The following is a 57671-nucleotide window of genomic DNA, read 5'->3' as shown; positions in this document are numbered from 1 at the left end:
GATAAAGGCTTCTGGAATATCAAATAAATCATCAAAAAAGTCTTCACTGTCAAAGTAGCCGTTGCCATTTAAATCAGAAAACGTTTCTTCACCAATTGCATAAGCATGTACAGTGGCACGTCCACCTAACGGTAAATCCACCGTTAAGTCATTATTTAAAATTCCTAATGGGCATGGTAAGCCACCATCACACTTTTGCGTAATGGTATTTTCATACATAGAGTCAGTAAACGGGCGTGGGTTACTACTGGTCCACGTTACGCTACACGTACCATTGGTTGTTGTACAACTTGGCTCTATTACGCCCCCTTCTGTGATAAAGCTAACAGCTGTTCCATCTGGCACAGGGTTGTTAAAGTGATCAGCTAGGCGAGCATTAACCGATACGGTATTACCATCAACATTTAACGCATGAGGGTTAAATATAGAACGCGATAGCGAAAAGCTATTTTGATCAGCAATACCTGTACTAATTACAAGAATATCTGAAGGGGCGGTTACAATAACCGTATCGCCATCTACGTCTTCTTCGCTAGATGCGATAACACGCACAGGCGTAGCAATTGAGCCCGATTGAACTGAGGTAGTCACTTCACCGCTGGCATTAGTAATTGCACTGGCTGTGCCTAACGTTATACCACCGACTGCCGTTGACAGCTCAAAGTTAACCGTTCTTGAAGCTAAATCATTGCCATTTGAATCCACAAGTTTAAATGTTACTTCAGAGATTTCAGTTCTGTCAGCACCACCCGTACCTTTTAATGCAATTACTGGCTCAGTCACTTCTACAAATTGTAAAAAGCCAATATTGGCAGGTGATACATTTATAGTAGTACTAGCAGAAACCGTATCGCCACCGGTGATCACGGTAGCCGTAATTATATCCCCACCCACACAAGTAAGCGGACGGTATGTAGAGCGTGCAAAGCCGCCAATACTGGTTACTGTTTCATCTATAAGTGCTTGGCCAGAGCCAACACAACCAGATGAAAATTCAACAGTAAGTGGTGTGGTATATAGCTCACCGTCTTTTGAGATTTCAATTGAGATAAGTGCTGTTGCACCTGCAGCTAATAGCTCATCGTCTGCAACCGAGCTGCTAATAGCAATTTCAACATCTACAGCAGCAATTTGAAATGCCTTCGTTAAATCGCTATCGAGCACTGACACAGTAATTTCACCGGCGCCTACATCTTGACCTGGAACAATTGTTAGTAGCGCAACGCCATTTGAATCTGTTATAGCAGTACCTGTTGAAGGAGTAACAGATCCTATCGTTGTAGTTGCAGTAACTAATCTTTGTGCAAGTGGAGTTGTTGAGTTTTCGTTCGTCACCTCAATGTATAAAATACCTGTTGAGTCACCCGAAATACTAGTTACCTCATCACACAATGATGAGTTTCGTGAAGTTGAAAAATCAGATGGACAATTTTGTAAAATTTTAAAGTCTATATCTGCAGAGCTCTGATTTGGGTCAATCGCGTCACCACGTGTATAAAACCCTATTGTCGCTTGAGCAGCTTCATATACAGCAGTAACCGTACCGGCACCTTCCACTGTTCCAGGAGCAAGATTTAATGTTGCTAAGCCATTTTCATCTGTTAAGGCGGTACCAGCACTTGGCAATAAGTTACCTAATGTTGAGCTGAAACTCACAACAGCTCCTACTACAGCTTCATTGTTTGAGTCTAAAACCGTGGCTTGAACTAAAGCGTTGTCATTTGCACTAACTTCGCTTGTTTGAGTTAACGTTGTTGAGGAAATCAAACTTAAATTAAGAGTGTAAGTGTCATCATCACCTTGTTCAGGAGCATCACCAGCTGTTGTAAAAGTAAAAAATTCAGAAGTAAAAGAATTACTATCTTCATCATTGTAAGTAGCGGAGATTGAACTAGCTCCGGCTTCAGTACCGGCTAATAAATCAATTTTTGCTATACCTTCCTCATTGGTCATTGCAGTACCATTTGAAGGGTTAATAACGCCCAAACCAGATAAGTTAAACTCTATTAATTTATAAGCCCCTGGCTCACCATCAAGTAATAGTTGCGCTTGTGCTACAGCAGGATTTTGAAAATCAACACTTCTAGTTTCTATATTATCACTCGATAGTAAACTAACTGTAATTTCTGCTTGTTCAATAATAATAGATTCAAAATCAAATGCTTCTGAGCTGATTGTTTCACCATCGATTGTATATGAAACTATAACTTCTGATGCACCAGCTGTATCGCCAGCTAGTAATTCAATAGTAGCCACCCCTTCATCATTTGTTAAAACGCTTCCAGAGCTTGGGTTAAGAATACCTATATCGCTAGCTAATGAGAAATTAACACTTTGCGAGATTACAGCCACACCTTCGTTAAGCAATGTAGCTCTTAACTCTAAAGGTACCAAAGAAGTTGTAGAATTTGATTGAGTGTCGGTACCTTGAGTGTAACCTTGAAGGGTTAAACTATAATCAGATTGATTGTCTTCATCGCCCTGTGATTGAAATGCAAACGTTGCACTGTAGACAACATCGTTCTGTGTATATATAGCTGTTACTTCACCAGCACCTACTGTAGTACCCGCGCTTAGCTCTACAGTCGCTTGGCCATTTGCTTGAGTTAAAGCTGATGATTGAGTCAATGAACCGACTTCATCTGCAAGTGTAAATGTTATGCGCTCACCAGAAATAGGGGTTTCATCAGAATCTAGTAGTGTGGCAGTTATATTTAACGGCGAATCGCTTGATACAATATTAGATTCACTACCGTCTGTTTGAGAATACCCTGCTACACTTACTGAGAAAGGATTTTCAACATCACTGTCTGAATCCCCTGTTGAACTGTAGCTGAAGCTATCTGTATATGAGGTACTATCGATAGTAAAAGTTGCAGTAACTTCTCCAGCTCCATCAACTGTACCAGCCATCAGTTCAACAATAGCTATGCCATCACTGTTTGTAAGTGCGGAAGCTTGATTTAAAGCTCCAACATCATCTGCTAGGGTAAAAGTAATACGCTCACCTGATACTGCACCGCCATCTTCATCTTCTAAAGTAGCTCTAAGCTCTAAAGGAGCAGCCGCTGTGACCGTGTTTGACTCAGTGTCACTAGATTGTAAGTAACCTTTTAAAGTTACCGTGTAAGTGGATGTTTCTGTAGTAGAATCGTCATCATCTCCGATGGTGCCGTCTTTTTCGATTGTTCCACCACCACCACAAGCGCAAAGCAAAATGCTAAATAGTGTAATGCTGAGTAGTCGCGTTAAAGGCATGGACCTCTCCCTAGCGTTGTTATTATTTACTAATAGTTGTTTACCTAATATTAACCTATAACTTAGTCTAATATCACAGTTTTTTGTCACTTTTTTATGTAAATAATTCCGCAAAGGCTATTTTTTTCTGTAGTAAATATTTCCTTGCTGGTAGTCTATGGCAAATTTGAAAAAATAGATTAGGGAATATGTCTAAAATACGTTCAATGAGTTTAACTACCCGTATCATGATTGGCATGGCACTGGGTATTGCAGTAGGCTTTTTATTTCAGGCTATATTAGCTGGTGAAGACGATTATCTAATTCCTCTTGGGTTATTCTCTTTGCCAATTAAAGCTTTTTTTGTAGATGGCCTTTTCCATGTTGGCGGACAAATTTTTATTGCCAGCTTAAAAATGTTGGTTGTGCCGCTGGTATTTGTATCGCTTGTATGTGGTACGTGTAGCTTGAGCGATCCTAAAAAATTAGGCCGTTTAGGTGGTAAATCGATTGGCTTATATTTAGTTACAACTGCCGTGGCAATTACCGTAGCTATTTCACTGGCGTTATTATTTAACCCAGGTCAAGGCATTGCACTGCCATCAGATGCAAGCTTCAATGCTAAAGAAGCCCCTACCTTAGCGCGAGTTATTATCGATATGTTCCCTACTAACCCATTCGAAGCAATGGCTAAAGGGAACATGCTGCAAGTTATTGTGTTTGCGCTTTTATTTGGTGTATCAATGGCGCTAAGTGGCAAAGCAGGTAAACGTGTAGCCGCAGTATTTGAAGATTTAAACACGGTTATTTTAAAACTAGTAACGCTACTAATGAACATTGCACCTTACGGTGTGTTCTTTTTAATGGCTAAACTTTTTACCACTATCGAAATGGGGTTAATACTCAGTCTGGCTAAGTACTTCCTTGTAGTCGTGGCAGCGTTATTAATTCACGCATTTATTAATTACAGTATCATTTTAAAAGTATTAACAGGCCTTAACCCACTTACCTTTTTAGCTAAAATGAAACACGCGTGTTTATTTGGTTTTAGCACTTCAAGCTCAAGCGCGACTATGCCTATTACACTTGAAACCGCGACCAAAAAACTCGGCGCTAATAACTCGGTTGCCTCTTTTACTATTCCGCTAGGCGCTACCATTAACATGGATGGCACAGCTATTATGCAAGGCGTGGCAACAGTATTTATTGCACAAGTGTTTGCTGTTGATTTAACGATTTCTGATTACTTAATGGTTATTCTAACCGCGACGCTTGCCTCGGTAGGCACCGCAGGTGTGCCTGGTGTGGGTTTAATTATGCTTGCAATGGTACTTAACCAAGTAGGTTTACCAGTAGAAGGTATTGCAATTATTATTGGTGTTGACAGGTTACTCGATATGACGCGTACAGCCGTTAATATAACGGGTGACTGTATGGTAACTTGTGTGGTTGCTAAATCAGAAGGTCAATTAGATGAAACAATATTTAACGACCCGAACGCAGCTAAAGACTTAGAAGATTACCACAAATCTACTGAGTAATTATTAAAGCCCATCAAAAAACCCTTGCTATGCAAGGGTTTTTTATTACCTTTAATAACGTTTTATGGGTTCATTGCTTTAAAACGCGACATTAAATTAACGCCTGCTTTATTTACAGAGCTACTTAGCCCAATTCCTAACTTATCACTTAATCCTTTCTTAATTTTGTATTTTACTTTGTATATTTGACGCTCAGCTTGTTGCTCTAATAACGCATCATCACTGGTTTTAATTACATCAACTAAGCCCTTTTCAATTGCTTGTGTTGCAAACCAATGCTCACCCGTTGCCACATTATCAATATTAAGTGTTGGCCGTTGGCTGCTTACAAACTCTTTAAACAAACCATGTGTTTGCTCTATTTCATCACGAAACTTTTCGCGGGCTTTATCTGTGTTTTCGCCGAACAAGGTTAACGTACGTTTAAATTCGCCAGCTGTAATTTGCTCAAACTCTACATCGTTTTTCTTTAAAATTTTATTAAAGTTAGGTATTTGTGCAATTACACCAATAGAGCCAACAATAGCAAAAGGAGCCGCTAATATTTCATCGGCCACACAGGCCATCATGTAACCGCCACTCGCTGCTACTTTATCAATAGAAACCGAAAGCTTAATACCTGCAGTTTTAAAACGCTGTAATTGCGATGCAGCTAAACCATAGCCATGCACCACGCCGCCGCCACTTTCTAAGCGAACTAATACTTTATCTTTCTCAGGATTAGCAATGGCAATAATTGCGGTCACTTCTTCGCGTAGGCTTTCAACTTCATGAGCGTCCATACTACCTATAAAATCAATAACATATAGGCGTGGCTTCGGCTCATCATTTGCCGCTTTTTTAGACTCGACTTTTTGCACTTTATGATGCGCCTTTAACTCTTTTTTAGTTAAAGTATTTTCTAAAAAGCTGTGTTTTAAGTCATCAAGTTGCTCAGACAAATCGTCTATTTCTATGGCTCCTTTTTTAGCTTTAGGCTTTACTGCTGAACCCACAATAAGGGTTAAAATAATTGCAATAGCAATAACAAAGGTAACCGTTTTAGCAAAAAACAAACCGTATTCGTATAAAAATTCCAACTGGTCTCTCCATTTATAAATTTAAGCTAATTTATCATGCTTTATAACAAAAAAAAGCCACTAAACAGTGGCTTTTCAAGGTTAATAAGGTTGTTGCTGATTAATCAGTCACAACCTCTGGGTTACTGACTAATAACATACGCCCGCGTGCAGCTAAATAAGTAGCTACTTGGAGCTGCATTTCAGCGTTTGCTGCTGCACTGCCCTCAACTGTTGCCGCTTGGGCATCGTCTTGTGCTGGCGTTAAAATTGAGCCATGGTGCCCTTTTGTAAATTTCACCAAATAACTCGCCGGGGTTTCACTTAGTGCTTGTGAAGTGCTTACTGTTTCAAGCCCCATTAATGTTGCTAACGGAATTGTGCCCGATATAGGGTTATTTGCTGCCGCTGGCGGAATAACTTGGTCTGGTTTGTTATCTGCGCCATCGCCTACAACTACATTAGTGTATACAGGTGTACCTAATGCATTTACCGCTGCTGCGTAATTTGTTGGGTCTCCGCTATCAAGTGCGGTTTGCGCTGCAAAAGCAAACTCGGTCATTACCGCTTGAATGTTAGCAAGTTTTGTAGTTTCCCCTGCCGTAGTAAGTGAGGTTACATACGCCTGATAGCCACAAGTTAAAAAAGCTTCCATATCTGGTAATAATGTACCACAGTTTGAAATAGCATCCGCTTGTAAAAACTCGTTAAACTCTTGCGATTCTGCTGTACCAGCTTGCGATAATACAGAGCCTTGAATAAATGGCCCAAACGCAGCCGATTCAAGTAAGAAGCTTGCTATGCCGCCACCGCCACTGGCAAGTGCTACCGTGTTTACCTTAAATAATGGGTCAACTGTATCTGCAAGCGGAGTATTAGCCTGAGCTATAAATGCAGGTGCAACAATAGAGCCTAAAGAATGCCCTACATAGGTTACATCTTGTGCGTTAATTGTCGCATCATTAATAAAGTTTAAACCTAAGCGTAAGCCTAATAAATCTGCTGATGATTGACGCAAGCTATCACGAGCCACTAATAATGAGTTTAAGTTCATGTAACTTAGTACTGAGCCCGTCGTTGCATTAAAGTCATCTGTCCCATCAGCATCAACATCTACACCACGCTCACCATGGCGAGGATGGTCAATCGCCGCTGTGGCAAAACCTTGAATTGAAAGTTGTGCAGTGAGTGCCAACATGCTTTCTTTGTCTGTTGTTATACCGTGTTGCATAATAACAACTGGCCAGCCAGTTTCTGGCATTTCAATTGGATCAAGACCTTGTGAATCACGAATAAAATTAATAACCGGTAAAATAGGTTTGGTTATTTGCACTGGCACATTCGCCATGCTTTGCACTTTAGGAATAGAGTTATACTTAGTTAAATGGCGCGTAGTGTCTAAACCTAAATCACGCAACTGTCCGTCACTTAACGCAGCACAAAGCCCATCATTATCGCTAATTGGCTCTGCAGGGAAAGCCTCGCCTGCTGCAGCTTTGTAACCTAAAACAGCTACCGCGTTGTCACACATACCTTGCCAATATGTATCATTTAAATCGCTTATTTCAGTGCCTGTTGGGGTGCCTAAATACATAGGTAACATAACGCTACCTTTTAAATATTGCACACCAGAGAACGCATCCGATACGCTAACACCCGCAGCTGCAAATACTTGCTGCACATTTACCATTGCTTGTTCAGGTACACTTACCATTGGTGTTGGCAAAGCATCATTTTGTAAGCTAGCTGCCAGTAAGTTTTTAATTGTGCCAAGCACAGGACCTGCTGATTGAATGGTCATAGCAGCAGAAAATATAATATCATCTTTTGTAATATCACCTGAGCTTACAACCACATTCTCATAGCTATTTACTGCCGCTTGAAGACCAAGCTGAGCATCAGTAATCAATGGAGCTTCTTCACTTACAGAAGCGTAAGTAGAAGAAGGCTGAATAGAACGCCCTTGAGAGTCTTTTAATCCAGTGGTTAATACATTTATGTATGAACTTCCTGGTGTGAAAGGTTTTAATGGGATAATAGCAACTGCATCGCCAGAGGCTTGAGAAATAAAGTCTACGCCGTAGGTTAATTCACCTACCAATTTACACGCTGAACCAGCTGTAACAACAGCACATTCTGCATCAGTTAAGCTTGCGCCCATAACCACTTCAAAAATTCTTACTGTACCAGGCGACGCTGCAGAGGTTTCATCAAGCGATACACCTGTAGGGAAAGTTAAATCAATTTTGTAAGGCACTTGCGATGACCAGCCATCTAACGCACCTAGCGCTAATTGCGGATCTGCATAAGCAGCGCGAGGCACAGAGACGTTATCATCGTCTAATTCACCTGGAATATTAATTGTGCCGTCTTGAGTGCCGCTCATTAATAAATCGTTAGGGACAGATAAAACCCCATTCGCAGGGTCAAAGGTCACCGTGACATTAGGTATTATGGTTGCATTATCGTTTTTAACATCTTCTAATGTTTCTCCGCCGCCACAACCTGCTAACGCAGCTGTAACCGAGAGTGAGAGTAGCATTTTTTTCATATTGTTGGCTCCGCACATATCTTTATTTTTATAGTGTGTTCGTTCAAAGTAAGTGTGTTTAATCAGTGTAGTAAAGTTAAAACAATGTAATCAGTTTATTAATGAGACATTAGACCAGTTAAACTTAACGTAAAGTTTATAATTCCGCCACCTAAATTTTCAATAAATTCGATTACTTGACGATTTGCTATGTTAAAATCAAAAAAATTTTATAAATTGGTATTTATATGCAAACTTATCAAGCAACTCCAAATGCGCTTCAAAATAAAGTAATTTTAATTACAGGTGCCGGCGATGGTATTGGCCGCGTAGCAGCAATTACCTACGCAAAGCATGGCGCGACAGTTATTTTACTTGGTAAAACAACAAATAAGCTCGAATGCGTTTACGATGAGATTGTCAATGCTGGTTACCCTCAGCCTGCTATTGTGCCAATGGACTTAAAAGGCGCGACAAAACAAAACTACCGCGATTTAGCAGCTACAATCGAAAGTCAATTTGGCCGATTAGACGGCTTATTAAATAATGCCGGTATTTTAGGGTCGCTAGGGCCACTTGAGCACTTTTGCTCTTCTACGTTTGAAAACATCATGAAAGTGAATGTTACTGCGCAAGCAATGATCACCAAAGCGCTATTCCCTGTGCTGCGTAAATCAGAAAATGCCTCTATTGTTTTCACTTCATCAAGCGTTGGCCGTAAAGGGCGCGAATTTTGGGGGCCTTATGCAATATCTAAATTTGCAGTTGAAGGAATGATGCAAACATGGGCCTGCGAAGTAGGTAAAACCAATATCCGTGTAAATTGTATAAACCCTGGCGCAACGCGTACCTCTATGCGCGCATCAGCGTATCCAGGGGAGGATCGCGACAAACTTGCTACCCCCGAAGATTTAATGCCAACGTATTTATATTTAATGAGTGATGACTCGAGCAATGTAAACGGTGAATCTCTCGATGCGCAACAAAAAAAGTAAACTACATTTTTAATTATAAAAAAAGCCGCATTTATTGCGGCTTTTTTGTCGGTAATCTTTTGTAATTATACCTATTCGCTACATTAAGCGAGCTACTTTGGGCTAGAAAAACGTGTTGTTCGCTTGGCAAAAAATTCGCTATTTAGCTGTGCTAAATGAGCATTTTTTTACCTCGGTAGCGACACGTTTAGCCCCGCAAAATGATTAAGTATTATTACGGATTGGTATTACTTACGCTTAGTTTGCTTAACACGTTGGTTATGCTTTTTAACCGCTTTACGAATTTGGTTAATTTTAGCACGCTTGTCTTTGCGTTTTTCAGGCATAACCGACAGTTTAGTTTGTGTTTCGCGGCCTAATTTAACTGTTTTACGTAAATAGTTAACGGTTTCTAAATCAAGTTCAGCCCAGCCACCTTGAGGAAGGCGCTTATCTAGCTCTAATTTTCCGTAACGAATACGAATAAGTCGCGATACTTCTACATCCTGCGATTGCCATAAGCGGCGAACTTCGCGATTACGCCCTTCGTTTAGCGTTACATTGTACCAACGGTTAATGCCTTCGCCACCCAGTGATTTAACCGTTAAAAACTTAGCCGGACCATCTTCAAGCTCTACGCCACGCGTTAGGTTTTTAATGGTTTCATTGGTCACTTCACCAAATACACGGGCTGAATATTCACGCTCAACTTCATAACTTGGGTGCATTAAGCGGTTCGCTAACTCACCATCGTTGGTAAATAACATTAAACCTGCCGTGTTAATATCTAGACGACCAACAGCAATCCAACGCTCACCGTCTATGCGTGGTAAACGGTCAAAAACAGTACGACGTCCTTCTGGGTCTTTACGTGTACTTAACTCCCCTTCTGGCTTGTTGTACATAATTACACGACAAATACGGTCGGCTTTTTCTTCAATTTTCACGCTGTGGCCATCAACACGTATTAAGTCTGTTTCCTCAACACGGTCACCTAATTTAGCCACTTTACCATTAACACTAACGCGGTTTGCATCAATGTATTTTTCCATTTCACGTCGTGAGCCTACCCCTGCACGGGCTAGGACTTTTTGTAACTTTTCACCTTGAATACTCATTCGGATGGTTCTCTCACAGAAGGATCACTTAATAACTGGTTTATTTTACTTTCCTGTTGCGCTGGCAATGCAGGGAGTTCATCTAAACCGGTTAACGAAAAATAATCTAAAAATAATTTTGTTGTTGCATAAAGCGCTGGTTTACCAGGTACTTCTTTATGCCCTACTACTTTAACCCACTCTCGCTCAAGGAGGGTTTTAATAATTGCTGATCCGGTTGTTACGCCTCGTACTTGCTCTATTTCACCACGCGTTATTGGTTGCCTGTAGGCAATTAACGACAATGTTTCTAGTAGTGCGCGAGAGTACTTAGGTGCCCGTTCTTGCCATAAATTACTAAGCCAAGGGCTTAAACTACTACACGCTTGAAAGCGATAGCCACTGCCTACTTCAACTAGCTTAATGCCACGTGTTTGATAGTGGGTATGTATAGCGTCTATTGCAGTGTTAATTCGTGACATAGAAATAGCTAAATCAGCCAATACAGTATCTTTTAAGTGGCGTTTGCTAACAGGTTTGTCTGCGACAAATATAGCCGCTTCAATGATCTCAATTAATTGTTCATCACTAATTCGACGACCCACCATAATATTTTGCTTTGCCCTTTAAAATACGTAGCCATCTATTATGACAGAACATCGCAAAAGGGGGAAAATATATCTGCTTTTAAAACAAATTAAATGCACAAAAAAGCCAGCAATTAATGCTGGCTCTTATGTGTAGCGTATTTAGCTAATATTAGCTGTTTTTATAATGCTTTAGCGCATCATCTTCAGCAACGGCTTTACCGTATTTGCTAATGTAGCCTTTAAACTCACCTTTACTGATGCGTTTATCATTGTTGCCATCCATGTAACCAAAATGATTTGAAATATCATCATCGTCAGCTTCTTCTACTGAGATGTAACCATTTTTGTCGTTATCTAAACTTCTAAAATCATTTTCGATTTTATCAAATTTAGCTATTTTAGCTTTAAATGCCGACTCACTTACTTCGCTGTCAGTCGCTACCTTACCGGTATTTAACTGCATGTAAGTGTTAAATTCTTTACGACTGATCTCGTTATCCATATTGGTATCAATATTTGAAAAGTGGCCCCAGATGCTATCGTCATCTGCTTCTACTTTTGAAATATAACCATCACTGTCGTTATCTAAACTTGCAAAATCGCTATCGATTTTTTCAAGGCCTTGGTTTGAGGCACAAGCGGCTAAACTTAACGAAGCTAAAATAGTTGTTGCGAGTGTTAACTTTTTCATAAGACGTATCCTTGTAGTTAGTAAATGTCACTTTAACTAATACAAGTTCAATGCCAAAGTGCACAAGCCGCCAACAATCAATGAGTTATGTGCATTCAGCTTATTTTATATACATTAATCAATTACTTAGCTTTGCAATGATTGCTGCATACCTTGTAATTTTTGCAAAAAAATACCCAGTACAAACTGGGCATTATTTTAATCTATATGTTACCGCGAAATTAGATTGCTGCGTTTTGGTAACGCTTTACAAATTCAGTTACGTTTTGTCCGTTACACTTTAACGAGTTTAAGTTACCAATTTTTTGGCGAACAGGCGCAAGGCCTTGCTTTAACGCTGTGATACATAACTGTGTTTCTTGGTGTGCATCTTTTGCAAACACTTCAACTTTTAATTCAGCAGCTTGGTTAGACGTTACTTTTTTAGCAATGTCACGAATATCTTGACCATTACATAAAACACTTTTAGAAAAACGCGATAAGTATACACCGTGTTGTGCTGCTTCTTTACGCGCTGCGCTAAAGCCTTCATTTGCACTTAATACACATAATTTAGATTCAAGTTTATTATCTTGGCTAAAGTAAGTGTTGCTTTTTGCTGATACAGACGCAGAGGCTAATAAAGCAGTAGCTAAAAGTAATTGTGTTTTCATGAGAGAGATCCTATTTGAACGACTAAACAAGTAATTTTTGCGCATTATATATTCAATAATTACGAGATCAATTGAATTTTTTATTTATTTAAATAATTAATAAAGCATTTACAATGTTTAAACTTTACGCACCAATTGATCAACATTTGCGCAGCTATTTTCTCATTTCGATCATGTTATGTAGGCTTATTTACTGATACAATTTAGTTATAAAACAGAGTCTAATTAAAGGTAAATTTTATGAAGGTTATTTCTTTCAATATCAATGGTCTGCGAGCTCGCTTACACCAGTTACAAGCAATTATAGATAAACACCAGCCAGACATTATTGGTTTGCAAGAAATTAAAGTTCATGATGAGGCGTTCCCTCTCGAGGACGTACAAAAAATGGGTTACCACGTTTATTTTCATGGTCAAAAAGCGCACTACGGTGTGGCAATGTTATGCAAAAATGAGCCTAAATCGGTCTTAAAAGGTTTTGCCAGCGACACTGAAGAAGCACAAAAACGCATGATAAGTGTGACAGTTGAGCAAGAAAATGGCCGCGACCTAACGGTAATGAATGGTTATTTCCCACAAGGCGATAATATAAATCACGAAACAAAATTCCCTTATAAGCGCCAGTTTTACAAAGATTTAATGACCCATTTAGAAACAAACCACACGCCCGATGAAGACGTTATCGTTATGGGCGATATCAATATTTCGCCTACCGATTTAGATATTGGTATTGGTGAAGTAAACGCTAAACGCTGGCTTAAAACAGGTAAGTGCTCGTTTCAACCAGAGGAGCGCGAATGGCTTGCTAAATTATTAAATTGGGGCTTTAAAGATACCTTCAGAGAGCAAAACCCTGATACAAGCGACAAATACTCGTGGTTTGATTATCGCTCTAAAGGGTTTGTAGATAATCGTGGCCTACGCATTGATGTTGTACTTGCTACCCATGCCCTTGCCGAGCGATGTATTGATACCGGCATAGATTACGAATTACGCGGCATAGAAAAGCCCTCTGACCATGCGCCAATTTGGTCAACCTTTAAATAATTGCTATGTTAACGCTTAAAATGCAAGGGCTACTTTGGGCCCTTGTTTTAATTATTACCTTTATAAGCGTAGAAAAAAATACCTATAAAGCACTTTATAATACGCCTGCACGGCAAATAGGGGTACTTGCGTGTGCGTTAGTGTTTGCCATGTTATGGCAAATTAAAGCGGGTATTTTAAGCGGTCTTGATTTACACATTTTAGGTGTAACTGCCGCAACGCTAATTTTAGGGTGGCGTCTTGCTATTTTAAGTAGCCTGCTGGCCAGTGCCCTATTGGCGGCTTTTGCAAACATTGATCTTAACCTTTTGCCCATGCAAATACTGTTTGGTGCATTTATTCCTACATTATTAAGCTACCTTGGCTTTATAATGAGTTATCAGTATTTACCGCGTCACTTTTTTGTTTATATTTTTGTATGCTCTTTTATATTGGCAGGCTTTATTGCATGTCTAAAAATAAGCTTAGGGGCTTTGTTTTATTTGCTTATAGGGCAATATAATTGGCAGGAATTGGCAGATAATTACGTATACCTAAGTGCTATCATTTGGTTTCCTGAGGCAATGCTCAACGGTATGGCCATTACGCTTTTGATCACTTATCGGCCACACTGGGTCAAAACTTTTTATGATAAGGACTACCTAGACTCATGAGTCTGCAATACCAATGCCCTTTATGTAACCACGCACTTTTAAAACATAATTCATCACTTCGATGTGACAATAATCACACCTTCGACTTTGCCAAAGAAGGCTATGTAAATTTATTACCGGTGCAACACAAAAACTCAAAGCAACCGGGTGATTCGCTCGAGATGGTACAAGCAAGGCGTGCTTTTTTAGAGCAAGGCTTTTACGCATTTTTACAGCGCGCATTAAGTAATATAATTAGTGAGCGCAAACCAAACGTGCTAATAGATTTAGGCTGCGGCGAAGGATTTTATACTCATGCCATTGCCGATAAAATAGAGGCGCAGGTATACGGCGTCGATATTTCTAAATCAGCCGTAAAATATGCAGCGAAGCGATACCCACAATGTCATTTTAGCGTTGCATCAATTAGCCAGGCGCCTTTTAAGTCAGGCACTGCTGACGTATTGCTGAGTGTTTTTGCGCCTTTGTTTGAGCAAGAGCTGGCGCGTTTAGCAGCGCCAAATGCCACATTAGTAGTTGCAAGCCCAGGGCCGTGGCATTTAAAAGAGCTCAAAGAATATATTTATGCAGATGTAGCAAAACACACTGAAATTGACACGCCAAGCGGCTTTATAAAAGCAGATCAAAAGCTCATTACAGAACAGGTTACGCTTAATTTTTCAGATATTAAAAATTTAATAATGATGACACCGTTTGCGTGGAAATTTAGACCTGAACATTGGCAAACTCTTGAAGAAAAAGACGCCCAAAGCGTCACCCTATCGTTTTACATTACCGAGTTTAGTAAAGCCGATTGATGTTTTAATAACGAGTGTTTGTGAGGAGATTACTGACTGGCTATATTGAGTCAGCTCATATGCCAGAGGGAGTGTTATAAATAAACAGAGCAAAGCGTGCGCTCTGCTCATACACTTATAGATAAACGCGCTCTAAAATTGTTCTTTAGTAAACGCTTTATCCATTTTATCAAACATGTCTTTTAATAAGTGTGCAAGCTCCATATAACGGGGCTTGTTTTCGCTTATTTGGGCTTGGTAGCCATTTGCCACCATTTTGGTATATAACTCGTTGTACCATTTTTGCATGCTCGGTTCTAATGGTGTTTCGGCTCGCTTACCTAACCAAAACAAGCCTTGCAACGGCAACGATAAAAAAAACAATGCACTGGCAATCGCTTGCGGTAAAAAATCGGGGCCTAAATAGTTAAGCTGAAAAAATAACGTAAGCATGGCTAATATTGGCATTACAGTAATTGCCAGCTCGGTTGCCTTAATTACTTTAAATTCGTTAAACAACGGTGCTAACTCTTTACGCATAGGCCATTTTTTTGCATATAACCTACCCGTTTGTAATTGTGACATCACACTTTTTTGCATCATGACTCCTCACATCTAAACTTTTAAACCCGTAGCGCCTGCTTGCCACTGCCTGTAAGTGTAACACAAATAAATAGCTTCACACTTTAGCAGTAAAAGTTATTGTTTTTGTATATATAAGCAACTAAACACTAAACTAAATTTATTAACTGGGTTAAAATACTCATCTTATAAATTAGACTTTAGTCGCTTTTTTATCACCTATATGGTGGCTAAGTTTACCTTTAATTTGCACCTTAAGTGTATTGTTCATATCTTAACGTACACTTACTAAATTTATTGTTTATGGAAACTGTATCTATGCCAACTACGCCCTCTAAATCACAACACGTTTTAGTATTAAACTGTGGTAGTTCGAGTTTAAAATTTGCCATTATTGATGCTGATAACGGGCATGAAATTATTTCGGGCTTAGCTGAACGCCTAGGTTCAGAAAATCCATCTATTAAATATAAATACCAAGGTGATAAAACCGTTATCACCTTAGCTGCTAATCAAGCGCATGGTGAAGCAATTAATACGCTTGTGAGCCTAATTAAAGATCACCACTTAGATGAGCATTTAATTGCCGTAGGCCATCGTGTTGTACACGGTGGTGAGCACTTTACTCAATCTGCATTAGTAGATGAAAAAGTCATTGCGGGTATTTCAGATGCTTCAAGCCTTGCCCCTTTACATGGCCATGCAAACTTACTGGGTATTTCATCAGCGCAGGCTTCGTTTGCTGGTTTGCCACAGGTTGCTGTTTTTGACACTGCATTTCATCAAACCATGGATAAAGTAGCCTACTTATATGCACTCCCTTACAAGCTATACACAGAGCACGGTGTTCGCCGTTACGGTATGCACGGCACAAGCCACTATTATGTAGCAGGCCAAACCGCTAAATTAATTAATAAGCCTGTTGAGCAAAGCAATTTTATTAGTGCGCATTTAGGTAATGGTTGTTCTGTGTGTGCAATTAAAGGCGGTAAAAGTGTAGATACTAGCATGGGCTTAACCCCGCTTGCTGGGTTAGTAATGGGCACCCGCAGTGGTGATATCGACCCTGGTTTATTTAACTTTTTAACAACACAACTTAATTATGATGCAAAACAAATCGACAACTTACTTAATAAAGAAAGTGGTTTGTTAGGTATTAGTGAACTGTCTAACGACTGCAGAACCATAGAAGAAGCCGCTGTAGCTGGCCATGAAAAAGCCGCCCTTGCACTTGACATTTTTTGCTACCGCCTTGCTAAACAAATTGCCGCCTACATGGTGCCATTACAGCAGTTAGATGCGCTTATTTTTACCGGTGGTATAGGCGAAAACTCAGATATTATCCGCGAAAAAGTAATCACACAACTGGCGTTTTTAGGCCTAGATTGCGATAAACAAGCCAACTTAGATGCGCGATTTGGTAATGAAGGCATTATTAGCTCTGACAACGCGACCACTAAAGCGGTTGTAATGCCAACTAATGAAGAATGGGTGATTGCCCTTGATGCCGCTAACATTGTGAAGGAGCTTTAATTATGGCACGTCGTATTATGTTAATTCCGGTTTCTACGGGTGTTGGTTTAACATCTGTTTCTGTCGGGTTAGTGCGTGCGCTTGAGCAAAAAACCGTGAAAGTTAACTTTTTCAAGCCAATTGCCCAGCCACGTACGGGTGAAACAGGCCCTGAAAAATCAACTCAAATTATTATGCAAGGCTCATCAATTACCCCACCAACTCCCTTTGCATTAAGCTATGCAGAGCAAATGATTGGCGATGGTAAGGGCGATGATTTACTTGAAGAAATAGTAGAGCGCTTTGAAAGTAAAATTAACGATGACGAAGTGGCTATTATTGAAGGTATGGTGCCTACTCGCCGCCAACCTTATGCAGGGCGTGTAAACCGCGAAATAGCCCAAACTCTGGGTGCCGATATTGTATTTGTATTAACCCCTGGTAATTACACCATTACGCAAATTGAAGACCGTTTAGAAATTGCTGCTGGGTATTATGGTGGCATTGATCACCCGCGTGTTTTAGGCTGTATTTTTAACAAAGTGAATGCCCCGCTTGATGAAGAAGGCCGCGCCCGCGCTGATTTGGTCGATTCATACAAAGCAGAAGAGCTCGATAACGAATTAAACCGTTTAGCTTCTTTACCTATTTTTAGAAAAAACCCATTTATGCTGTTAGGCGCCATCCCGTGGGACTTTGAATTAGTTGCGCCGCGCGTTAAAGATTTAAGCGCGTATTTAAAAGCCACCATAATTAACGAAGGCGACATGCTACACCGTCGCTTACGCCGTATTACATTTTGTGCGCGTACTGTATCAAACATTTTGAACCACTTTACACCGGGCGCATTATTAGTCACCCCGGGCGATCGTTCAGATATTTTAGTCGCTGCGTGTTTGTCGGCCATGAACGGCACTAAAATTGGTGCTATTTTACTTACCGGTGGTTTTGAACCAGAGCCGCGTATAATGGCGCTGTGTGAACAAGCAATGCAAACAGGCTTGCCTATTTTAGCCACAGAGGCCGATACTTGGCGTACATCATTACTACTGCATAATTTTAATATGGAAGTACCAAGCGATGATGACCAACGTATTGAAAAAGTAAAAGATCACAACGCAGAATATATCGATTCTGATTGGCTCGATACGCTTGCAAAAAATGTTGGTAAAACACGTAAGCTCTCTCCTCCTGCGTTTCGTTATTTACTTACAGATAAAGCCCGTAAAGCAGCTAAAACAGTGGTACTTCCTGAAGGAAATGAGCCGCGTACTATTAAAGCCGCGGCTATTTGTGGACAACGTGGTATTGCCAAAACAGTATTACTTGGCGATCGCGATGAAATAATGCGTATTGCCGAGCAACAAGGTATTGAGCTTAACGAACATGTAAGTATTGTTGAGCCAAAATCGGTGATTAACGACTATGTTGCACCTATGGTCGAAATTCGTAAAAGCAAAGGCTTAACAGAAGTCGTAGCACAAGAGCAATTACAAGATAATGTTGTACTGGGCACTATGATGCTTGAGCAAGGTAAAGTCGATGGCTTAGTATCTGGCGCTGTTAACACAACAGCTAATACAATTCGCCCACCGCTACAGCTAATTAAAACTGCTCCAGGGTCATCACTTGTATCGTCTGTGTTTTTTATGCTGCTGCCTGACCAAGTACTGGTATATGGCGACTGTGCAATTAACCCCGACCCTAATGCAGAACAATTAGCAGATATCGCTATTCAGTCAGCCGACTCTGCAGCCGCGTTTGGCATAGAGCCACGTGTTGCCATGATAAGCTACAGCACAGGTACTTCTGGCTCTGGCGCCGATGTTGAAAAAGTGCGTGAAGCCACGCAAATTGCTCAACAAAAACGTCCTGATTTAATTATTGATGGGCCATTGCAATACGACGCTGCGATTATGGAAAATGTTGCTCTTAAAAAAGCACCAAATAGCCCAGTAGCCGGTAAAGCTACGGTATTTATTTTCCCAGACCTTAATACCGGTAACACAACCTACAAAGCCGTACAACGTAGTGCCGATCTAATCAGCATAGGGCCTATGCTACAAGGTATGCGAAAGCCCGTTAACGATTTAAGCCGTGGCGCATTAGTCGATGACATAGTGTACACCATTGCACTTACGGCTATTCAAGCAGCTCAAGTTGAAGCGCTCGAAAACGCCTAAATCAAACTAGTGCTTTTTATAGCCTAGCTAATATTTACTTATTAATTAGTTAGTTAGGCTATTTATACCTACCAATTCCCATACTTATCCACAGAAATTGTGGGTAAGTTTTAAATCCTTATTACCCACAGTCACACAGCCTTTATTTTAGTGGCTGTTACACCTTTAATTTAAAGCCAATAATCTATACTATTAACTGACTCTATACGCTGTTTGCAGGTTATTAATGTCAAAACAAACATTACAATTACACAGCACGCTGTTGTCAATTCATAGTTTAGAAGTGGATGCAGACATTCCTGTAGCGCTATTAAAATTACCCCTATTTTTTATTTCTAAAACTCATGATGAGCTTTCTATTGTTTGCCCTAGTCATTTTGCTATTGAGTGTTTAGATACAGAGCCTGATTGGCAAGCACTTGAAGTGGTTGGCCCGTTGGGGTTTTCTTTAACGGGGATTATGGCCAATATATCTGGCGTGCTTGCAAAGGCTAATATTTCTATTTTTTCTATCTCAACCTACGACACAGATTATATTTTGGTAAAAAAACACACTGCGCAGCAAGCCATCACTGCACTTAAAAACGATGGCTACAATTTAGTAGTAGATCAATAAATGAGAGCAGCCTCTATCGAGTTTTTAGCGCAAAATAAGCTCCCCGCCAGCGCATTAAAAATTACCAGCCCCTTTAGCGGCAAAGTCATTGATTTGAACCTGCACCCTGAGCCCTTTTTTAAATTTTCTACCCTTGGGCCAACTATGTTGGTTGCACTAAGTAATCATAAAATTTTAGCGCCCTTTGATGGCACTTTAGTGAAGGTTAAAAATGCAGGATGTGAATTTATTCTCCAAGCAAATAACGGTTTAAAGGTTCTCATTAACTTGTCACTGCCGGCGCAGCAGCCTATTACACACACACATATTGCACAGCTAAATGGCAGCAAAATAAGCAAAGGGCAGCGCTTAGCTTACTTTGATTTACGCGAACTTAAATCGCCCTTACTGGCCAGCTTGGTGCTATTAAATGGCCATAACTTAGGCACTTTTCATTATTCACACACGCAAGTAAATGCGGGTGTAGACCCCCTTTTAACTATTATTAAGAAGAACTAAACCTATGATCACTCTTTACGGCATTAGTAATTGCGACACCATTAAAAAAGCCAAAAAATACCTCGCCGACAACAACATAGATTTTACCTTTCACGATTACCGAAAAGACGGTGTAAACGAGCAGCTTGTAAGCGAATTTGCTGAGCATATTGACTGGGAGCAATTAGTTAATAAGCGTGGCACAACCTATCGCGCACTCGCTGATGAGCAAAAGCAAAACCTAAGCAAAGACACGGCTATAACATTACTTGTAGAGCAACCAGCTATGATCAAGCGCCCAGTGCTTGTTAATAACAACAGCTACCACTTAGGCTTTAAAGCTGCGCAATACGATGAGATATTTAAATAATGACACATGAAGTAATTGCACTTGCACAAGCGCTTATTCAGCGCGAGTCGGTAACCCCTGAAGATGCGGGTTGCCAATCAATGATGAACGAGCGTTTAAAAGCCCTAGGCTTTAATATTGAGTCATTATTTTTTACCGATACACTCAATACATGGGCCCGAAAAGGAAACCAGTCGCCACACTTTTGTTTTGCAGGCCATACCGATGTAGTCCCTACAGGACCTGCACAAAACTGGCAGCACCCGCCATTTTCAGGCTTAATTGAAGATGGTTTGCTGCATGGCCGAGGCGCAGCTGATATGAAGGGCTCTCTGGCAGCAATGCTTGTTGCTACTGAGCGCTTTGTGGCTAAAAACCCTGATCATAAAGGCTCAATCTCATTTTTAATTACCTCTGATGAAGAAGGCCCCTTTATCAACGGCACAACCAAAGTAATAGACACGCTTGAAGCACGTGGCGAAAAAATTGATATGTGCTTAGTGGGCGAGCCTTCATCGCGAGATGTACTCGGTGATGTAGTAAAAAATGGCCGTCGTGGCTCCCTTACTGGCTTTTTAAAAGTAAAAGGTGTGCAAGGCCATGTAGCCTACCCCCACTTAGCACAAAACCCAATTCATTTGACTGCCCCCGCCATTACTGAACTTAGCCAAACAGTGTGGGACAACGGCAATGAATTTTTCCCTGCAACCAGCTTCCAGGTATCAAATATAAATGGTGGCACGGGGGCCGGGAATGTCATACCGGGCGAGCTTGAGGTGCAATTTAATTTTAGATTTAGTACCGAAGTAACTCATCAGCAATTACAAGAACGGGTTAATGCTATTTTACAAACGTATGACTTAAACTACGAATTAAGCTGGATAGTAAACGGCTTGCCGTTTATTACCGAGCATGGCCCGTTAGTTGATGCCACCGTAAATGCGATTAAATCTGTCACGGGGTTAACTACTAACCTCGAAACCACCGGGGGTACGTCAGATGGGCGCTTTATAGCGCAAACAGGCGCAAAAGTGATTGAACTAGGCCCGCGTAACGCCACTATTCATAAAGTAGATGAATGTGTAAGCACCGATGATTTAATCGCTTTAGCAGATATTTACGAGCAAATTTTAGAGCAATTGTTGACCTAATGGCACTCGATACCAATACATTAGCAATGTGTATCACTGGACAAAGTGATACACACCTCACTGAGATTCAATCGCATCGGTTACATACTGATATTATTGATGACTTTATAGCCCTGCAAAATGGCGCTAAAAATGCTGGTTTTGAGTTGACTATTGCCTCAAGTTTTCGCGATTTTAATCGCCAAGCTATGATTTGGAATAACAAGTTTTTAGGTATACGCCCTGTTTTTAATAAACAGCAACAGATAGTGGATTTAAGCAAGCTAAATGAGCTGGAAAAATGCACGGCTATTATGCTCTACTCTGCCTTGCCAGGGGCTAGTCGGCATCATTTAGGTACCGACCTTGATGTGTATGATACCGCTGCAATTAACGATGACTATAAGCTGCAACTTACCCCTGATGAATACCAACATGGTGGGCCATTTGCGCCACTCAGCCAGTGGCTTGATAAAAATCTAGCTAAATATGGTTTTTATCGCCCCTACAAACAGGATTTAGGCGGCGTAGCACCTGAACTTTGGCATATTAGCCATATTAAGCAATCTCAGCGGTTAGTAAACACATTGAGCGAAGCGATGCTTTACGAATGTATAAGCAACAGCGATTTAGAGGGTAAGTCAGCCATTTTAGATAATTTACCCGCGCTATATAAACGTTTTATAACAAATGTAAGCCCGCCTTAATAGCGGGCTTTTATTCACTTTAAAAGCCATCAGTACTGATAAAACGTGGCAACTTTTATTGGCATTACCGCGCTGTATGCTTATTTAATATAAACACCAATACCGAGCCAAGTATTAGTGAGCTTGCAATAATAAACTCCACTGTTACCTGCTCAGATAAAAACAACATACCTGCAATAGCAGCTAGTACAGGCACACATAACTGTACAACCGCCGCTTGCGTGCTTTTTAGTAGTGGCATGGCCACATACCAAATACTGTAACCAATGCCTGATGCAATGGCGCCCGAAGCGCACGCTAGCAGCACCCCTTGCATACTTACTGTTTTTAAATAGCCTATTGCTACAAGTAATAAAACAGGAAAAGCCACTAAGCTCCTTATAAAGTTAAAGGCGGTGGTACGAAGCGGCGATACACACGCTTTACCGCGTATACTGTAAACGCCCCATGCAACACCACTTAACGCCATAAGCGAGGCCCCTAACAAAGAAGGCACAGCGGCAGAGGGCAACATTAAATAAACAAATCCAGCTAACGCGACAAAAAAAGCCCCCCACTGCAATTTACTCAGCTGCTCTTTTTTATATATGCCCCAACCAATCATGGTAAGTTGCACCGCCGAAAATAAAATAAGCGCACCGGTGCCTGTATCTAGCTCTATATAAGCAATAGAAAAACAAAGTGCATATACCAATAAACTAATACTGCTTCGCCAACTTCCGGTATCACTTAAAATAGCGTTATTAAGCGCGCCCTTACGCTTAAGGTTATACGTATATACAGCCATAATTAAGCCTAAACACACGGCACCACTTACGAGCCTGATAATTGTAAAATTCCACGCATCAATATAACCTTGCGCTAACGCCATACGGCAAAGTAAAGAATTTGCCGCAAAGGCTATTAATGCAACGAGGGTGTATAAAGTGGCTTTCAAAATCGCTCCTTAACTAAAACCTTATAATGAGATGCTTTAAATTGGCTTGCTCAGCCAGCGCTGTATTTAAACAGCTGAGCCATTTAGCTGTAAAGCGGCATTGTTGTAATTACTCTAATCTTATTCGCAGCATTATAACTTTATATACTGCTAAATTGCTGTAATTAAGCGTCTATCCTCTGGTATTCACAAGCTATTCATGATGATATGCCTACCTTAAATACACGTAATTTAACTAACGCGTGGCTACCTTAGGGAGAATAATTTTTAAATCCTCACAGGTCTATATACCCTAAAGTAGGCTACGCTTTTTTACACTATTTCACACAAATCCAAAACCAGAGTATGTTAATCTTTAAAACCTAACTATATAGGAGTGCTCAGTGCGCCAAAGTATAATTTTAAGTGTTTGTTTTATATTAAGTGGATGCAGCACCATAGGCTTTAATGATTTATTTAACGACTATGCAAGCCAAATGACGCCTGTAAGAAACGCAATTCAAAATAACAATATTGAACAGGCTCAATCACTTATTGCCAACAATAGTAAGTTACACAGTAGCTATTTACTTAACCAATTAGAGCAAGCCCGTTTAAAAGACCTTGCTAACGAGCAAAGTCTTTCACAACAACAATTTGAAAACGTATACGCCCAGGTACAAACAAAACGAGAAGCAGCAAAAATTCAATTAAGTGCAGGGCTTGAACAAAGTAACGCCTTATTTACTAACGACTCTGCCATTACCTATGTACCACCAGCATATGAAATGAGCATGCTACATAGCTACAAAGCACTTAATTATGTATACAACAGTGATTTAGAAGGCGCCTTGGTTGAAATACGTCGCGCTAACAAAGTACAAGTCGATGCACTTGCAGATAATAAAACACAAATAAACGACACAATAGAGCAAGCACAACAGCATTACCCAAGTATGAGTAATGTGACACGAGGTATTAAAAATGGTTTTCAAAATGCCTTTACGTTTTATTTATCTGCGCTGTTGTACCAAAGTGATAAACAATACGATGATGCCTACATTGATTATAAAAAAGCATTAGAGATTCAACCTGACAATCACTACTTACAGCAAGATGTAATGCGATTAGCTAAAAAGCAAGGTTTTAACCAAGATTTAGAAGAGTTTGAGCGCCGCTTTAGCCCATTAAAGCCCCTTCGTGCTAATCACGGTGAAGTGGTTATATTGTTTGAACAAGGCTTAGTGCCTAAACAAGATGAATTTAAATTACGCTTGCCTATTTATACCTCAGGTGGCGATGCGCGTTTTTACAGTTTAGCAATGCCGGTTTATAAAGATAATGCGTTTATAGCTAATATTAATGGCGTAAATATAGGTTCTCAGAATTTAGAGCTCAACCCATTAGTGCATATAGAAGCATTAGCGGCTAAAACATTAGAGCAACAAATACCGGCTCGCGTATCTAGGCAAGTATTACGCTTAGTAGCCAAAGAAAAAGTGCGCGCAGAGCTTGCACGTAGCACAGGTGATGTAGGCAATATTATTGCTAATATTTATAATTTGGCGTCTGAGCAGGCCGATACACGCAGCTGGCTTACTTTACCTAATCAAATAAGCATGGCTCGTAGCAGTTTAAATGCAGGGTCGCATACACTTTTAATAGGCAACCATGCGCCTATTAATTTTACCGTTAGTAAGCAAGGGTTAACCTTAATTTACCTAACCTCTATTAATAACTATTTTAACTACCATGTGGTTCAACTCTAGGAGTCATCATGAAATATACTTTGCCATTAGTGGCTGCATTAATGCTTGGGGCATGTGCAAGCCAACCTGATACATCAGGCATTTCGGTTGAGCAAAGCAAAAATACATTTAACGAGCAGTTACATGTTGATAATCCTGCTCTAGGTGAAAAGCTTGCCATTACCGATGTTAAAACACGCCAAACAAACCAGTTAACCGACGTGGTAGTAACACTAAGCAGCCAATATAAAAAGTCGCAATATTTACAGTATCAGTTTAATTGGTACGACAAAGACGGGTTTGTAATTAAAGGAAACCACTCACCTTGGCAAGCCTTAACACTGTTTGGTTTTTCTAAAACACAATTACCCGGCTTAGCGCCAACACCGGATGCGGTTACATTTTCGCTCGCTGTAAGAGAAGTGTCTACCGACGCACAAGAATTTAAAGAATAAGGGTTATAAAGATGATCACTACACAATTTAAAACGTTATCGAGTTATGCAGTTATTGGCCTCAGCGCCCTCATTTTAAGCGGGTGTGCCAATAAAGCCGTAGTTAGTTATGGCGACGCGCAAGCAGTAGAAACCACCGATATAAACTTTGGCTCTACCGATTTACAAAAAGTAGCCAGCCAAATGACCGACTCACTACTCAGCTCGCCGGTTATTGGTACAATGACCCAAAACAAACGCCCTGTGGTATTTGTTGAGCGCATTAAAAATAAAACCAGTGAACACATAGACACTGAATCTATTACCGACTCAATCTCTACGCAACTGTTGCGCAGCGGTAAGTTTCGTTTTGTTGACATGACCCGTGTTGAATCAGTACGTGAGCAGCTTAACTTTCAAAACGAAGATGCCCTTGTAAACCCTGCCACCGCAGTTGCCTTTGGTAAACAAATTGGTGCGCAATACATGTTGTACGGCAACTTATCGAGCATTGTTAAATCAAATGCTGATAAATCAGATGTGTATTACAAATTTACAATGCGCTTAATGGATATGCAAAGCGGCCTAGTCGAGTGGGCAGACGAAACTGAAATTCGTAAAACGAAAGAAAAATCGACATTTGGTTGGTAATAATACCAATTCGCTTAATTAACTGATCAATTTTGAGGCGGAATAAACGCGTTGATAGCTAGGAAAAATTGCTATTTATTTGTTTTAAATGAGAATCTTTAACTTAGTTAGCGACACGTTTAGCCGCAAAATGATTAAGTATTTTTGCGCATTGGTATACATATCCACGCAAGGCAAAATATCGCCTTTGCGTAACACCAACAGGAGACATCTATGAAAGCCTTAACCATAGCAATGTGTGTATTGCTTACACTCAGTGCACCAAGTTTTGCTAACTATGAGCGAAACAAAGCCGTGCCTGTACAACAGGTTTTATTTGGCGATGTAAAATCTGTACGTAAAATTACCGAACAAGAGCTTGTGCAAGACAAAAACAATGGCTGGAAAACCTTTGGCGGCGCCCTACTCGGGGGGGTTGTCGGTAATCAATTTGGTGGTGGGAGCGGTCGTACCGTCGCCACTATTTTAGGCTCAGTCATTGGCGGAAGCGTGGCGCATAATAATCAGCAAAAAAGCTATTATAAGCAAACACACCTCGTAGAGTTATTGATTCAGGTAGAAAACGGCGATCAATACATGGTGGTACAAGACCAAGACCAGTCAATGCGCTTTAGTAAAGGTGATAACGTACGGTTGGTCTATTTAAGTGATAATACCGTAAGAGTTGACCGCGCGTACTAATAAGCCCTATCAGCATTATCGTGTAAATAAAAAACGAGCTATTTAAGCTCGTTTTTTATTTACAGCGCGTTAGTTCGAATTAACTAAACTTGGCGATAGTCTTTAAAAAAGCGCTGCATTTTAAGCATCGCACTCGATAAATCGTCTTTGTTAGGTAAAAACACTAACCTAAAGTGATCAGGCTCTGGCCAATTAAATGCACGCCCATGCACTAATAATATTTTTTCTGCTTTTAGTAAATCAAACATCATTTTTTCATCATCAGTGACATTAAAATGAGCCGTGTCTACTTTAGCAAAGGCGTAAAGCGCCCCCTTTGGCTTTTTACAGCTTATCCCTTCAATAGCATTCAGCCCACGCCAAGCAATATCGCGCTGAACATATAATCGCCCGCCTGGGTCGATTAAGCTATCTATTGATTGCACGCCCCCTAGCGCTTGTTGTATCGCATATTGCGCGGGTACATTGGCACACAAACGCATAGACGATAAAATATCTAGCCCTTTACGTAAATCTTCCATTGCTGAGGTGCGCCCGCTTAGTACCATCCAGCCCATTCGAATACCTGCCGCACGGTAGGTTTTAGCTAAACCATTAAAGGTAATAATGGGCACATCGTCGCATAGCGCACCAATTGAGGTGTGGGTGATGCCATCGTATAAAATCTTTTCGTAAATTTCATCGCTAAGCAATAACAGCTTATGCTCGCGCGCCACATTAATTAACTCTAAAAGTAAATCGTCACTATAAACCGCGCCGGTTGGGTTATTAGGGTTAATTAGTACAAGCGCTTTTGTTTTAGACGTAATTTTACTTTTTATATCGGCAATATCCGGAAACCAATCTTGCTCTTCATCACATAAATAATGAACAGGGTTGCCACCTGCTAATTTAACTGACGCGGTCCACAGTGGGTAATCAGGCGCAGGAATAAGCACTTCATCATCGTTATTTAATAACGCTTGGGTGATCATTTGAATAAGCTCGCTCACCCCATTACCAATATAAATATTATCTACATCTAGGTTATGTAAACCTCGTTGCTGGTAATGCTGATAAACCGCTACACGGGCTGAATATAACCCCTTAGAGTCGCAGTAGCCTTGGGCCGAATACAAATTACGAATAATATCGCGGTGCATGTCCTCTGGCATATCAAAACCAAACGCCGCAGGGTTACCAATATTAAGCTTTAGTACCTTTTGACCTTCGTCTTCCATTTTTTTGGCTTGTGCTAAAACCGGTCCACGAATGTCATAACATACACCTTCTAATTTGTGACTCTTTTTAATATCTGACATTTTTACCTCTTTGGGGCGAACTGGCTTTATGGAAAAAAATAATTAACTAGGAGTGGGTTTTATACAATGCGAGGGTTATAACCTAATGGGCTCGGTAAAATTGTGTTACTAGCCCAAGGGTGGCCCTTGGGCAATGCGTGATCAAATTTATTATCGAGAGGCCAAACACGCCCTAGTAAAGTCTAAGACTACCCTAGTAAAGGCGTAAAATGCCAGCGTAATTAGTTGCTTAATACTGAAATAAATTCACGTTAACAAATAATATTAATTAGACTCTACCCACGCTCTTAATTGGGCCTGCGAACCACTTACTTGCGCCAATAAATCTGTAGATGCCGTAACAGCTTGCGCTAAGTTATCTTGATTGAGATTAAGCTCAATATCACGGGCTACATCAGATAAACTCGTAGCACCAAACTGAGCCGCGTTCGATTTTAAACTATGGGCATGACGAATCGCCGCTTCTTTATCGTTACCAATGGTTGCAATTACTTCATTACCAAGGCGCTCAAATTCACTGCAGCAAAATTCAAGTGTATCTTTAAACTGCTCACCAAGTAACGACTGCATACTTTCTAAAGCAGCCTCATCTATTTGTACTTCTGTCATATTTTTAGCCCTTCTAAACATTCCGTGTCATTTTATAATTAATAGTATTACTGTATATCTATGCGTAAAAAAATCCAACTTTATTACTTTATAAATGTATAATTATCAAAATACACTCGCAATAAAAAGTTTAATTAATGACTCGCCAAGTTTGTGAACGCTGTTTGTTTACGCCCTCTACCTGTATATGCGGGGCCATTAAACGTTTAACAAATAAAGTTAGCGTGGTTATTCTACAACACCCCAGTGAAGAAAAAATAGCGAAAAACACGGCAAAATTGCTGAATTTGAGCCTAACTGACTGCAAAATAATCAAAGGGGAAAATAACACAGACTTTGCCATGCTCAACTCTTTACCTGTGGAGTCTACGGTACTGCTCTACCCTAACGAGCACGCCACCAACTTAGATGATACAAACCCAAAGCCAGCCTTAAGTAAAATTACGCACTTAATCGTGATTGATGGCACCTGGAAAAAAGCCTATAAAATTTTGCAGCTGACCCCGCTACTCACTAAATTTAAAACAGTGAGCTTTAAGCAGTTACCGCAAAACCGTTACGCTATTAGAAAAGCCCCTAGAGCCGATAGCCTTTCAACACTTGAGGCCGTTGCACATAGTTTGTTGTTAATAGAGCAGCTAAACCCTGCCCCGCTTTACAATTTATTAGACGAATTAATACAAAAACAAACCCAACACATGCCCGAACACGTAAAAGTACGTTACTTAAATTAGCCACGATTAAACGTAAATGCGTAATTACCCAAACAGATTAAAACGCGGATTCATTCGTAAAGGGCCAGACTACCGCTTTGACGACCAAGTTGACTTTAGTGATATTAGAGACACCTTTGGCTTTAGATCTATGGTTGTAGGAAAATGGGTAACCAAAGAAGAGCATTTTATTAGTGCAAACTTAATTTACGATGCCCTCGCCGACCTTGCTCAAATATTACATTTACCGCCTAAAGCCATTGGCCTGCGCGGCAAACTAAATTTTGCCTTTGGGCATGGCGGTCAAAAAGGCGTACAAGCGCATTATAACGCAGCTTCACAAACCCTTGCTTTAGCTAAAAATGCGGGCGGTGGCGCATTAGCCCACGAATGGTTTCATGCCTTTGATCATCATATAAGCGAGCATTTATTCAATGCAAAACCTCGTTTTAGTTTTGCCTCAAAGCTGTGGCTTGCAAATACGCCAAATTTATCGCACCCACTTAATAGTGCGCTAAACGATTTTTACAAAAACGTGTTTTTAGATTTAAATGGGGAAGATGCGAATGAATTTGTACAAACGTGCATAAAACACGACCAAGCGCATAACATGAACTACATGAGTATGCCTGAGGAGCTTGCCGCTCGCTGCTTTGAAGCCTGCATAGATGCCCACAGCACGATACAAAATAGCTTTTTGGTTAGTGGCTTAAAAAGCAGTAACTTGATATACCCAAGTGCTCAGCATATTAATAAAGCAAACAAAGCCCTTAATAAGTATTTTGAACTACTAGGTTATGCACTTCATAAATCTCAATAAGCCACAAACTACCTTGTAAACTTTATTTACGTGAAAAATCTTATATTTAATCTATCCTATCCTAAAGCATTAATAATTTTAAATTAAGTAGCAATTAAATGGTAAATACTGATTTTACAAATAAAAAGCATGGCGCTATCTCTTTTGTTTATATTGTTCCCTTAACTGTAATTGCAGTTTTATCTATCTGTATTCACTTTATGCTTGATGAAGTAATAGACGCGCAAACCGATACTGGAAAACTCGTAAATGTAAGTGGTCAACAAAGAATGCTTTCGCAACGGGTGAGTATGTTTACTTTAGAGTACTTAATGTATGGCTCGCAGGATTCTAAATTACTGGCCATTAATGCTTTAAACTCTTTAAAAAATAATCATAAATACTTATTAAGTGAGCATTATGGGGCGCAAGTATTAGGCGATGAAAGCCCGCTATCTAAGGAGTTGTTAGCAATGTATTTTAAAGAGCCTATTAATGTCGATAAAAAATTAAGTATGTTTTCAAATAGAGTTGAAGAAGTACTAAAGTTAAAAACACAAACACTTAATTTAGATACAGCGCAAGAAAGCTTTTTTTCTTTAGCAAAAGAGCCGCTTTTAAAAGCGTTTAATACGGTAGTTATGCAGTACGAAAAAGAGAGTGTTGACAGGGTTAAAAGGCTACACACTATTCAAGGTATTGTAATTATAGTTATTTTATTATCTATATTAGTCGAGTTTTTACTCGTTTATAAAAACAGAAATAAAAAACACATTTAATATCAGTGTAAGCAATAATGCACATTGATATAAGTTATTAAGCGTTTAAGCTAGCAAACAAATCTGCTATTTAAACGCTTAATAGTTTTATATTGTTATAGGTTATCGTCGCTAATACGGCTTGCTACCGCACTACTTTGATCTTTATATTTAGCATCTTTACGAATGTTGTAAGGGTTTTCGCATGGGCCTGAAAGCATTTCAAAGCTCATTGCACCAATTTTCATCATTGGGCGCAGCGCTAGTGGCAACTTACCTGAATTGTAAAATTCTAAAACAATATTACCACTCCAACCTGGGTCAATTCTGTGCGCTGTTACATGCACCATTAAACCTAAGCGGGCAAGTGATGAACGACCATCTAACCAGCCTACTATGTCGGCAGGAAGTGTTACTTTTTCATGGGTAATGGCCAATGCCAGTTCACCTGGGTGTAAAAAGAAAGCTTCGCCGTCGGCAAGCTCAATCTCTTCACTCATTATTGATTCCATAGCCTTATTTAACTGATCTTTAGGGCCACTTAAATCTACGTACGCTGCGTTATGTGCGTTAAAGGTTCTAAATTTGTTCCCTAAACGCAAATCGGCTGTCACACCCGAAATCATTTCATTAGTCGGCGCAGGCTCAATCACTATGCGGCCATCGCTTAAATATTCTTTAATATGGGTATCTGAGAGTCTCATTTTTTCTTAGTCCTGCGTTATCACTATCTCAACACTGTGTTGGTGCTGCTGATAAAAAAGCGTGCTGGCAATCAGTCTTGCCGCTGCGCTGTATGTGTTGCTAATAGCCGCGCTGGTATCGCTGGCGATTAATTTACCTTGCTCTGAGTATTCACGAATATCTATGGCAAGTGGAATATGGCTTAACACCGGTACGCCGTGTTTATGAGCAAGTTTTTCTGCGCCATCTTTGCCAAACACATGGTTGGCTTCACCGCAGTGGCTACAAATGTAGTGACTCATATTTTCTATAAGCCCAAGCACAGGTACGTTAACTTTATTAAACATTGCAATGCCTTTTTGCGCATCAGCAAGGGCTAAATCTTGTGGAGTAGTCACAATAACAGTGCCGCTGGCAGGCACTTTTTGGCTCATTGTTAGCTGTATATCGCCCGTACCCGGTGGCATATCAACGATTAAGTAATCAAGTTCGCCCCAATCTGTCTCGTTTAATAATTGGTTGAGCGCTCCCGATGCCATTGGCCCTCGCCATACCGTTGCGTCATCACTTGGCACTAAAAAGCCGATTGATTGCGCTTTAATGCCGTTGGCATCAAATGGCTGTAGTAGTTTGTTATCTTTGGTTTGTGGCTCTGCACCCACAAGCCCTAAAAGCATAGGAATAGATGGCCCATAAATATCAGCATCTAAAATCCCTACTTTTGCGCCTTCGCTTTTAAGCGCCCCAGCTAAATTAACAGCGGTCGTGGATTTTCCTACCCCCCCTTTACCTGAGGCAATCAGCACAATGTGTTTAATGGCTTTAAATTTTGCAGGCTCTTTTATAGTCACCACAGAGTCTATGGTAACCGGTGTATTTATACTTTCACTTACGTGCTGCTCAACTAACGGCATTTCTGATTGCGCCGCAAATGGCAGCGTTATTTTAATGTGTATTGATTTATCGTCATTTTGCGAAATGGTATCAATAAAACTTTCATCAATACCTACGGCAAATGCCGCGCTTCGATACGCCGCTAAGGCAGTAATAATCGGTTGTTTTTGCACCGATTTAGAGGAGAATAGTTTCGACAGTCCAAACATAGCAATTAAATAGCGTTTCTTTGATGAAAAGTGCCACAGAATTATGTAACATTCAGGGCATTAACACCAGTCAATTAACAAAAATCCATAAGCTGCGCGTACCGTTAGTCCAAAGCTTATGGATAAATTAATGATAACCGCCTTTTTTGTAGTAAAAATGGTGGTTTATCCTCAATTCGGAATGATTATGACGCAGCGAAAGATCCTCATTACCAGCGCATTACCTTATGCAAATGGCCCTACTCACTTAGGCCATTTATTGGAATATATTCAAACTGATATTTGGTCACGTTTTCAAAAGCTACAAGGCCACGAAGCTTATTATGTTTGCGCCGACGATGCTCACGGCACACCAATTATGCTTAATGCGCAAAAGCAAGGGATCACGCCTGAAGAAATGGTTAAAAATGTAAGCATTGAACGCCAGCGCGACTTTGCCGACTTTAACATTAAGTTTGATAAATACCACAGCACCCACAGCTCAGAAAATAAAGAGCTGAGTGAACTTATTTATAACCGCCTTAATGATGCGGGCCATATTAAAAAGCACACTATTTCACAGTTATTCGACCCTGAAAAAGGTATATTTTTACCAGATCGCTTTGTAACAGGCACTTGCCCAACGTGTAAGTCTGAAAACCAAAATGGCGATAGCTGTGACTCGTGTGGCGCAACTTACAGCCCTACCGAATTAATAAACCCGCGCTCGGTAATGTCAGGTGCAGAGCCAATTTTAAAAGATTCAGAGCATTACTTTTTTGACCTGCCAGCATTTGAAGGCATGCTTAAAGAATGGCTACACTCGGGCTCTATTCAGCAAGAAATGGCGAATAAGTTAGATGAGTGGTTTACCGATGGCCTGCAACAGTGGGATATTAGCCGCGATGCGCCTTACTTTGGTTTCGAAATTCCAAATGCACCGGGCAAATACTTTTACGTATGGCTAGATGCACCAATTGGCTACATGGCAAGCTTTAAAAATCTATGTAACGAAAAAGGCCTCGACTTTGATGCATTTTGGGCTGAAGGGTCTGATGCTGAGCTTTATCACTTTATTGGTAAAGACATTATTTACTTCCACAGCTTATTTTGGCCAGCCATGCTAGAAGGCGCTAATTTTAGAAAGCCAACTAACGTGTTTGCACATGGCTTTGTAACCGTCAATGGCGAGAAAATGTCTAAATCAAAGGGTACGTTTATAAAAGCACGTACTTACCTTGATAACCTAGACCCAGAGTACCTACGTTATTACTACGCAGCTAAATTAAACAGCGGTATTATTGACCTTGATTTAAACCTAGAAGACTTTGCACAACGTGTAAATTCAGACCTAGTAGGTAAAGTAGTAAACATAGCAAGCCGCTGTGCAGGCTTTATTACTAAAAAGTTTGACGGTAAATTAAGTAGCACAATTATGCAGCCTGAATTACTTGAAGAATTTCAAGCTGCTGCACCGAGCATTACTGCCCACTATGAAAACCGTGAATACAGCCGCGCGATTCGTGAAATTATGGCCCTAGCCGATAAAGCAAACCAATTTATTGATGCCGCAGCGCCATGGGTACTCATTAAAGATGAAGCAAAACAGCAAGAAGCGCACGAAGTGTGCTCGCTTGGCCTTAACTTGTTCCGTGTTTTAATTACCTATTTAAAACCTGTATTACCAGGTATGGCTGCAAACGTAGAAGCCTTTTTAAATGACGACTTAGCATGGGATGGCGTTAAAAACGCACTTGTTGCACATCCTATCAATAAATTTAAGCCGCTCATGCAACGTGTAGAAATGGATAAAGTGAACAAAATGGTTGAAGAATCAAAAGAAAGCTTAGAATCAAAAGTAACAATTGACCCTAATAGCCCACTTGCAAAAGAGCCAATTGCGGATGAAATTGAATTTGATGACTTTGCAAAAGTTGACTTACGCGTTGCTAAAATTGCTAAAGCAGAGCATGTAGAAGGCGCCGATAAGCTACTTAAACTTACGCTGGATTTAGGCGGCGAAACACGCCAAGTGTTTGCTGGTATTAAATCGGCTTACGCACCAGAAGACATTGAAGGCAAACTGACTGTAATGGTTGCAAACCTTAAGCCTCGTAAAATGCGCTTTGGTATGTCAGAGGGTATGGTATTAGCTGCAGGCCCTGGCGGTAAAGAAATTTACATTCTTAACCCAGACGATGGCTCAGAGCCAGGCATGCGTGTAATGTAATTTATTGCTTATAAAAAACCGCTGATATTTCAGCGGTTTTTTTATGAGAAAAAACGTTCATACCAATTCGCTTAATTAAGTGTGCTATTTTGAGGGTGCAAAAGCGTGTTGATAACTAGACAAAGAACTCGCTATTTAGTTATTCAAAATGATTAAGATGAGAGCTTTTTAACGCGTTTAACCCCAAAATAATTAAGTATTATTGCCGATTGCTGTTACACGTGTGACTCTGTATTAAATAAAGTGAAGTGACATTATGAGCCAAATTTTAAATGCCAACAGAATAAAAATAAGCAACCAAATAAAGCAACATAAGTTAGTTGCTATACTTCGCTTAAAGCAACAAAGCGATGTAGCCCCTTTAATTAATTGCTTAGTCAATGCAGGCATTAACGCGCTAGAAATCACCTCAAATACACCTGGCTTTGATCAAGAAATAGCAAAAGCACGGGCTGCTTATAAAAGTACACTCATTGGCGCTGGCACAATAATTAACACCGCTCTTGCGCAACAAGCCATTGATGCCGGTGCGCAATTTATAGTTACACCAAATACTAATCGAGCCGTGGTAGAGCTTGCCCACCGCCATGGTTTACCTGTAATAATGGGCGCACTCACCCCTACCGATGTTGCTAATGCCATAGAGTATAACGCCGATATTATTAAGGTTTTTCCTGCAGGCAGTATGGGGATTAATTACTTTAAAGCGCTAACGGGGCCTTTTTCTGATGTGCCATTAATGCCCGTAGGCGGCATTAATTTAGACAACTTAACACATTGGTTTGCAGCGGGGGCATGCGCAGTGGCGGTAAGTAGCGATTTTAGTAAGCCGGTAAATAACAAACAGCAATACGACACATTAAGCCAATTGGTGTGTAAATACATATCAGCGGTCGCTCACTTAACAAACTAAATAATACAGCTAAAAGTGAGCTTTTATTAAGGGTAATACAGCTTTAATAGCGTTCTTTTAACTCCCCAATTTCTTTTTGATTTTAGTTTGCCACTCAAGTGCAAGCTCAGGTAGTTCAAGTGCTGCTAATAATACGTTTTCATAATCTGGGTATTGTTTATCAAAAAAGGCCTGAAACAACGTTTTAACCGAAATGTTATGCTCAGCTTTATGTTCAATAGTCACGACATCGCCCGTTTTAGCAACACCTTGCTCAAGCACTCTAAAATAAACACCCGTGTGGTAATACTGAGTAAACAATCTTAGGCTTTGTTTATTATTAAGTGCAATAGCCAATTTAAAGCACGGCACACGGGGCTGGCTTACTTCAAGTAGTGCAGTACCTATACGAATACGATCGCCTATATGAATATTTTGCTCATCAAGGTCTGAAATTGTGAAGTTTTCGCCAAAGGCACCAACTGCTAAATCATCATTTTTAAGGGTGCGCTTCCAAAAATCGTAATGATTGTGCGAAAACGCATAAACCGCTTTATCCACCCCGCCATGATTGACTAAATCGGCTTGTTCATCACCTATTATATTCAGCTTTTCAATAACAACCGGCTCATTGGTTGGCGTTTTAAATATGCCCGTTTTAACCTTCTTGCCGTTATGCTCAACCGTTTTTATTTTAGAGATATTGGTAGAGATTATTTTCATATAAAACCTTTAATTAATACTTTAACAGCTCAGAGCTAATTTATATTATTATTCAAAATCTATATTAACATGCTTTAACTAGAGCTAAGCGCTATATACAGTAGGCCTGAAAGAGGCAAACTCATAATAAAAACATAACCATAAAAAAAGGCGATACCACCAGCAGAAGTTTTATCAACTCCACTACTCACAATAGCTCCACCTATTGGAATAAGTAAAAATATATTAATAAATGTGCATAAAATAAATGCATCCCCAAATGCAGAAATAACTGAGGCAGCAACGCATAAAGCTAGCACGAGCATATTACTCAGTCTGTCTTCAATTTGTCGCTTCTTTTCGATGATTTTTATAATAAGAACACTAACAAGTAGTCCCAAAAAATAAAATGAGGGCCAAAATGTTTCATACCAGTTTTCAACTATAAAATGACCAATTAACCAATAAAAGAACCCAAATGCCAAAAGAAATGAAACAGTTGAAGTGAGGATAGTGCTCGTATTTATTTTTCTTGTCATCACATATTTAAAGTTTAGTGATAACGATAAAACAAGTGACACTATGCTAACCATAAATAGTAAAACGAATGACCCCCAAAAATCGTCTGCCGATAGATATGCAAGACTCGGCGTTACACCTAATACAAGTTGGTTAATTGGCTTATTTTCTGATGAATATTTGGCTTTTGCGTACAACGCAAAGTAAATACAAAACGGCTGTAAAAAAATAGCCAATAGTAAGAGAGTGTAAATTTTCATCATTCATCCTTGAAGATCAACAAGGTAAGATTATAAGTCAAAAATATATAACAAAGTTAAAATCAGAAACACTACAAATACAGGGGTAAGTACATAGAAAAGGATATTTGCTATGGTTTTGTGTTTTTCTCTAAAGCGAAGCATGCCATTGTAAGTCGCTCTAAAAAGTGGGAATGTAATAAAAGCTCTAAAAATTGCCCATGAAACAAAGCTGCAGTGAAGTTTTATTTCAAACCAAAACTGTTCCGGATTAATGTTTAAAGATTGACTCGGTGAGCTTTTGGACCCCATTGACCAGCCAGTTAATAGCTCTAACATAATTATAAAAATAAGTAGAGCCGCTACCCAAAGGTAAGCAGACTCTATTGATTCTCTTTTTGAGATAAGCTTTTTCATTAATATTTTATAAACGCATTTAAATAGGCTTACACAGGCCTACTTTTTCCACTTGTTTAATGCTTGCTTGTCGCTTTGTTTAAACTCAACCCAGTTTGAGGAGTCTTTAAAATGCTCTTTTTTCCAAAACGTGGCGTGGTTTTTTAAGTAATCCATAATAAACTGTGCGCCTTCAAACGCGGCTTGGCGGTGGCGGCTAGTTACGCCAACAAATACAATTTGCTCACCAAGGGCTAAATAACCGACTCGATGAATAATGCTTATGCGGGCAAGTTGCCAGCGTGTTTGCGCTTGTTCGGCTATCGATTGCAGTAGTTGCTCAGTCATCCCTGGGTAGTGTTCAAGCTCAAGTGCAATTACGTTATCGCCGCTGCTAAATTCTCGCACCAGCCCTGTAAACGTCACTACGGCACCATCACTTTTGTTATTACTGCAAAGTGCGTCATGTTGCTCGCCTACTGAAAAATCGTGCGTTTGTACGTTAATACTTATACTCATTAGCCACCTGTCACTGGTGGGAAAAAAGCAAGTTCATCCCCTGCTTTTACAAGCTCATCGCTTGATGACATAGTTTGATTAAGCGCACACAATACATCACGCTCTTCAAGCCATGCCTGCCAATGTGGGTTTTGCTCAACCAGCATGTGTTTAAACGCTTTAATGCTAAGGGGGGTCGCTATCTCAACGGTTAACTTATCGCACTTTAGGCGCTCTTTAAGTTGGCCAAAAAACAGTACGTTTACATGCCCTGCAGCTGCATCAGTATCATTTAAATTAGTCTCGCTGCCAGCTACCATGCTTGCCTCCTGCTTTTTGCGTTACACGCATACCGTGTATTTCCATAAGCGGATCGGCGGCTTTACACATATCAAATAATGTAAGGGTCGCCACAGATACAGCGGTGAGCGCTTCCATTTCAACGCCCGTTTTACCTGCTAATTTACAGTAGCTGGTGACTTTAATTTGGCTATTTGCTTCATCAAGTTCAAAATCAACGGCTACTTTACTCAGTGCCAGCGGGTGACAAAGCGGAATTAAATCAGCGCACTTTTTAGCGCCCTGAATACCCGCAATTCTGGCAACGCCTAGCACGTCACCTTTTTTATTTTGATTAAGCAACACTTGCTCAAAAGCCTGTTTGCTCATTTTAATGTAGGCCTCGGCAGATGCATCGCGCAGAGTGACCTCTTTTAGCGATACATCAACCATGTTTGCTTGGCCATTTTCGTCTACGTGGCTCAGCATATTATTGCTCTCGCGATTCGCATTTTTTACCAATAGTAATATGCGGTGCAAAGTTACATGGCTTGTGCATTGAGTCTAACTGATCTTTTATAATACCTGTCCAGGCTGTTTTACATGCGCCTGTAGAGCCAGGCATACAAAAAATAACGGTGTTATTGGCAAGGCCCGCCAACGCACGCGATTGAATAGTAGAGTTACCAATTTCACCGTACGAAATATGTCTAAATAGCTCGCCAAATCCATCTACGCTTTTATCAAACAGCGGTGCAAATGCCTCTGGTGTTGAGTCGCGCTCAGTAAAGCCCGTACCACCGGTTACTAAAATAGCGTGAATGGTGTCATCGGCAATCCACTGCGATGCAACTGCTCGCATTTGGTAAACATCATCTTTAACTATGTCTTTATCCGCTAAGTGATGGCCAGCTTCAGTAAGGGCTTTAATTAAATAATGGCCTGAAGTATCCGTAATTTCATCGCGTGTATCGCTTACTGTCATTACGGCAATGTTTAATGCGATTTGTGACTCAGTTGTGTGGCTCATAGGGTTGTTCTCAATAAATTAGGTTTGTGTTGGTCAAATTGCTCGTTAACAGCTTTAAATTGCGCCGGTGTATTGGTATTAACAAGTGCGTGCGCTTTATTACATTTTAGCGTTTGCACCCCAATACTACGGGTAAACTGTTTAATTGACTTATGACTATTTGCGTTTATGAGTAATTGTTTTAAATGACGTTTAACGCTTTGGGTGTTACGAATATACAGGGGTAACGGTTCATTTTCAAAGTGCCACGCATGTATTTGTGGCTGATTTGTTTGAAAGTAAGGGTTATCGCTTGCTGCAGATGCAATTTGCGATAATAACGTGCAAGTAAGCAATGGCATATCAACAGCGGTGATAAGTATATCCTGCTCTGTAGCCATTAAGGTTGAATAAATCCCCCCAAGCGGGCCAGAATCTGGGTATATATCTGCAATGTATTGCGCAGTAGCACTTTGTACATTACGGCTTATAAGTACATCACTTGCTCCTGCTGCTGTTAATAACTCACATGCATTTTGCAGTAAGGTTTTATTTTTTAAAATGAGGTTGGCTTTATCGCTGCCCATTCTTGATGATTGACCTCCGGCGAGTACAACCCCCGTAAATACGGCTTTATTACTCATTTTAGCCGCCCAACATAGCTAAATGGGTTGTGGCGCCCGTTAAGCGCTTATCAAGCTCATGGCTAATGGTTTTATTGCCCATTGCTGCTTGAATCGCATTTACAGTGGCTGGCGTATCTTGCACATTTAAATGCGGGCGTAAGTCTATTCCCTGCTCGGCAAACAAGCACAAATGTAATTTGCCTAATGACGATACTCTTAATCGGTTACAGCTTTTACAAAAATCTTTACTGTAGGGCATAATTAAGCCAATGCGCCCCTCAAAGTCGGGGTGACAAAACTCCTCTGCAGGGCCGTTTAATTTACCTCTCACTACCTGTAACCAACCTTGTGCTAAAAGCTGCGTTTTAACACTTAGCCCGCTTAAATGATTTTGTTCAAAAAAGGTGGCACCATTACCTGTTTCCATTAATTCAATAAAGCGTACCGTTACTTTTTTATGTTTTACCCAGTCTAAAAAATCATTTAATTGGTTTTTATTAAATTGCTTAGCCAGCACTGCATTTATTTTTATATCTTTTATGCCCAGCTCAATTGCCCGGTCTATCCCTTTTAAAATATGAGTTAGCTTGTCGTGTCCTGTAATTAATTTAAACATGCTCGGGTTTAAGCTATCTATACTAATGTTTAGCGCATCTAGGCCAGCGCTGTAAAACTCATCAATTTTATTAAATAAGTTAAAACCATTGGTTGTTATGGCGACTTTTTCTATGCCTGGGGTGTTTTTACATTGCTTTATAATCTCGGTTACGTCACTGCGTAAACACGGCTCACCGCCCGTAATGCGCACTTTTTTTGTGCCAAGTGAAGCAAATGCATTAACTAAGGTGTTTATTTCGTTTTTATTTAAAAAGTTACGCGGGGTATCGCACTGATACCCGTTTGGTAAACAATAGGTGCAACTAAAGTTACACACATCGGTAATTGAGAGGCGCAAATAGTTAAACTGCCGACCAAATTGATCATTAAGCATATGCTTCCTTGTTTATTTACATTTCAACTGCAACATCAATACTGTTAGCGTTTTGCGTAGTATGCTGCTTTATTAATTGGCTTAACTGGGTTTTACACGACCCACAGTTAGTGCCGCATTTTAGTTTAGACCCCAATTGTTCTACTGTATTTTCACCACTTTTAATGGCGTTTATAATGGGTTGCTCACGTACTTTAAAGCAACTACATACTTGCGCGCCTTGGGTAAATTCTTCATCGGGCGTGGCATACAGCAATGACTGTAATTGGCTAAAGGTTATTAAAGGCTCTGCAAATAAATGATTTATCCACTCAAGTGATATGTCTTTTTTAGCTGGCGAAATAACTGCAACAAACACTAACTGCTGGTTTTGAATACATTGAACATGCATCGCTTTTGCACTGCCCATTGCCGACCACTGCCCTTGTAACCCTGTCAGTGTTTGGCAATAATAAAGCAAATCATTTTGCGGCTCATTGAACGCTAACTGGTAGTTAATACATTTGCTTGCGTTAACTTTAAGCCAAAAATCACTGGTTATTTTAAGCTCTGTTTTGCTAAAAATTTGCATGTATTGAGCAAATTGCGCTTTAACTAAATCAACAGCACCATGCTTACACTCAGCCTGGCCCGAAATAGGGTCAACAACCGATTGATAAAGCCCACTTACCGTAGCGGATGAGGCAAATTGCTTGTTCCAGTGAATAGGCATAAAACATTCGCCTTTTCGCACGGCCTCTGTCACTTTTGCATGAGCCGTCACTTGCCCTGTTTTAGCATTGGCGGTTATTAAATCGTTTGCTTTTATGTTTAATTTGCTGGCATCTATGGGGTTTATTTCAATGTATGGGCGCGTTATATGAGTAGAAAGGGCTGTACTTTTTCCGGTGCGACTCATTGTATGCCATTGGTCGCGTATTCGCCCTGAGTTCATTACAAAAGGGTAATCGCTTGATGTTTGCTGCACAGGAAGTTTAGGCGTTATAGGTATAAAGCGGGCTTTTTTATCTGCGGTGCTAAATTGTTTATTAACAAAAACCTGCCCATTTTTATATGGCTCATTTTTTAGTACCGGCCACATAACGGGTTTTAAGTTATCGTATTGCTGCTGCGAAAGCCCTACTAAGGCTGATAAATTTAATAGCCTATCACCGTTATTTTCAAAATCAGTAAGTTGTGCCCATTCTTCAAAAATGCCACTGGGGTCTGTAAAGTCAAATCCTTCAAAACCCATTTTTTGGGCAACTAAACACATTATTTGCCAATCGTTTTTAGCCCCCGAAAATGGCTCAACTAGCGGGCGCTGCCTCGATATTCTGCGTTCTGAATTAGTCACTGTGCCGTTTTTTTCGCCCCATCCGGTTGATGGGAACGCCACATTAGCAAATTTTAGCGTATCACTTTTAGCAATACAGTCAGACACAACCACCAGCTCACATTGCTCAAGTGCATGTTGTATTGCTGCGTTATTAGGTAGGCTCACCATCGGGTTGGTTGCCATTACCCAAATAGCTTTTATTTTCCCTTTGGCGATTTCATCAAACATATCAATCGCATTACACCCTGCTTTTTTAGCTATTGTTGGCGATTGCCAAAAACGCTGCACTAACTGTTGGTGCGCGTCGTTTTCAATGTCTAAATGTGCTGCTAATTGATTTGCCAAGCCCCCTACTTCACGCCCACCCATAGCATTAGGCTGCCCCGTTATTGAAAACGGGCCACAACCAGGTTTTAGCAATTTACCCGATGCTAAATGCGCATTTATAATGGCATTACACTTATCAACCCCTGAGCTTGATTGGTTAATACCCATTGAATAAAAACTAATAGCAGTTGGACTTTTTGCAAATAAGGCGTAAAAGTCACTGACTAGCTGCGCGTCGATATCACAAAAATCACTTACCGCTTTTACACTCCACTTTTTCGCCTCTGCAAGCGCTGTTTCAAAGCCGTTTGTATGCGCGTTAATAAATTGCGTATCTAAATAGTTATGTTCACTTAAATAAGTAAGTAAGCCGTTATAAAGTGCGCCGTCGCTGCCTGGTTTTATATTTAAAAAGGTATCGGCAAGTTCGGCTGTATCGGTTTTTCGCGGGTCGATAACCACTACTTTCATGTTTGGATTAAGCCTTTTTGCGCGCTCCATACGCTGGTAAAGCACCGGGTGAGTCCACGCTGCATTTGAGCCAATTAAAATAAGTAGCTCCGTTTGCTCTAAATCGTCGTAGGTACATGGTACTACGTCCTCACCAAACGCACGTTTATAACCGGCAACCGCCGATGACATACACAGCCTTGAGTTTGTATCTATATTGCCTGAGCCTATGTAGCCTTTCATTAATTTATTGGCAACGTAGTAATCTTCAGTAAGTAACTGCCCTGATACATAAAAGGCAACCGACTCCGGTCCATGCTCTTTAATAATGGCGTTAAATTTCTTGGCAACGTAGTCAGTTGCCGTATCCCAGCTGGCGGGTTCGTTATCAATAAGGGGCGATGTTAAGCGATTATCAGTGCCAATGGTGTCAAGCAGATGCGTGCCTTTAACACATAAACGGCCAAAATTAGCGGGGTGCTCGCGCGTGCCTTCAAGTTTTGTTGGGGTATTATTTAATAATGAAATATCAACCCCACAGCCTACACCACAATAAGCGCAGGTGGTTTGTTTAAGCAAAGGTGTGTTTGCACATGTGTTTAAAGTTTCCATACTGCTCTCTTATTATTTGCGTTAAGCGCTCTGTGATACAGGCTTATCTACTGGGGTTAACGTGGCTATTTTATTATTAAGTGCACTGCTAATAACGCTTTGCACTAGTTTTTCACAGCCTCCACAACCCGTACTTGCTTTAGTGGCTTGCTGCACTTTATTTAAATCGCTGCAACCTTGTATAACCGCTTGTTCAATAGTGTGTTTTGTCACTTTGTGGCACGCACAAATAATGGCATCTTGTGGCAAATCATCAGCGCTTAGCTCGCCCGCGTCACCTGCAAGCGGCATTATTAATGATTCTGCCGGCACACTAAGCTCAATGCCATTTAAGTGATACTGCAATAAATTATCGTAATCACTGGTATCGCCAACCAGTACAGCACCTATGAGCTTATTGCCTTGCTCATTAGTGACTACTTTTTTGTAAATACCGTTTGGCTGATCTTCAAAGTAATAGCTAATTGCGCCTTCACTGCGTGCATGGGCATCACCAATTGAGCCTACTGCAACACCCATTAATTTAAGCTTGGTACTCATATCGGCACCGCTAAATTCATCAGCACTATTTGAGGAATTGTTTGAGGTAGTGTGTAAATCTTTGTTTGAAGATAGCTGTTGTAAAACATGCCCCGCCGCTACTTTTGCCATCGCGTAGCCCGGTGCTACAAGGCCAAAAATAAAGTTATTCCAAAGGGCGCATTCGCCTATGGCGTATATGTTTTTATCACTCGTTTGGCAATGGTTGTTTATTACGATGCCGCCGCGCTCACCTATTTCTAAATTAAACTCACGAGCTAGGTTATCGTATGGGCGAATACCGGCCGAAAATACAATCATGTCGGTTTCTAGGGTTTGCCCCCCTTTAAAGCACATTTTATAACGGCTGTTTTCACCTTCTATAATTTGCTCTGTCGCCACTGATGTATGCACAGTAACGCCCAGCTCGGTAATTTTATTTTTAAGCAATCGACCACCAGCACCATCTATTTGTACGCCCATAAGTTGTGGTGCAAATTCTATTACATGGGTTTGCAAGCCAAGCTGCTTTAACGCGTTGGCTGCTTCAAGCCCTAATAAACCGCCGCCAATTACTACGCCCACTTTGCTGGCATGTGCAGATTTTTTTATGGCGTGTAAATCGTTAATGGTTCTGTAAACTAGACAATGCTCACGGTCTTTACCTGGAATGGGGGGTACAAATGCAAATGAACCAGTAGCCAATATTAACTTGTCGTATTCAAATGTTTTGCCTTTTGCAGTAGTGACTGTTTTTGCATCCCGGTTTATATCAACCACTTTAGAATGAGTATGAAAGCACACTTGCCAATCTTGATAGGTTTTACTGCAGGTAAGTGCTAAATCGTCTTCGGTTTTACCTTTAAAAAAAGACGAAAGCTGTACGCGGTCATAAGCAAGTCGGTCTTCACCGCTGAGTACGGTAATCTCCATATTTTGAGTATCACCTTGTTGTGATACTAGCTGTTGTACAAAATGATGGCCAACCATTCCATTTCCGACAACTACAACACGCTGCTTGCTTGGCATTAAAATCACCTGTTTGATTTAAAATACACTTAACTTTAAATGGGTACTTTAAATGTATAATTTATTATGTGTTGGTTATAGCAATATGCAAGCCAGATATATAAACATTATATTTCAATAGCTTAACTAAGTTAATACGGTGAAAAAGAAGTGAAAGCACCACAAGCTGGCGCTATTGCACCAACTTGTAACGCTTTAAATTAAATAACGAGGGTTTAGGTTAAATACTTAAAATTTAGCGCTTACCCATACCCACAGTTTTTGGGTATCGACTTTGCCTGCAGCGCTATCGCCTGCTGAATAATCGGCATATTTAGCGCCTACGGCATAGGTTTTATTAATAGGCTTTACGTATTGTACGTTTAGCTCTGTGCCTAAATCATCAACGCCATTGGCGCTATCGTTGGCATCAAAGCTGTGATACGCAAACAGCCATTTACCGCCGTATGCTTTACCATTTAAACTTACATAAGTGTCATCAAGCCCTTGTGCTGGGGTTGCTAAAAAGGTATCGGCCCAGCCATTAAATTTATGCATTGTGGCAAGCGGCGTGGCAAAACCATAATCGCCGTTATCAGAGCCCAGTGACTCAATACCAGCTTTTAATGTAACGGTTTCAATGCCTAAACCGCCTAAATCTATCCCCCCTTCAAATGCATAATAATCAGCGTCAAAATCACTCATGCTCGTTGATGCAGATTGCGTGGCGTACTGTGCTTTATAGTAAAATTTAATATCGCTGAGCGTTTTATTACCATTAAAAGACACGCCATAAGTATCTAAGCTGTCATTATCTATTGCGTCGTCACTTAATAAATAGCTGTATAAAACCACCTTACCTAGGCTTGTTTTAAAGCTTGCATTGATAAGGTGATCGGATGCATCAATATCTTTGCTATCGGCAAATATTCGGTTGCGCTTACTTATGTAGCTATAGTGCAAGTTAATATCATTAAAGGTGTAATTTACTGTTGCAGCATCAAAGGTTTGCCTGTCTTGCCTAAAGCCAACGTGGCCTACAAAGCGCTGTCCATCAAGCGCTATTACTTGCCTACCTACTTTAATTGATAACGCATCTTTTGCGTATTTAACAAAAGCCTGATCTACCTCTGTGGTTTCAGGGTCAGCTATTACTGAGTAATTAGTATTTTTACCCAGCGTATTGTTGTAATCGTCTACACCTAATAGGCTTCGGCTATCTTCGACCTCTAATAAAGCAGAAAAGCCATTCACTTCATCCGTTTTATGAGTAAGGCGTGTACGCAGCGTTAAGCTACTGGCATCTTTTAGTGCGTTATCTTGCTCTGCACTTTCATAACGCAACCTAAAATTAAGGTCGGTTTGCGCTGCAACACTAATTGAAGGCGCAGCAATGCACCCTATCATTAAAATAATAGGTAAGTTATTTTTATAATTTAACATGTTGGTCTCTTAGTTTTTAATTATGAGCACGCACAATAAAATGATAAATAAACACAGCGAAATGCTCTTCCAGAGTAATACTGGATCGCGTTTCATTATTGAAATTTTGTTGGCTGAGCTCTGTAAATGTGGATTAGGTTTACTAATATCTGTTAAAAACTCAGAAAATGCCTGGTATCTGAGCGCTGGTTTTGGCGCAAGTGCTTTCATTAAAGCCTGATCTAACCAAAAGGGTATATCGGCTCGGTACTTGCGAATACTTGTGTATTGCCAGTGGCTGTAATCAATAGGGGTATGACTTGCCGGTAATGTTTTATAAGGCAGCTTCGAGCACAATAACTCATAAGCAATCACCCCAAGCGAAAACATATCGCTTTTAAAATCGGCATGCAGCGAAATAAGTGTTTCAGGAGCCGTATAATCTATAGTCCCTTGCGGGCAGTCATCGGCTATTTGCTTAACCGACTCATCCATAGCCGCAACACTTACAGTACCGTAATCAATTAACGTAACTTTACCGTGAGCATCTATCATCACGTTATCGAGCTTTAAATCACGATGTACCATATCTAATCGCTGAAATGCCCTTAGCGCATGCACTATTTGCTCTACAATACTGCGCACTTGCGCTATTTCTAAATAAGGGACGTCGTGCTTATAGTCACTGAGGGTTTGTCCGTCCATGTACTCGCAAATATGATATAAAAATCGGCTTTGCGATTGCGTATTTAAAACCTTCATTACATTAGGATGATTAATACGTTGCCCTACCCACCCTTCGCGTATAAAGCCTTGAAGGTAGTGTATATCGTCTTCAAAATTAACCGAGGGTGCCTTTAATACAACGGGCGGTGCATCAGGTGCTTGTTGTACCAAATAAATGTGAGATCGGCTGCTTTCGTTGATTTTACGAATAACCGTATATCCATCAATTATTTGACCAACCTCTAATGCGGGTGGTATTTTGCGCTGCGTTAACGATTGATAAAGCTCATCTAGATTTTGCTGCGCAATGCTATTTACCTTCACTAATAAACAACTCACATTATCATCACTGCCTTGTGCTATAGCCCGTGAGGTAATGGCACTTGCTGCCTGCTCTAAGTTGTTATGGGTGTTTATTTCGTTGGCAATTTCACTATAAGGCAATACATCATGCACACCATCGCAAGTCAGTATGTAAATATCACCGGCTTTTAGGTCAACTTCGTAAACATCAATTTCTTGATGTGACTGCGCGCCTAAAGCACGAGTGAGCGTATCGTTTACTTTATGATCCCGCGTTATCGCTTCCATTTGATTATCGCGTAAACGCGTAATGCGAGTATCGCCTAAATGAAATATATACCCCGCAGCTGATTTTAATATAAGCGCCGTAAAGGTTGTCATCCAATCTGCTTGGCGTTGCCCTAAGTGGTTATAGTTGACTGATTGCGAATATAACCACTGATTTAAGCTAGCTAAAACCTTAGAAACCGATTTTTTGACCGCCCAGCTGTCGGGTGTATTTAAATACTCATTTATAAAATGAGTAACACTGAGCTGCGATGCTTGTTTGGCATTTTTAGCCGATGAACACCCATCTGCTAAGCACGCAATAGCGCCTTTTGTTTCTTGTTGTTCGTGCTCAGTATTTAAAGCAGCAAACGCATCTTGATTTTCATCTTTTATGCCCGCGGCACTGTGCCCACCAAAAGAAACATCTAGCGCATTATTACGAACTTGAGCGTGTTGGGTTTCATCAAACATGGTTAACGCTGCCTTAAGTCACTGAAATAAGTTCAACAGAGCCATCTTCGTTTACTTCTGTCATGTGCCCATCTGGCTCTTTCATGAAAAATAACGCCCCTAAACCTAACAATGCACTGGCAGCAATAATCATAAAGAAAGTTTGGTAATCCACTAATGAGAGCGCCGTTAAATACACCACCGCGCCAACGTTACCGTAAGCGCCTGTCATACCTGCAATTTGCCCTGTTAAGCGGCGTTTAATAAGTGGCACAGCGGCAAATACAGCGCCTTCCCCTGCTTGCACAAAGAACGAACACGCCATGGCAGCAGCTACTGCAAGCCAAAGTGGCCAGCTAGCGTCAACTAATCCCATAACAAAGTAGCCAACAGCTAACCCTGAGGTAAGGACAATAAGTGTTTTACGACGACCCATTCTATCTGAGATCCAACCACCACCTGGGCGCGAGGCTAAATTCATAAACGCATAAGCAGAGGCCAGTAAACCTGCGTACACCATATCTAGGCCAAACACTTCCATGAAAAATAATGGCAGCATAGATACAACGGCCAGCTCTGAGCCAAAGGTGGTAAAATATAAAATATTAAGTACAGCTACTTGTTTAAATTCGTAGCGGTGTGATTCTGGCACGGGTTGTTTAAATATATGTCCGTTTATATTAAAGGTTTTATATACCTCGTAAGCGTATAACAGCACTAAAAATGCATAAACGGCTAAAACAAAATTGGCAGAAATTAAATTAGCGCCTGTAGGAGACAACTTCCAAGTAAGTAAAGCCAGTGCGCCATACATAGGTAATTTCATAATAAGCAATAATACAAAGTCACCTTTACTGGTTACTTCCATTGCGCCTACTTTTTTAGGCTTAAAGTACGTCCCCCCTTTTGGTGTATCGGTTACGTTTATGTACCAAATAACACCAAAAATAACGCTAAGTACGCCCGTTAAACCAACGGCATAGCGCCAGCCATCGTCACCGCCAAACATAAGCGCTAATACAGGTAGTAACATGGCAGCGGCAGCCGAGCCAAAATTACCCCAGCCACCATAAATACCTTCTGCTGTACCAAGCTCATTAGCTGGGAACCATTCGCTCACCATACGAATGCCCACTACAAAGCCTGCACCAATAAAGCCTAGTGCAAAACGCGCGATAGCGGCTTGCTCAAACGTGGTGGCCATAGCAAACATAAAACACGGTATGCTACATAAAATAAGTAAAGCGGCATAAACAATACGCGGGCCAAACTTATCGGTTAGCATGCCAACAACAACACGTGCGGGAATGGTTAAGGCCACATTTAAAATGAGCAGCGTTTTTACCTGTGCCATAGTTATACCTAGCGAGCCCGCTATTGCCCCTAATAATGGAGCATGGTTAAACCATACAAAAAAAGAGATAAAAAACACCATCCAGCTTAAATGTAGTATTTTCATTTTCCCGCTAAACGATATGAGATTAAACCCAGAACTCGGTTGCATGTTTTTTTCCTTGTAACGATTATTATTTTAAGCAGTGAGTACGACTTTGGTAGTAATAACACTGCGACGATTGTTAAATTAACGTTAACCGCTTTCAGCAATTACTAAGCCAACAATTAATAGGTAGGTTTTTCAGTCACTTATATTTTTAGGAATTAATGTTTATTTCGCTTTGCACTATTTAAGCAGCTTTGTTGGGCGTAAACAGTGCAAAGAATTTTTAAGCTTTACTTGCTCTAGGTTTTAACTAATTGGTATTGTTAAAAAAAATTATGAGAACTCATTAATGCAAAAACCCCCTTTAACGTATCAGCAGCAATTACGCTATTCTCGCCATATTATGCTTCCTCAGCTAGATATAGATGGACAAGAAAAAATATGGCAAAGTCATGCTCTTATTGTGGGGTTAGGTGGATTAGGTTGCCCAGTTGCGCAGTACTTAGCGGCATCGGGCGTAGGTACTTTAACGCTTGTTGATAACGATGTGGTTGATGCAACTAACTTGCAAAGGCAGGTGCTCTATAAACAAAGTGATGTTGGGTGCTTAAAAACCCACAGTGCAAGAAAACAGTTAACCCAGTTAAATGATGAAATAGAGATCCATACTATTGATGAATTTTTAAATGAAAATTCGCACCTTGAACAATTACTTAGCAAAGTAGATGTAGTTATTGACTGCACTGATAACTTAGCAACACGTAATTTGCTCAACAGCGTCTGCTATAACACCCGTACGCCCTTGATTTCGGGCTCTGCCATAAGGTTAGAGGGACAAGTAGCTTGCTTTACAATGGCGCCTAATAGCCATTGCTATGGCTGTGTGTCACAGCTCTTTGGCGAACAAACTCAAAGCTGTTCAGAGTCAGGCGTGCTCTCACCTATTGTAGGGCTTATTGGTAGTATTCAAGCGGCTGAAGCACTTAAAATTATTGCAGGACTGCCTAGTAAACTCACCGAGCAGCTATTACTTGTAGATGGTTTGAGTATGGAGTTTAACCGTTTTAACATTGTTAAAAATAAGCACTGCCCTGTTTGCAGCGCTTAATTTAGTACATGGTAAATACATGACTGCTTTTAAAAGCCTAATTTAGCGTTTCTAGGTTATTTATTGTCAAGTAAATCTGCTCGCCTAGGTTTACAGCACTTTGCTGCCATTGCCTTTTAGACACCGCGCAATACAGTAATTGCGTATCTACATTAACAGTTAGCAGCCATTGCTCATCAAGCTGCTGGGCATTTTCAAGCATACCTTTTAGCACGTTTGCACTGCTCTCGTTAATTTGTTTTACTTTGCTGTAGGCTATTTGGCTGCTTTCTATAATTAACTTATGGTTTTGTTTTACCAGCGAAGGCACTGCATATAAATGCTGTTGGCTATTACTAAGAGTAAGCTGGTAAAGACCAAAAGCCTCATTAAATTCAGGCTTACTATAACTAAGTATACTAAGTGGCGTTTGGCTCTTATTTGTATAAATACTTTGCACCACTTCTTGTGTTGCACCGCACTGGAGCACGTTGCCTTTCGCTATATGAAGTAATGTATCGCTGCAATAAAGTAGCTCTTTTAAAGAGTGGCTGACAATAATAAATTTAATACCATGGGATTTATTAAGTTGCTGAATAGCCCCCAACATAGTAAAACGCGTTGACCAATCTAAGGCGCTAAATGGCTCATCAAGTAAAACAACAGATTGCCCACTTAGTAGTGTTCTTGCAAAAATTACGCGCTGGCGCTCCCCGCCCGAAAGCCCCGACACATCACGATTTAGTAATGGGCTTAGTGCTAATAAATCAATTACCTGATCAGGCGTTAGGTTGTTACTTTTATTTTTACAATGCTTGTGAGTAAACAGTAAATTACCCATTACATTTAAATGTGGAAATAACGGGCACGACTGCAGCTGTAAAGTAAGCAGGCGTTTATCGGGCTTTAAATGAGTAATATTATGATTATTTATACACACATTTTGCGCCGTCGTAAGCCCCGCTATCGCCTGTAATAAGCTCGATTTGCCAGAGCCCGAAGGGCCAAACACCCCTAAAATATCAAATTGATTTATAGCTAAATCAACATGTAATTCAAAATCGTCCAAACGTTGATGACACTGTATTTTAAGCACGATTAGCAGCTCCGTTTATCACGGTTTTATTAAATTTAAACAACAACACTAAACACGCAAACGAGATTGCTAGCAATACCAACGACAATTGGTGCGCAGCCCCATAATTAAGCGACTCTACATGGTCGTACAACGCAATAGACACCACTTGGGTTTCGCCTTGTATATTGCCACCAATCATTAGCACTAAACCAAATTCTCCCAATGTATGGGCAAAGCCCAGTGCAAAGGCACTGCCTATGCTTGGCTTTAATAGCGGTAACGTTAAATACATAAAACGCTTAAATGGACTTATTCCTAAGGCAATAGCAGCTTGATTATAAGTAGTATTTATTTGTTTAAAGCCCGCTAGTAATGGCTGCATCACAAAAGGGAGAGAGTAAAATAACGAACCAATAACCACCCCTTGAAAACTAAACGCGAGCTGCGTACCCGTGAGCCAAAACCAAAACTGGCCAAACGCATGAGTAGGTGAAAACAATACCAATAAATAAAAGCCCATTAGCGTAGGCGGCAGCACCAAAGGCATTGCTATTAGTGCTTCTAATATAGGCTTAAATTTGCCTTTGTAACTGGCTAGCTGCCATGCAAGCGGAATGCATATAATCAACAAAATAGCAGCCGTTATAAAGGCAAGTTTAATTGTAAGCCACAGCGCTGTTACATCACTTGCTAACATCACTTTCCTTTGCTTTATAACCAAGCTCTAATAATGTTTTTGCGGTTGAGGGGGCATTTAAAAAAGCCATAAATTTTTTAGCTGCCGTTAAATGCTTAGTAGCGCTTATGATAACGCCTTGCTGCGTTATTTCAGGGTATTTTTCAGATTCGATAAGCGTGTAATTTAAATATTTTTTATTTTTAGTTTTGCGATACGCCGACTTTAACGTAGATAGCGCGACCAAGCCTTTAGCGGCATTGCCTGTTTCTACAAATTGAAACGCATGGGTAATATTATTTGCATACACAAATTCATACGGTGTTTTTATATAGTTTTTAACATAATGCGCCGATGATTGCCCATATGGCGAAAACCTTGGATTAGCAATGGCTAATTTATGATTAATAACTGAGTTGCTTGGCTGCCACAGCGCTAATAAACCTATCGCATAGGTGGTTAAGCTATTTTTAAGTGCAAAGCCGTCTTTGATCAGTGCGTGTGGGCGTGCAGCGTCGGCTGATAAAAAAATATCGTACGGTGCACCATGCATAATTTGTGAGTGCAATACGCCGCTAGAAGCAGCTGATATTTTAATATTAATATTTTTCAGGGCTGGGTTAGTTACCAGCGTTTGCAGCACAGGTTTAAAATTGCTCGCAACGGCTATGTGCAGCGTTTCTTTTGCGTTGAGAGGATTGCTAAATACCACTAACAGTAATAACAAATAACCACACCATGTATTGTAAAGCTTTAACATTATAAGTATTGTTTTAAAAATCAGACACATTATAAAAAACAATATATATGAACGATGTATGCAATGCACCTGGTTTATTACCAGTAGAAACCGCAATTAGTAACATGCTAAGCGCTATTAACTTTGATAAAGCCGCAGAAACCATTTCAATAATGCACAGTGTTGGCCGTGTTTTAGCAAACGATATTAAATCCAATATAAATGTGCCTGCTCACGATAATTCGGCAATGGATGGCTATGCACTTTGCCTAAGCGAAGGGCTAACAACTTATCAGCAAGTAGGCAGTGTATTTGCTGGGCAAACCTTTAAAAACACCTTAACACCTGGGCAATGCGTTAGAATTATGACCGGCGCTGCCCTGCCCCCTGGCGCTAATGCGGTAGTTATGCAAGAAAACGCCAGCGTAGATAACGACAAAATATCGTTTACAGGTCATATTGAGCTCAATAATAATGTGCGCTTTGCAGGTGAAGACATTGCAAAAAATAGTGTTGTTTTTAAAGCGGGCAGAAAACTAAAAGCGGTAGATGTAGGCTTACTTGCCTCTATTGGTATTAACCAAGTAAGTGTATATGAAACACTAAAGGTCGCGGTTTTTTCTACAGGGGATGAACTTATAGAGCCTGGCAATGCACTTCCTGCAGGAGCTATTTATGAAAGTAATCGCGCTGTTATATTAAGCGAGCTTAATGATAACAGTATAGAAGTGATTGATTTTGGGATAATTGCCGATGATAAAACGCTCATTAAAAACACGTTTTTAAAAGCAAACGAGCAAGCCGATGCCGTAATAAGCTCTGGTGGTGTATCGGTTGGTGAAGCCGATTTTACTAAAGAAGTATTAAATGAAATTGGCGATATCCATTTTTGGAAAATTGCCATGAAACCGGGCAAACCCTTTGCTTTTGGTAAATTACCTAACAGCTACTTTTTTGGTTTACCAGGTAACCCCGTATCGGCAGCTGTTACGCTTGAGCGACTTGTAAAGCCAGCCCTTACAAAGCTTTCAGGAAATGAACATACTGCTAAGTTACGTTTAAAAGCAACCACCACAGCGCTGATTAAAAAGCGCCCCGGCCGTACCGACTTTCAACGCGGTATTGCCAGTACCGACGGAAACAATAACCTGTTGGTAACGCCTATAAATAAGCAAGGTTCGGGGGTACTCTCATCGCTTAGCCACGCTAACTGCCTTATTGTGGTGCCCGCAGAAAGTGGCAATATTGCAAAAGACGAAACCGTAGAAATAGAGCTACTATAACTTATGCCAATTTGCTTAGTTAGGTAGTATATAAGCACGAGTAATAAAAAAGCCCAGCAAGTATGTGCAACTTGCTGGGCTTAAGTTTAGGTTTAAACCGCTATTAAAATAACGACTCAAAATCTCCATTAGGAAATAATACCCCAGGAATACCACGTACTGCGGTTACATCCGCAATTTTTGTATCGCCTAAGTACAAGCCACCGCTGTAGTTGCTGCCAGCTTGTTTTACATCAAGCCAGCGACCGTTTTCACCTTTTGCGGTTAAACTAATATTGCTATTTACTTCTCTAATGCGTAAATCTAAGGCTTTTTGCTTTACGCTAATAAATACATCACTACTAGTAAGCTGCGATAAATCAATAACATCACCTACATACGCTAAGCTAAAGTCACTCGCACCACCTAATGGCAGAGCCAGTTCTAGGCCAAACATTAAATCATCGTTTTCCTCACCCGTCAGTGGCGAAGCTTCTAATGCTGTAATATGGAAAGGCGTAGTTTGAATATCACTTTGATATTGGCCAGCAAAATCAAAGGCAGATAAAGACGTAACTTCCTGTGCAAACGCAGTAACAAATCGATTTAGATCTAATGATATCTCACCAGTAAGCTCGCCTGATTGCTTAGCAATAACTACGTCAGTGGTAATATTAGCAATGCCAGTTTGTGCATCGGGTAATAATTCACTTTGCTCACTTACCCCATCAAATTCCACCAGCAGTTCACTTACATCTACATCTAAGCGCGTATCGCCATTAATAACAGAAGCGCTCATTACCCCTTCTATTTTATCACCAAGTACACCGCTTATTCTAAATGTGGGGATAGACATGTCTATATTTACTGGGAGGCCTTCATAGGTACCGGTAATTAGCCATTCGTAGGGTGAGGTTGAATAGCTAATATCAAGATTACGTAACGTGTACTGCCCTTCGCTCGCAGATACTTCTGCAAGTGGAGAGTAATTTATGAGTACCTCATTAATCACCTCAGCAAGCACAGTAATAGTTTGCTGCGTATCATCATCAAGTGCGCTTTCTAGTTGTTCAAGCTTCGCGTCTAAATCATCAGCGTAGGTTGTGTCCTGTAAGCGAATAACACCTAGCGCATCTCTTATATTTTCGAGTAATTCGCGTGACTCTAATGCTTGCTCAGTTTCAACTTTTTGCTGCCAATTGTTATAACTAGCCACACTCGCAATAGTTTGCTTAACCTGCCCGGCTACACTTTGAATTAAACCATTACCTTGTTCACTGTAAAGGTTATCTGCGATGTATTGATCTGCTAAACTGCTGTAAGTTTGCCAAGCACTTGTATCATCCTGCTGGGTGATAAAATCATCAAATGCAGTGGCTAAATCAAATCCTTCAACAGACACACCAGCGATGATAGCGCTATACGTAAATGCGTTAGCAACGATTTCTGCCTCTAGTGTATTACTCAAGCTACTATGTGTAAGCTGATAAAAAGGACTCGCAGATAAACTTGCAAGGGTCGCGTCAACATTTGCATTCGTAATTGCGGTGCTCAATGGCGAGAAAAACACCTCATTAACGCCTGGCGCAACATAGGCACGGGCGGCATAGTTTAAATTAACGCCAGTTATCTCTTCAAAATCAATTAAACGGTTTTCGTTTATATCGTTTACATCGCCGCGAAGCGTTCTGCCGCAGCCTGTAAAGCGTGGGCATGGCAAGGCGCTATCGTCAGGTATAAATTCAAATGTATAAAAATTAAGAGGCGATACACTCACGCTGGCGGTATTTATGTTTTCGACCGCGACAGACTCAACCACATTGCCTTGGCTGTCTAATTGATTAAGCGTACCTTTGGCTGATTGCCACTGAGGTACATAAAAATTTACGGTAGAGGTAGATGCTACGCTTATTTCAACCGCTTCGTCACTACTGTCATTTGAAGAGCCACCGCAGCCACTAAGCGCTAGAGTAACTGACAAAGGTAAAAGTTTTTTTAACATCTTCATTCCTTAAAACTTAATGTTCATGTACCAATTTACATTCGCATAATAAGCTTTATCTAAATCTAAGCTGTCGGTTTGTAAATTAAGACCAAAGTACTCGTTTTCAATACCGACTAAAAACGCCTCACTTTTTGTTTCATAGCCAGCTTGTACCTTCCAATGTTCCCAAAAATGGATACGCCCTTTTAGCTGACTAAATGTATCTTCGTCGTACTGCTTGATTGTAAGCGCCGTTGAATACCGGCGGTTGATTCGATAATCGGCAAAGGCGGTAATACGCATTTCCATATCAAGTGTGTGTGACTGAGTATTACCAAAAGCAGATGTTTGAAGAGAAACAGTCGGAGTAGAGGTAACATTACCACTCTCATCTTCACTGAAAGGGATTTCTGTTGTTTGCCCTTTTACCGCGCCGGTATCATCAAAGTCAGTTTTATAAAGCAGATCTTTTACACTTAGCCCTACTTTTAAATCGTCATTTACTTGCCAATCAGCAAAAATATCTAAGCTATAGCCTAGGCCTTCAGGGTTTTGCGAGGGAGTAAATTTTTTAAATAAAATATCTTTCGAAAAATTATAATCAGCAGTAATGCTGCCTTCTACATCGTCACTAAACACTCGCCCATCTACAGAGGCATCTTGAAAATGTGTACTGGCAAAAACAGACACTTTTGGTGTAATAGTTAGCGCGTTTTTATCTAAAAATTTAAAATCGTATGAAACAAACACCCCATTAGAGGTCACTTGCTTAGCATTTAGCTGATACGTGTAAAAACGCTCTTCAAAGGGTAAATCGTTTTTTTCTAAATAAGTATAAAG

Annotated in this window: 55 protein-coding genes (2 of these 55 only partly in view); 23 read left to right on the top strand and 32 right to left on the bottom strand. The window is 40.4% G+C overall.

Features of this window, described 5'->3' with window-relative positions; translation table 11 throughout:
• Positions 1 to 3258, bottom strand: partial view of an Ig-like domain-containing protein gene (locus tag EJ103_RS07170; protein ID WP_126006761.1) — the 5' portion only. The gene continues 714 nt to the left of window position 1, outside the view; the window shows 3258 of its 3972 coding nt (coding positions 1-3258); its start codon is at positions 3256 to 3258; the stop codon falls past the left edge of the window.
• A gap of 188 nt (positions 3259 to 3446) precedes the next feature.
• Here EJ103_RS07170 and EJ103_RS07165 point away from each other — a divergent pair, with 188 nt between their 5' ends.
• Entirely contained in the window at positions 3447 to 4778 is a 1332-nt protein-coding gene (locus EJ103_RS07165; RefSeq protein WP_004587790.1) for a dicarboxylate/amino acid:cation symporter, read from the top strand.
• A gap of 62 nt (positions 4779 to 4840) precedes the next feature.
• Here the strand turns inward: EJ103_RS07165 and sohB are convergent, their stop codons facing one another.
• Positions 4841 to 5857: a protease SohB gene (gene sohB, locus EJ103_RS07160; protein WP_126006759.1), complete on the bottom strand. Its 1017-nt coding sequence runs from the start codon at positions 5855 to 5857 to the stop codon at positions 4841 to 4843.
• Between the two features lie 100 nt (positions 5858 to 5957).
• Positions 5958 to 8387 carry a VolA/Pla-1 family phospholipase gene (locus tag EJ103_RS07155; RefSeq protein ID WP_126006757.1) on the bottom strand — a complete coding sequence of 810 codons (2430 nt, stop codon included), beginning with the start codon at positions 8385 to 8387 and terminating at the stop codon, positions 5958 to 5960.
• A 227-nt stretch (positions 8388 to 8614) separates the two neighbouring features.
• Here EJ103_RS07155 and EJ103_RS07150 point away from each other — a divergent pair, with 227 nt between their 5' ends.
• Positions 8615 to 9361 (top strand): YciK family oxidoreductase, encoded by a 747-nt coding sequence (locus EJ103_RS07150; protein WP_126006755.1) that lies wholly within the window; start codon positions 8615 to 8617, stop codon positions 9359 to 9361.
• Positions 9362 to 9588: 227 nt separating this feature from the next.
• On the opposite strand, the gene rluB is transcribed toward EJ103_RS07150, so the two are convergent.
• The 4 genes from rluB to EJ103_RS07130 form a co-directional block, all read right to left on the bottom strand.
• Positions 9589 to 10458, bottom strand: coding sequence for a 23S rRNA pseudouridine(2605) synthase RluB (rluB, locus tag EJ103_RS07145; protein ID WP_004587786.1), 870 nt, complete (start codon positions 10456 to 10458; stop codon positions 9589 to 9591).
• On the bottom strand, positions 10455 to 11045 hold the full coding sequence (gene scpB, locus EJ103_RS07140; RefSeq protein ID WP_126006753.1) for an SMC-Scp complex subunit ScpB: 591 nt from the start codon (positions 11043 to 11045) through the stop codon (positions 10455 to 10457). The genes rluB and scpB overlap by 4 nt, the downstream gene beginning before the upstream one ends.
• A 151-nt stretch (positions 11046 to 11196) precedes the next feature.
• Positions 11197 to 11718 (bottom strand): EF-hand domain-containing protein, encoded by a 522-nt coding sequence (locus tag EJ103_RS07135; RefSeq protein ID WP_004587784.1) that lies wholly within the window; start codon positions 11716 to 11718, stop codon positions 11197 to 11199.
• Between the two features lie 221 nt (positions 11719 to 11939).
• Positions 11940 to 12371 carry an exonuclease III gene (locus EJ103_RS07130; RefSeq protein ID WP_126006751.1) on the bottom strand — a complete coding sequence of 144 codons (432 nt, stop codon included), beginning with the start codon at positions 12369 to 12371 and terminating at the stop codon, positions 11940 to 11942.
• 240 nt (positions 12372 to 12611) lie between these two features.
• On the opposite strand from EJ103_RS07130, the gene xthA reads away from it, so the two are divergent.
• Genes xthA through EJ103_RS07115 form a run of 3 tightly spaced genes read left to right on the top strand, consistent with a single transcriptional unit; the run spans position 12612 to position 14868 of the window.
• Complete coding sequence (xthA, locus tag EJ103_RS07125; RefSeq protein WP_096041844.1) at positions 12612 to 13418, top strand: exodeoxyribonuclease III; 807 nt, start codon at positions 12612 to 12614, stop codon at positions 13416 to 13418.
• Positions 13419 to 13423: 5 nt separating this feature from the next.
• On the top strand, positions 13424 to 14071 hold the full coding sequence (locus tag EJ103_RS07120) for an energy-coupling factor ABC transporter permease (protein ID WP_126006749.1): 648 nt from the start codon (positions 13424 to 13426) through the stop codon (positions 14069 to 14071).
• Positions 14068 to 14868 (top strand): putative RNA methyltransferase, encoded by an 801-nt coding sequence (locus EJ103_RS07115; RefSeq protein ID WP_126006747.1) that lies wholly within the window; start codon positions 14068 to 14070, stop codon positions 14866 to 14868. The genes EJ103_RS07120 and EJ103_RS07115 overlap by 4 nt, the downstream gene beginning before the upstream one ends.
• Positions 14869 to 15000: 132 nt before the next feature.
• On the opposite strand, the gene yfbV is transcribed toward EJ103_RS07115, so the two are convergent.
• Complete coding sequence (gene yfbV / locus EJ103_RS07110; RefSeq protein WP_054982400.1) at positions 15001 to 15447, bottom strand: terminus macrodomain insulation protein YfbV; 447 nt, start codon at positions 15445 to 15447, stop codon at positions 15001 to 15003.
• Between the two features lie 300 nt (positions 15448 to 15747).
• Here yfbV and EJ103_RS07105 point away from each other — a divergent pair, with 300 nt between their 5' ends.
• From EJ103_RS07105 to EJ103_RS07075, 7 genes are all read left to right on the top strand, one after another.
• Positions 15748 to 16962 carry an acetate kinase gene (locus EJ103_RS07105; protein WP_126008737.1) on the top strand — a complete coding sequence of 405 codons (1215 nt, stop codon included), beginning with the start codon at positions 15748 to 15750 and terminating at the stop codon, positions 16960 to 16962.
• Positions 16963 to 16964: 2 nt separating this feature from the next.
• Positions 16965 to 19124 (top strand): phosphate acetyltransferase, encoded by a 2160-nt coding sequence (gene pta, locus EJ103_RS07100; RefSeq protein ID WP_126006745.1) that lies wholly within the window; start codon positions 16965 to 16967, stop codon positions 19122 to 19124.
• A 226-nt stretch (positions 19125 to 19350) separates the two neighbouring features.
• Positions 19351 to 19740: an ACT domain-containing protein gene (locus EJ103_RS07095; RefSeq protein WP_004587776.1), complete on the top strand. Its 390-nt coding sequence runs from the start codon at positions 19351 to 19353 to the stop codon at positions 19738 to 19740.
• Positions 19741 to 20238, top strand: a complete 498-nt coding sequence (locus tag EJ103_RS07090; protein WP_126006743.1) for a PTS glucose transporter subunit IIA — start codon at positions 19741 to 19743, stop codon at positions 20236 to 20238.
• Between the two features lie 4 nt (positions 20239 to 20242).
• The gene (locus EJ103_RS07085) at positions 20243 to 20587 is read left to right on the top strand and encodes an ArsC family reductase (RefSeq protein ID WP_096041847.1); all 345 of its coding nucleotides are present in this window, start codon (positions 20243 to 20245) and stop codon (positions 20585 to 20587) included.
• Positions 20587 to 21717: a succinyl-diaminopimelate desuccinylase gene (gene dapE / locus EJ103_RS07080; protein WP_126006741.1), complete on the top strand. Its 1131-nt coding sequence runs from the start codon at positions 20587 to 20589 to the stop codon at positions 21715 to 21717. Before EJ103_RS07085 ends, dapE begins: the two co-directional genes overlap by 1 nt.
• Complete coding sequence (locus EJ103_RS07075; RefSeq protein ID WP_126006739.1) at positions 21717 to 22403, top strand: M15 family metallopeptidase; 687 nt, start codon at positions 21717 to 21719, stop codon at positions 22401 to 22403. Before dapE ends, EJ103_RS07075 begins: the two co-directional genes overlap by 1 nt.
• A gap of 64 nt (positions 22404 to 22467) precedes the next feature.
• Here the strand turns inward: EJ103_RS07075 and EJ103_RS07070 are convergent, their stop codons facing one another.
• Positions 22468 to 23340: a DMT family transporter gene (locus tag EJ103_RS07070; protein WP_126006737.1), complete on the bottom strand. Its 873-nt coding sequence runs from the start codon at positions 23338 to 23340 to the stop codon at positions 22468 to 22470.
• A gap of 383 nt (positions 23341 to 23723) precedes the next feature.
• Between EJ103_RS07070 and EJ103_RS07065 the strand changes: the two genes are divergently transcribed.
• The 4 genes from EJ103_RS07065 to EJ103_RS07050 all read left to right on the top strand — a co-directional run bounded on the left by EJ103_RS07065 (position 23724) and on the right by EJ103_RS07050 (position 26832).
• Positions 23724 to 25088, top strand: coding sequence for an adenine DNA methylase (locus EJ103_RS07065; RefSeq protein ID WP_126006735.1), 1365 nt, complete (start codon positions 23724 to 23726; stop codon positions 25086 to 25088).
• An 8-nt stretch (positions 25089 to 25096) separates the two neighbouring features.
• Positions 25097 to 25522: a YcfL family protein gene (locus tag EJ103_RS07060; RefSeq protein WP_024032667.1), complete on the top strand. Its 426-nt coding sequence runs from the start codon at positions 25097 to 25099 to the stop codon at positions 25520 to 25522.
• Positions 25523 to 25533: 11 nt separating this feature from the next.
• A complete protein-coding gene (gene lpoB / locus EJ103_RS07055; protein ID WP_024032666.1) occupies positions 25534 to 26151 on the top strand; it encodes a penicillin-binding protein activator LpoB in 618 nt (205 codons plus the stop codon).
• 213 nt (positions 26152 to 26364) lie between these two features.
• Complete coding sequence (locus EJ103_RS07050; protein WP_126006733.1) at positions 26365 to 26832, top strand: glycine zipper 2TM domain-containing protein; 468 nt, start codon at positions 26365 to 26367, stop codon at positions 26830 to 26832.
• An 83-nt stretch (positions 26833 to 26915) separates the two neighbouring features.
• Here EJ103_RS07050 and EJ103_RS07045 read toward each other — a convergent pair whose 3' ends face one another.
• Together EJ103_RS07045 and EJ103_RS07040 are read right to left on the bottom strand one after the other, a co-directional pair.
• Positions 26916 to 28133, bottom strand: a complete 1218-nt coding sequence (locus tag EJ103_RS07045; protein WP_004587766.1) for a pyridoxal phosphate-dependent aminotransferase — start codon at positions 28131 to 28133, stop codon at positions 26916 to 26918.
• 264 nt (positions 28134 to 28397) lie between these two features.
• Complete coding sequence (locus EJ103_RS07040; RefSeq protein WP_004587765.1) at positions 28398 to 28742, bottom strand: Hpt domain-containing protein; 345 nt, start codon at positions 28740 to 28742, stop codon at positions 28398 to 28400.
• Positions 28743 to 28879: 137 nt separating this feature from the next.
• On the opposite strand from EJ103_RS07040, the gene EJ103_RS07035 reads away from it, so the two are divergent.
• From EJ103_RS07035 to EJ103_RS07025, 3 genes are all read left to right on the top strand, one after another.
• Entirely contained in the window at positions 28880 to 29476 is a 597-nt protein-coding gene (locus tag EJ103_RS07035; protein ID WP_126006731.1) for a tRNA-uridine aminocarboxypropyltransferase, read from the top strand.
• A 16-nt stretch (positions 29477 to 29492) separates the two neighbouring features.
• Entirely contained in the window at positions 29493 to 30275 is a 783-nt protein-coding gene (locus tag EJ103_RS07030; RefSeq protein ID WP_126006729.1) for a CLCA_X family protein, read from the top strand.
• Between the two features lie 98 nt (positions 30276 to 30373).
• Positions 30374 to 31033 carry a type IV pili methyl-accepting chemotaxis transducer N-terminal domain-containing protein gene (locus tag EJ103_RS07025; RefSeq protein ID WP_126006727.1) on the top strand — a complete coding sequence of 220 codons (660 nt, stop codon included), beginning with the start codon at positions 30374 to 30376 and terminating at the stop codon, positions 31031 to 31033.
• A gap of 95 nt (positions 31034 to 31128) precedes the next feature.
• Here EJ103_RS07025 and dcd read toward each other — a convergent pair whose 3' ends face one another.
• Both dcd and apbC read right to left on the bottom strand, forming a co-directional pair.
• Positions 31129 to 31716 carry a dCTP deaminase gene (gene dcd, locus EJ103_RS07020; protein WP_004587761.1) on the bottom strand — a complete coding sequence of 196 codons (588 nt, stop codon included), beginning with the start codon at positions 31714 to 31716 and terminating at the stop codon, positions 31129 to 31131.
• A gap of 6 nt (positions 31717 to 31722) precedes the next feature.
• Entirely contained in the window at positions 31723 to 32799 is a 1077-nt protein-coding gene (gene apbC, locus EJ103_RS07015; protein WP_029772068.1) for an iron-sulfur cluster carrier protein ApbC, read from the bottom strand.
• Between the two features lie 187 nt (positions 32800 to 32986).
• On the opposite strand from apbC, the gene metG reads away from it, so the two are divergent.
• Both metG and EJ103_RS07005 read left to right on the top strand, forming a co-directional pair.
• Entirely contained in the window at positions 32987 to 35008 is a 2022-nt protein-coding gene (gene metG, locus EJ103_RS07010) for a methionine--tRNA ligase (RefSeq protein WP_126006725.1), read from the top strand.
• A gap of 256 nt (positions 35009 to 35264) precedes the next feature.
• Positions 35265 to 35921 carry a bifunctional 4-hydroxy-2-oxoglutarate aldolase/2-dehydro-3-deoxy-phosphogluconate aldolase gene (locus EJ103_RS07005; RefSeq protein WP_126006723.1) on the top strand — a complete coding sequence of 219 codons (657 nt, stop codon included), beginning with the start codon at positions 35265 to 35267 and terminating at the stop codon, positions 35919 to 35921.
• A 57-nt stretch (positions 35922 to 35978) separates the two neighbouring features.
• Here EJ103_RS07005 and EJ103_RS07000 read toward each other — a convergent pair whose 3' ends face one another.
• From EJ103_RS07000 to EJ103_RS06935, 14 genes are all read right to left on the bottom strand, one after another.
• Positions 35979 to 36623, bottom strand: coding sequence for an MOSC domain-containing protein (locus tag EJ103_RS07000; protein ID WP_126006721.1), 645 nt, complete (start codon positions 36621 to 36623; stop codon positions 35979 to 35981).
• A 74-nt stretch (positions 36624 to 36697) separates the two neighbouring features.
• Positions 36698 to 37384 (bottom strand): hypothetical protein, encoded by a 687-nt coding sequence (locus tag EJ103_RS06995; RefSeq protein WP_126006719.1) that lies wholly within the window; start codon positions 37382 to 37384, stop codon positions 36698 to 36700.
• A 27-nt stretch (positions 37385 to 37411) separates the two neighbouring features.
• Positions 37412 to 37777: a hypothetical protein gene (locus tag EJ103_RS06990; RefSeq protein ID WP_126006717.1), complete on the bottom strand. Its 366-nt coding sequence runs from the start codon at positions 37775 to 37777 to the stop codon at positions 37412 to 37414.
• A 39-nt stretch (positions 37778 to 37816) separates the two neighbouring features.
• Complete coding sequence (gene moaE, locus EJ103_RS06985; RefSeq protein WP_126006715.1) at positions 37817 to 38275, bottom strand: molybdopterin synthase catalytic subunit MoaE; 459 nt, start codon at positions 38273 to 38275, stop codon at positions 37817 to 37819.
• On the bottom strand, positions 38275 to 38574 hold the full coding sequence (locus EJ103_RS06980) for a MoaD/ThiS family protein (protein ID WP_126006713.1): 300 nt from the start codon (positions 38572 to 38574) through the stop codon (positions 38275 to 38277). Before EJ103_RS06980 ends, moaE begins: the two co-directional genes overlap by 1 nt.
• Entirely contained in the window at positions 38552 to 39022 is a 471-nt protein-coding gene (gene moaC / locus EJ103_RS06975; protein WP_004587754.1) for a cyclic pyranopterin monophosphate synthase MoaC, read from the bottom strand. The genes EJ103_RS06980 and moaC overlap by 23 nt, the downstream gene beginning before the upstream one ends.
• Position 39023: 1 nt before the next feature.
• Complete coding sequence (gene moaB, locus EJ103_RS06970; RefSeq protein WP_004587753.1) at positions 39024 to 39563, bottom strand: molybdenum cofactor biosynthesis protein B; 540 nt, start codon at positions 39561 to 39563, stop codon at positions 39024 to 39026.
• Complete coding sequence (locus EJ103_RS06965; protein ID WP_126006711.1) at positions 39560 to 40186, bottom strand: molybdenum cofactor guanylyltransferase; 627 nt, start codon at positions 40184 to 40186, stop codon at positions 39560 to 39562. Before EJ103_RS06965 ends, moaB begins: the two co-directional genes overlap by 4 nt.
• A gap of 1 nt (position 40187) precedes the next feature.
• Positions 40188 to 41159: a GTP 3',8-cyclase MoaA gene (moaA, locus tag EJ103_RS06960; protein WP_126006709.1), complete on the bottom strand. Its 972-nt coding sequence runs from the start codon at positions 41157 to 41159 to the stop codon at positions 40188 to 40190.
• A gap of 16 nt (positions 41160 to 41175) precedes the next feature.
• A complete protein-coding gene (locus tag EJ103_RS06955; RefSeq protein WP_126006707.1) occupies positions 41176 to 43866 on the bottom strand; it encodes a nitrate reductase in 2691 nt (896 codons plus the stop codon).
• A 21-nt stretch (positions 43867 to 43887) separates the two neighbouring features.
• On the bottom strand, positions 43888 to 45414 hold the full coding sequence (locus EJ103_RS06950) for an FAD-dependent oxidoreductase (RefSeq protein ID WP_126006705.1): 1527 nt from the start codon (positions 45412 to 45414) through the stop codon (positions 43888 to 43890).
• 228 nt (positions 45415 to 45642) lie between these two features.
• The gene (locus tag EJ103_RS06945) at positions 45643 to 46836 is read right to left on the bottom strand and encodes an alginate export family protein (RefSeq protein WP_126006703.1); all 1194 of its coding nucleotides are present in this window, start codon (positions 46834 to 46836) and stop codon (positions 45643 to 45645) included.
• Between the two features lie 9 nt (positions 46837 to 46845).
• Entirely contained in the window at positions 46846 to 48585 is a 1740-nt protein-coding gene (locus EJ103_RS06940) for a bifunctional protein-serine/threonine kinase/phosphatase (RefSeq protein ID WP_126006701.1), read from the bottom strand.
• A 13-nt stretch (positions 48586 to 48598) separates the two neighbouring features.
• Entirely contained in the window at positions 48599 to 50068 is a 1470-nt protein-coding gene (locus EJ103_RS06935) for a NarK family nitrate/nitrite MFS transporter (protein ID WP_126006699.1), read from the bottom strand.
• 286 nt (positions 50069 to 50354) lie between these two features.
• Here EJ103_RS06935 and moeB point away from each other — a divergent pair, with 286 nt between their 5' ends.
• Positions 50355 to 51113: a molybdopterin-synthase adenylyltransferase MoeB gene (gene moeB, locus EJ103_RS06930; protein WP_126006697.1), complete on the top strand. Its 759-nt coding sequence runs from the start codon at positions 50355 to 50357 to the stop codon at positions 51111 to 51113.
• A gap of 37 nt (positions 51114 to 51150) precedes the next feature.
• Here the strand turns inward: moeB and EJ103_RS06925 are convergent, their stop codons facing one another.
• Genes EJ103_RS06925 through modA form a run of 3 tightly spaced genes read right to left on the bottom strand, consistent with a single transcriptional unit; the run spans position 51151 to position 53606 of the window.
• Positions 51151 to 52188, bottom strand: coding sequence for an ATP-binding cassette domain-containing protein (locus tag EJ103_RS06925; RefSeq protein WP_126006695.1), 1038 nt, complete (start codon positions 52186 to 52188; stop codon positions 51151 to 51153).
• Positions 52181 to 52867 (bottom strand): molybdate ABC transporter permease subunit, encoded by a 687-nt coding sequence (modB, locus tag EJ103_RS06920; RefSeq protein WP_126006693.1) that lies wholly within the window; start codon positions 52865 to 52867, stop codon positions 52181 to 52183. Before modB ends, EJ103_RS06925 begins: the two co-directional genes overlap by 8 nt.
• Entirely contained in the window at positions 52854 to 53606 is a 753-nt protein-coding gene (modA, locus tag EJ103_RS06915) for a molybdate ABC transporter substrate-binding protein (protein ID WP_126006692.1), read from the bottom strand. Before modA ends, modB begins: the two co-directional genes overlap by 14 nt.
• Before the next feature lie 47 nt (positions 53607 to 53653).
• On the opposite strand from modA, the gene glp reads away from it, so the two are divergent.
• Complete coding sequence (glp, locus tag EJ103_RS06910) at positions 53654 to 54868, top strand: gephyrin-like molybdotransferase Glp (protein WP_126006690.1); 1215 nt, start codon at positions 53654 to 53656, stop codon at positions 54866 to 54868.
• 103 nt (positions 54869 to 54971) lie between these two features.
• Here glp and EJ103_RS06905 read toward each other — a convergent pair whose 3' ends face one another.
• The gene (locus tag EJ103_RS06905) at positions 54972 to 56849 is read right to left on the bottom strand and encodes a hypothetical protein (RefSeq protein ID WP_126006688.1); all 1878 of its coding nucleotides are present in this window, start codon (positions 56847 to 56849) and stop codon (positions 54972 to 54974) included.
• Positions 56850 to 56858: 9 nt separating this feature from the next.
• A protein-coding gene (locus EJ103_RS06900; protein ID WP_126006686.1) for a hypothetical protein crosses the window boundary here: on the bottom strand, positions 56859 to 57671 show its 3' portion. Its footprint extends 279 nt past the window's final position; only the last 813 of its 1092 coding nucleotides appear in the window; its start codon lies beyond the right edge, outside the window; its stop codon occupies positions 56859 to 56861.

The organism is Pseudoalteromonas sp. Xi13 (assembly GCF_003952205.1).
GTDB classification, from domain to species: Bacteria; Pseudomonadota; Gammaproteobacteria; order Enterobacterales; family Alteromonadaceae; genus Pseudoalteromonas; species Pseudoalteromonas atlantica.
This window is presented reverse-complemented; position numbering and strand designations above follow the sequence as displayed.

What these genes read in the sequence shown, in the direction of transcription:
- EJ103_RS07165 (WP_004587790.1), top strand. Translation starts at nt 3,447, where the DNA reads ATGTCTAAAATACGTTCAATGAGTTTAACTACCCGTATCATGATTGGC.
- EJ103_RS07155 (WP_126006757.1), bottom strand. Translation starts at nt 8,387, where the DNA reads ATGAAAAAAATGCTACTCTCACTCTCGGTTACAGCTGCGTTAGCAGGT.
- EJ103_RS07150 (WP_126006755.1), top strand. Translation starts at nt 8,615, where the DNA reads ATGCAAACTTATCAAGCAACTCCAAATGCGCTTCAAAATAAAGTAATT.
- rluB (WP_004587786.1), bottom strand. Translation starts at nt 10,458, where the DNA reads ATGAGTATTCAAGGTGAAAAGTTACAAAAAGTCCTAGCCCGTGCAGGG.
- scpB (WP_126006753.1), bottom strand. Translation starts at nt 11,045, where the DNA reads ATGGTGGGTCGTCGAATTAGTGATGAACAATTAATTGAGATCATTGAA.
- EJ103_RS07135 (WP_004587784.1), bottom strand. Translation starts at nt 11,718, where the DNA reads ATGAAAAAGTTAACACTCGCAACAACTATTTTAGCTTCGTTAAGTTTA.
- EJ103_RS07130 (WP_126006751.1), bottom strand. Translation starts at nt 12,371, where the DNA reads ATGAAAACACAATTACTTTTAGCTACTGCTTTATTAGCCTCTGCGTCT.
- xthA (WP_096041844.1), top strand. Translation starts at nt 12,612, where the DNA reads ATGAAGGTTATTTCTTTCAATATCAATGGTCTGCGAGCTCGCTTACAC.
- EJ103_RS07120 (WP_126006749.1), top strand. Translation starts at nt 13,424, where the DNA reads ATGTTAACGCTTAAAATGCAAGGGCTACTTTGGGCCCTTGTTTTAATT.
- EJ103_RS07115 (WP_126006747.1), top strand. Translation starts at nt 14,068, where the DNA reads ATGAGTCTGCAATACCAATGCCCTTTATGTAACCACGCACTTTTAAAA.
- yfbV (WP_054982400.1), bottom strand. Translation starts at nt 15,447, where the DNA reads ATGCAAAAAAGTGTGATGTCACAATTACAAACGGGTAGGTTATATGCA.
- EJ103_RS07105 (WP_126008737.1), top strand. Translation starts at nt 15,748, where the DNA reads ATGCCAACTACGCCCTCTAAATCACAACACGTTTTAGTATTAAACTGT.
- pta (WP_126006745.1), top strand. Translation starts at nt 16,965, where the DNA reads ATGGCACGTCGTATTATGTTAATTCCGGTTTCTACGGGTGTTGGTTTA.
- EJ103_RS07095 (WP_004587776.1), top strand. Translation starts at nt 19,351, where the DNA reads ATGTCAAAACAAACATTACAATTACACAGCACGCTGTTGTCAATTCAT.
- EJ103_RS07090 (WP_126006743.1), top strand. Translation starts at nt 19,741, where the DNA reads ATGAGAGCAGCCTCTATCGAGTTTTTAGCGCAAAATAAGCTCCCCGCC.
- EJ103_RS07085 (WP_096041847.1), top strand. Translation starts at nt 20,243, where the DNA reads ATGATCACTCTTTACGGCATTAGTAATTGCGACACCATTAAAAAAGCC.
- dapE (WP_126006741.1), top strand. Translation starts at nt 20,587, where the DNA reads ATGACACATGAAGTAATTGCACTTGCACAAGCGCTTATTCAGCGCGAG.
- EJ103_RS07075 (WP_126006739.1), top strand. Translation starts at nt 21,717, where the DNA reads ATGGCACTCGATACCAATACATTAGCAATGTGTATCACTGGACAAAGT.
- EJ103_RS07060 (WP_024032667.1), top strand. Translation starts at nt 25,097, where the DNA reads ATGAAATATACTTTGCCATTAGTGGCTGCATTAATGCTTGGGGCATGT.
- lpoB (WP_024032666.1), top strand. Translation starts at nt 25,534, where the DNA reads ATGATCACTACACAATTTAAAACGTTATCGAGTTATGCAGTTATTGGC.
- EJ103_RS07050 (WP_126006733.1), top strand. Translation starts at nt 26,365, where the DNA reads ATGAAAGCCTTAACCATAGCAATGTGTGTATTGCTTACACTCAGTGCA.
- EJ103_RS07045 (WP_004587766.1), bottom strand. Translation starts at nt 28,133, where the DNA reads ATGTCAGATATTAAAAAGAGTCACAAATTAGAAGGTGTATGTTATGAC.
- EJ103_RS07040 (WP_004587765.1), bottom strand. Translation starts at nt 28,742, where the DNA reads ATGACAGAAGTACAAATAGATGAGGCTGCTTTAGAAAGTATGCAGTCG.
- EJ103_RS07035 (WP_126006731.1), top strand. Translation starts at nt 28,880, where the DNA reads ATGACTCGCCAAGTTTGTGAACGCTGTTTGTTTACGCCCTCTACCTGT.
- EJ103_RS07030 (WP_126006729.1), top strand. Translation starts at nt 29,493, where the DNA reads ATGCGTAATTACCCAAACAGATTAAAACGCGGATTCATTCGTAAAGGG.
- EJ103_RS07025 (WP_126006727.1), top strand. Translation starts at nt 30,374, where the DNA reads ATGGTAAATACTGATTTTACAAATAAAAAGCATGGCGCTATCTCTTTT.
- dcd (WP_004587761.1), bottom strand. Translation starts at nt 31,716, where the DNA reads ATGAGACTCTCAGATACCCATATTAAAGAATATTTAAGCGATGGCCGC.
- apbC (WP_029772068.1), bottom strand. Translation starts at nt 32,799, where the DNA reads ATGTTTGGACTGTCGAAACTATTCTCCTCTAAATCGGTGCAAAAACAA.
- metG (WP_126006725.1), top strand. Translation starts at nt 32,987, where the DNA reads ATGACGCAGCGAAAGATCCTCATTACCAGCGCATTACCTTATGCAAAT.
- EJ103_RS07005 (WP_126006723.1), top strand. Translation starts at nt 35,265, where the DNA reads ATGAGCCAAATTTTAAATGCCAACAGAATAAAAATAAGCAACCAAATA.
- EJ103_RS07000 (WP_126006721.1), bottom strand. Translation starts at nt 36,623, where the DNA reads ATGAAAATAATCTCTACCAATATCTCTAAAATAAAAACGGTTGAGCAT.
- EJ103_RS06995 (WP_126006719.1), bottom strand. Translation starts at nt 37,384, where the DNA reads ATGATGAAAATTTACACTCTCTTACTATTGGCTATTTTTTTACAGCCG.
- EJ103_RS06990 (WP_126006717.1), bottom strand. Translation starts at nt 37,777, where the DNA reads ATGAAAAAGCTTATCTCAAAAAGAGAATCAATAGAGTCTGCTTACCTT.
- moaE (WP_126006715.1), bottom strand. Translation starts at nt 38,275, where the DNA reads ATGAGTATAAGTATTAACGTACAAACGCACGATTTTTCAGTAGGCGAG.
- EJ103_RS06980 (WP_126006713.1), bottom strand. Translation starts at nt 38,574, where the DNA reads ATGGTAGCTGGCAGCGAGACTAATTTAAATGATACTGATGCAGCTGCA.
- moaC (WP_004587754.1), bottom strand. Translation starts at nt 39,022, where the DNA reads ATGCTGAGCCACGTAGACGAAAATGGCCAAGCAAACATGGTTGATGTA.
- moaB (WP_004587753.1), bottom strand. Translation starts at nt 39,563, where the DNA reads ATGAGCCACACAACTGAGTCACAAATCGCATTAAACATTGCCGTAATG.
- EJ103_RS06965 (WP_126006711.1), bottom strand. Translation starts at nt 40,186, where the DNA reads ATGAGTAATAAAGCCGTATTTACGGGGGTTGTACTCGCCGGAGGTCAA.
- moaA (WP_126006709.1), bottom strand. Translation starts at nt 41,159, where the DNA reads ATGCTTAATGATCAATTTGGTCGGCAGTTTAACTATTTGCGCCTCTCA.
- EJ103_RS06955 (WP_126006707.1), bottom strand. Translation starts at nt 43,866, where the DNA reads ATGGAAACTTTAAACACATGTGCAAACACACCTTTGCTTAAACAAACC.
- EJ103_RS06950 (WP_126006705.1), bottom strand. Translation starts at nt 45,414, where the DNA reads ATGCCAAGCAAGCAGCGTGTTGTAGTTGTCGGAAATGGAATGGTTGGC.
- EJ103_RS06945 (WP_126006703.1), bottom strand. Translation starts at nt 46,836, where the DNA reads ATGTTAAATTATAAAAATAACTTACCTATTATTTTAATGATAGGGTGC.
- EJ103_RS06940 (WP_126006701.1), bottom strand. Translation starts at nt 48,585, where the DNA reads ATGTTTGATGAAACCCAACACGCTCAAGTTCGTAATAATGCGCTAGAT.
- EJ103_RS06935 (WP_126006699.1), bottom strand. Translation starts at nt 50,068, where the DNA reads ATGCAACCGAGTTCTGGGTTTAATCTCATATCGTTTAGCGGGAAAATG.
- moeB (WP_126006697.1), top strand. Translation starts at nt 50,355, where the DNA reads ATGCAAAAACCCCCTTTAACGTATCAGCAGCAATTACGCTATTCTCGC.
- modB (WP_126006693.1), bottom strand. Translation starts at nt 52,867, where the DNA reads ATGTTAGCAAGTGATGTAACAGCGCTGTGGCTTACAATTAAACTTGCC.
- modA (WP_126006692.1), bottom strand. Translation starts at nt 53,606, where the DNA reads ATGTTAAAGCTTTACAATACATGGTGTGGTTATTTGTTATTACTGTTA.
- glp (WP_126006690.1), top strand. Translation starts at nt 53,654, where the DNA reads ATGAACGATGTATGCAATGCACCTGGTTTATTACCAGTAGAAACCGCA.
- EJ103_RS06905 (WP_126006688.1), bottom strand. Translation starts at nt 56,849, where the DNA reads ATGTTAAAAAAACTTTTACCTTTGTCAGTTACTCTAGCGCTTAGTGGC.